Consider the following 57,671-nt stretch of genomic DNA (forward strand, 5'->3'; position numbering starts at 1 on the left):
TGCATTTCATATAAAAGGTGTAATTATTTTTGGGAGGGGGATTGTTGTGCGTCATCATAGAAAGTGCAAAAAATTTGGAGTGGCACTGCCTCTTCCACTTATAGGAGCAACTGGCCCTACTGGTGATAGTGGCCCAAATGGTCCAACTGGAGGGCATGAGGGGCCGGTCGGTCCTCCAGGAATCACTGGACCTAGAGGAGCAACTGGTCCACAAGGTCCTCAAGGTATCGAGGGAATACAAGGTCCACGAGGGACAACAGGAGCTCAAGGAATACAAGGTGCCATTGGTGATACCGGAGAGCAAGGAATTACTGGTTCGATTGGCTTACAAGGTCCTCAAGGATTAATTGGAGAGCAAGGTCCAGTTGGTGATATTGGATTACAAGGAGTAGAGGGTATACAAGGAATTACAGGCCCTGCTGGTATTCAAGGTCTACAAGGGCCTCCGGGGATACAAGGGGAAATTGGAGAACAAGGGCAAACGGGCGCACAAGGAATGCAGGGAGAAATAGGTGTAACCGGGATATTAGGTGTAACGGGCCCACAAGGTCTTCAAGGAGCGCAAGGAACACAAGGAGAGGATGGAACGACAGGTATACAAGGAGAAGAAGGTCCACAAGGCATACAAGGGGAAATTGGAGAACAAGGGCACCAAGGTGATCAAGGAATACAAGGTGTAATTGGCCCAACGGGTTCTACTGGAATACAAGGACCTCAAGGAATAAGCGGAATAAAGGGGATAACAGGTGTAATAGGTCCTCAAGGCCCACAAGGTGGTCAAGGAATACAAGGGATAAATGGATCCACAGGTTTTCAAGGAGCAAAAGGAGCACGTGGTATAACAGGAGCAACTGGAAGTATTGGTATGCAAGGACCAGAAGGACCTCCGGGTGCTCCGACGGGAACAACCGGTCCAATTGGTCCATCTAGTGGAGTGACTGGTCCATCTGGCCCACCGGGTCCACCTGGGGGTCCAACAGGTCCAACAGGTGAAGGCGGTGCACAGGGTGTAACAGGCGGAACTGGTGCAATCGGAGTGCAAGGGTTACAAGGTATAACTGGTCCCACTGGCCCTCAAGGTGTAAGGGGAGCACAAGGTTCTCAAGGGGTAATTGGTGTAGCTGGAATGCAAGGTGCACAAGGTTCTCAAGGTAACCAAGGAGTAACAGGAGCAACAGGTGCAGAAGGCCCACAAGGAACTCAAGGTCCCCAGGGGGAAATCGGTCCAACTGGTGCAGAAGGTCCTAAAGGTGTGCAAGGAATACAAGGGGTGACAGGTCAGGCAGGAGCTCAAGGAATACAAGGGATACAAGGAATAATCGGTCCCGCAGGCACAACAGGAGCGGCAGGAGCCCAAGGTCCACAAGGAATACGAGGGGAAACAGGAGCAGCTGGAGCACAAGGGATACAAGGGCCCCAAGGAATACAAGGAGAAACAGGAGCAGCTGGATTGCAAGGGATACAAGGACCTCAAGGAATACAAGGGGTAATTGGATTAACTGGTGCGCAAGGTGCTCAAGGTCTTCAAGGAGTCCAAGGAATAATCGGTCCAACTGGTGCGATTGGTTTGCAAGGACCTCAAGGAACACAAGGTATAGTAGGCCCAACAGGAGCACAAGGTTCTCAAGGTTTGCAAGGAATACAAGGAATAACAGGTCCGACAGGTGCACAAGGAATTAGAGGGCCTCAAGGGAATATAGGAGAAAACGGGATAACAGGACCACAAGGAGTGCAAGGTGCGCAAGGTAATCAGGGACCTGAAGGAGCACAAGGAAATGTTGGGGTTACGGGGGAAACTGGAGAAACAGGAGCGACCGGAGCAACCGGTGCGACCGGAGTACAAGGGATACAAGGCGTTCAAGGGATTATAGGGATACAAGGAAGTACAGGAATGACCGGACCTACTGGTGCAACGGGAGTAACAGGGATACAAGGAGTGCAAGGTGTTCAAGGAATACAAGGCCCAACTGGAGCAAGGGGGATAACAGGGGTTAACGGTAGTGTAGGTCCAGCTGGAGCGCAAGGTAGTCAAGGGCCGATTGGAGCTGTGGGACCTACTGGAGCAACTGGTAGTCAAGGGCCTATAGGTTTTTTAGGAATTGTAGGTGCAACAGGAGCGACTGGTTTACCTAGCGGTGGCGGTTATTTCTTTTCTACTTCAACGAGTGCAATTGAAGCGAATGCATTAATACCAATTAATTCCGGATCTACAGTTTTTGGTTCTGATGTGAGTTTAACAAATGCAACAACTGTAACGTTAAGTACGCCGGGAATATATTTAGTCAGCTATTATTTTCAAGGTGATCCAAATGGGGGGAATGAAACGATTTCCGTGAGGCTTACTTTAAATGGAACGCAAGTCGCGGGGAGTTTTATTTTTTATGTTACAGGAGGTACTTTTGTATTAGAACCAGCGATTTCTAATACGATGGTCATTAATGTTGCTTCTTCAAATGCTACTTTATCTTTACAAAATGGCCCATTAGCTATTGGGCATGTAACGACATTATCTGGTGTGATAACTGCTAGTTTAAATGTATTAAAAATAGTTTGACACGTTAGTTATAACGGGGGAGATGCTTGTGAGGGATCAAGATAAGTGTAGTAAGTTTCAAGCACCTATTCCTTTTCCGGCGTCAGGTATTACGGGGCCAACTGGTCCAACGGGTCCGACAGGTTCTTTAGGTGGACCGACTGGACCGCAAGGAATACAAGGCGTACAAGGGCCAATTGGTCCAACAGGTCCTACAGGAATTCAAGGAGTGCAAGGGGTGCAGGGAGAAATAGGTCCAACGGGTCCAACTGGTTTAACAGGACCACGGGGTGCTCAAGGTATTCAAGGACCGATGGGGGAACAAGGTCCACAGGGAATTCAAGGTGTTCAAGGTATACAAGGAGAAAGGGGGCCGACTGGCCCAACCGGAATACAAGGGATACAAGGTATACCAGGGCCGATGGGAGAAACAGGTCCAACAGGAATACAAGGGATACAAGGGATACAAGGCGAAATCGGGCAGGCGGGTCCAACAGGAATACAAGGTATACAAGGGGTGCAAGGTGAAATTGGTCCGACTGGTCCAACCGGAAATACGGGTATACAAGGTGTTCAAGGGAATTTAGGGAGCAGCGGTTTACAAGGGGTAACAGGTATACAAGGTATTCAAGGTCCGATGGGTCCGACTGGTCCAACCGGTTCTCAAGGAATACAAGGGGAGCAAGGGCCAATGGGCCCAACTGGTTTAACTGGTGTTCAAGGTTTACAAGGTCCACAAGGTGAGATGGGGCTAACTGGTCCAACCGGCTCTCAAGGAATTCAAGGAGTGCAAGGTGTAATAGGGCCAACGGGTGCAACTGGTTTGCAAGGGGATCCAGGTCCAACCGGTTCGACAGGTCAGGCGGGGGTAACAGGTCCAACTGGATCTGCAACGGGTCCAACCGGAGCAACGGGTCCAACTGGTCCGCCAGGAGGCCCAACCGGTCCAACTGGTCCAGCAGGATCACCGGGAGGTCCAACCGGTCCAACAGGAGCAACAGGAGCAACAGGGGCGACCGGAGCAACAGGAGCGACTGGCATTCAAGGGGTGCAAGGAATACAAGGACCTACAGGTGCAACCGGTTTAACAGGTTTGCAAGGCGTGCAGGGGCCAATAGGGGTAACAGGTCCAACAGGTGACCAAGGAATTCAAGGTCCACAAGGAGTAATGGGAGTAACCGGTCCAACCGGTTTACAAGGTTTACAAGGAGTGCAGGGACCGATAGGAGCAACGGGTCCAACCGGTCCTCAAGGGGTGCAAGGGGCACAAGGTCCAATTGGTCCAACCGGCCCGCAAGGAATACAAGGAATACAAGGTGAGCAAGGAGTAATGGGAGCAACCGGTCCAACCGGATTACAAGGTCTTCAAGGAATACAAGGCCCAATCGGTCCAACCGGTCCTCAAGGTTTACAAGGGTTGCAAGGTCCAAGTGGTATAACTGGTCCAACCGGTCCTCAAGGGATACAAGGAATTCAGGGGCCACAAGGAGGTATAGGTCCAACCGGTGCGACTGGAATACAAGGAGTGCAAGGTCCACAGGGTCCAACGGGTCCAACAGGTCCAACAGGCCCGCAAGGAATTCAGGGAATCCAAGGAATCCAGGGTCCAACCGGTCCACAGGGTATTCAAGGTCTGCAAGGAATCCAAGGTCCGATTGGTCCAACAGGCCCAACTGGACCTCAAGGAATCCAAGGAATAACCGGATCAACAGGTCCAACAGGTCCAACGGGTGCAACCGGCCCGACGGGAGCAACAGGCCCACAAGGAATCCAAGGAATTCAGGGGCCGCAAGGGGTAACGGGGCAAGCCGGAGCAACAGGCCCGACGGGAGCAATCGGTCCACAAGGAGTGCAAGGGATCCAAGGTCCACAAGGGATAACGGGTCCGACGGGAGCAACCGGCCCGACGGGAGTAACAGGTCCACAAGGAATCCAAGGAATTCAAGGCCCACAAGGTGTGACGGGAGCAATCGGATCAACCGGAGCAACTGGTGCGACTGGTGCAACAGGACCAACAGGAATCCAAGGCATACAAGGAATAACAGGAGCAACAGGGGGAACGGGAGTAACAGGCTCAACCGGTGCCACGGGCCCAACAGGCTTAACAGGAGCAACCGGATCATCTGCAATATCAACAGGGGGCGGTTATTTCTTTTCTACCTCTACAAGTACAATTGCGGCAAATACTAACATTCCAATTAATTCGGGATCCACTGTATATGGAACAGGTGTATCTTTAACTAGTGCCACGACAGTTACAGTATCCACACCTGGAATATATTTAGTAAGCTACTATTTCCAAGGGGATGCGAATGGTGGGAATGAGACAGTGTCTGTTAGGTTATTTTTAAATGGAACGCAACTAGCAGGGAGTTTTCTACAAAACGTAACGACATCAACTGTAGTAATTGAACCAGCCATTTCAAATACACTTCTTGTGAATGTAACGAGTGCAAATTCAACATTAATATTACAGAATGGTCCGTTAGGTGTAGGGCATGTGACCACTATAGCAGGTGCGATTACGGCAAGTTTAAATGTAGTGAGAATTTTATAAGAAATATAAAAAACACAAGGAATGTCTATACAGACACACCTTGTGTTTTTCTCTTTATCTTTTCGGTTGAAAAATATGCTGAAAGAAGTATTTGTGATGTAAGTTATCTACAACTTTATTTGCTTGATATGTGCGGTGTTGTTCGAGTCGAAGTCTTTGCTCCATCATTTTTATTGCATGATCAGATAAACGTAACATTATACATGTCTCCTTTTCTATAAATATAGATGTTTATTGAAATCGATTCCATATTTATAATTAAGGAGGTACACTGTGTAACATAGGCAAAAAGCACCTTCCTCTCCCATTACGCTTACGAGGTTAGCTGTCGGACTCGGGAAGTGAGAGTTTCCCTACTTAAATAAGATTCGCCCCAAGTAGCATAGCTACAAAAATGGTTCCCCCGCTCCAAAATTTGGACTCAGCAAAAGGTTTTATAAAGTAAAAGATAACATAAATAAATTGATGAGTCAAACTATTTCTTGTTTTCTGATTTTTTTAAGGAGGTTAAAACTACACCATTGGGTAATATGATATCCCTTATTTCAATAAAACCATGTTTTTTATATAAAGACAGAGCAGGGGTATTTTCTTTCCCTGTTTGTACAATATATGTTTGGGAAGGGGAGAACATGTCAAATACATATAGTAGTAGTTTTGTTGCAATTCCTTTATGAAAATGATCAGGGGATACTACTAAACGATGAATATCAACTTCCTCTTCATCCATTTTAAAAGAAATAAACCCGGCAAGTGTATCTTCATAAAAATAACCGTGAAAAATTTCATCACATGATTGAATATCGGCTACAGTATCATAAAGGCGAGGAATAGCTGTACTATTTATATATTTTGCTTCAATTTCATAAGCGGGTATTTGAATGTTTAAAATAGAAGTAGCGGTGTTGTGAGAAGTTGTAATTAATTTTTGAATCATAGAGTAAAACCTCCTTGTAGGCTTTATTTTCATAGATTTGACAAGATTTTTCTTTATTGGATATAATAATTGTAATAGTTACATAACAATTTAGTATTAAAAAGAAATACACTATAATAGAAATGGAGGGCTAAAAATGGGATGGATTATCACATTAATAGTTGGTGCTATTATAGGTGCAATTGCAGGTTCTATAACGGGTAAAAATTTCCCAGGTGGTATGTTCGGAAATATTATCGCAGGTTTATTAGGTGCTTCGTTAGGTGGTAGATTATTTGGATCTTTTGGGCCATCATTTGGTGGGATTCATGTCGTACCAGCATTATTAGGGGCAATCGTGTTAATTCTTATTGTATCATTTGTGGTGAAAGCTGCAAGGAAATAAAGATATAGATCATGATGAAAAGCCCTGAATAAGGGCTTTTCATCATTCGAAGAGGTGGTTTCGTTGGAAAAAGTAAATATAAGAAAAAGAGATAAGTTGAAAAAGTTTTTTAGAGAGCAAAATTATTTAGCGGTGTTACTTGGCTTTGCGTTATTGTTTATTAACATATTACTGCTAACGAAGATTTCTTTTGTGTTTACTCCGTTTATCGTCTTTTTAAAAACAATTTTCTTCCCAGTACTATTAGCGGGCGTGCTATTTTATATATTGCATCCATTCGTTTCGCTTTTAGAAAAGAAAGGTGTTTCAAGAATCGTATCAATCGCTTCTATATATATAATAGTACTGGGATTATTTGTGTTTTTAGTTGTAACAGTAATCCCGATTATTAAAGATCAAATTGATGCATTAATAGATAACTTACCGTATTTCGGTCATGAAATTGAGCGAGCAGCACGTAGATTCGGGGAAAGTAATTTACTAGGCAAAATTCAGGAAAATTTAAATATTGATGTAGCGAGTATGGTAAAAGACTACACAGTTGATTTTACGAAGTCGTTATCATCAGTAACAGGAAATGTAACTGGATTTTTAAGTACTATTACAGAGGTCATTTTAACATTTGTAATGGTTCCGTTTATATTGTTCTATCTTTTAAAAGATGGTGAACAATTACCGAATCACTTTTTAAAATTTATTTCAGAACAAAGACAACCAGCAGCGATGAGAATACTAGATGATATGCATTATGCGATTAGCTCGTATATTAGAGGACAAATTATCGTTAGCTTGTTTATCGGTATTATGCTATTAATCGGTTACCTTATCATTGGTATTAAATATGCGGTACTGCTAGCTATTTTAGCGATGATTGTAAATATCGTTCCATACGTAGGACCAATCATCGCAATTACGCCAGCTTTAATTATTGCATTTATTGACTCGCCATCAATGGTGTTAAAAGTAATTATCGTTATGATGATTGTACAATTAGCAGAAGGTAAATTTATTTCTCCGCAAGTCATGGGGAAAAAGTTAGACATTCACCCAATTACTATCATTTTCATTATTTTAACTGCCGGAAATTTATTTGGTATTATGGGGATTATTTTAGCAATTCCAGGGTATGCGATATTAAAAGTGTTAGTAACGCACGGTTATAGATTTGTTAAGTTGAATACGTGAAAAAAGAGCTAAAACAGGTAATACTGTTTTAGCTCTTTTTTATTAACAATTGATGTGCATATTCGCGCGCCCATTGATCCGCTTCTAATATGGCGTCTAATGAAGGATCTTTTATGTTATGATGAGCTTCAATTGTTTTGTAGATTGTTTTTTCAATATCGAAAAAGGTAATTTCATTTTTTAGGAATAGTGCATTTGCAATTTCATTTGCTGCATTTAATACAGCAGGAGTTGTACCGCCAATTTTCCCACATTCATATGCGTATTGTAGACAAGGGAACTTCTTTAAATCTGGTTTTTCAAAATGTAAGCTACCGATTTCTAATAAATTTAACTTTTCATAGGAAGAAGGTAGCCGAGTAGGGTAGTGAAACGCATATTGAATTGGCATTCTCATATCAGGGGCACCGAGCTGCGCTATAACTGATCCGTCAATGAACTCCACTAAAGAGTGAATGATACTTTCTTTATGAATCATAACATTAATTTTTTCATAAGGAATATCAAATAGCCATCTCGCTTCCATTACTTCAAAACCTTTATTCATTAACGTAGCAGAATCAATCGTTAGTTTTGCACCCATTAGCCAGTTTGGGTGTTTTAAAGCATCCTTCGCTTGTAATGTTTTCATTTCTTCACGTGTTTTATCACGAAAAGCACCGCCAGAAGCTGTAACAATTAATTTTTCAATTTCCTTATTATTTTCTCCGTTTAAACATTGGAAAATAGCTGAATGTTCGCTATCAACTGGAATTAAACGACATCCGTTTTGTTTCGCGAGTTCAGTTACGATATGTCCAGCTGCAACCAAAGTTTCTTTATTAGCAATGGCGATATCTTTCTTCGCTTTTAATGCTTCAATTGTTGGGAGTAATCCCGAAACACCAACGACGGAACTTAATACAAGATTTGAATCAGGGTGAGTAGCTACCGCAATTAAACCGTCAGTTCCATATGTAATTTTTGTGTTGGTTGAAATACGCGTACGAAGCGTGTCCGCTAATTCTTTTGTCGCAACGCTTACAATGCGAGGTTGAAACGTTTCGATTTGTTGTTCAAGAAGATCAATATTATAATTTGCGGTTAAACCGACGATTTTAAAATGTTCAGGATGGGCTGAAACGACATCTAATGCAGATGTGCCAATGGATCCTGTTGAACCTAAAATAGATATATATTTTACCATGAAAAAACCTCCAAAGTTGTTTCGAGTATTTCTGCAAACCTATATATTATTGGACAAGTAAAGTGGAAATTCCTGCTATATAAAACGGGAAATTTAGGTTTATTTGAAAGTTAAATGTGATAAACTGTAAAAAATAACGAAAAGCAATGAAAGAGAAGAGTACATATTCGAAACTTTGCAGAGAGCTGATGTGTGGTGGAAATCAGTAAGGGATGAATATGGAATGGGCTCCGGAGCTTCTAGCTGAAATGAGTAGGCAAAGACGGTTACTTCACGTTACGAAGTTGAAGCGAGCTATGAATGATAGCTAATGAAGGTGGTACCGCGGGAGTCTCTCGTCCTTTTTAAGGATGAGGGGCTCTTTTTATTTTGAGAAAGGAGGAGTTAGGTTGAGTGAAAAAATAATGTTAACAGGAATTAAGCCGACAGGTTATCCGCATTTAGGGAATTATATTGGTGCGATTAAACCTGCACTGCAAATGTCAAAGAGTAATGAAGGAAAAGCATTGTATTTTATAGCCGATTATCATGCATTAAATGCTGTACATGATCCAAGTCAGTTTAGTAGTTATACGAAAGAGGTAGCAGCTACTTGGTTATCACTCGGACTTGGTGAAGATGTTATTTTTTACAGGCAAACAGAAGTACCAGAGATTTTAGAATTAGCTTGGATATTAGCTTGTCTAACTCCGAAAGGGCATATGAACCGTGCTCATGCGTATAAAGCGAAGGTAGAGCAAAATAAAGAAGCGGGGTTAGAAGTCGATGCAGGAGTGAATATGGGATTATATACGTACCCGATTTTAATGGCGGCTGATATATTATTATTTCAAGCAACTCATGTACCTGTCGGAAAAGATCAAATTCAGCATATTGAAATAGCGCGTGATATTGCGGCGTATTTTAATCATACATTTGGCATGATGTTTACGCTTCCAGAGTATGTCATACAAGAAGAAGGTACCATATTACCTGGCCTTGATGGAAGAAAAATGAGTAAAAGTTACGGAAATGTAATCCCGTTATTTGCTGAACAAGAAAAACTACGAAAGTTAATATTTAAAATCAAAACAGATTCTTCACTTCCAAATGAACCGAAAGAACTAGAAACGTTATTTACGATATATAAAGAATTTGCGACGAAAGATGAAATGCAGTCGATGCGTGAAAAGTATGAAACTGGCATTGGATGGGGCGATGTGAAAAAAGAGTTGTTTCGCGTTGTAGACCGCGAATTAGCTGGCCCCCGTGAGAAATATGAGGTGTATATGAATGAGCCGAATTTATTATACGAAGCGTTAGAAAAAGGTGCTGAGCGGGCAAGAGAAATCGCGAAGGTAAATTTAGCAGAAATAAAGAAACGGATTGGATTTGAGAGGGAACGTTAAGCGTTCCCTTGTTTTTGTCGGTAATCAGTAACAATCCTCTCAATAACAGAAGGAAGGTTACTAGGTAACTCATCAAGTGAAAAGAAGCGCAGTTCTTTCGATTCCGTTTGGTCGCATACAAGCTCACCGTGGAACTCGCGGCAAATGTAAACAACGAGTACACCGTGTACTTGATCGCCGTTTGGATAGATTTGAAAGAAATCAGGTCCTGAGTATGTACGGAATAGTTCTGGATTTTTAATGATTAGTCCCGTTTCTTCATATACTTCTCGCTTTAAAGCGTCTTCTAACGTTTCGTTATATTCTAAGGCGCCGCCAATAATGCCCCAGCGGTTAAAATCTGTACGAAGCTGCAGTAATATTTCATTTTTCTCATTTAATATAATGGCGTGTGAGCCAATTAAAATAAGTGGTTGATTGCCTACTAGATTTCTTATGTCTTCAATGTATCCCATAGTTGTTCTCCTTATAATTAATAATAATTAGAAAGTTCTTTCAACATCCTTTCTGTTTTACGTGCTGTATAGGCTAAGTTATGATCATCTTTCGTTCTGAAAAATAATGTGCGTAAAAAGGTTTTAATGTTAGCACATAAAATACAATACTCATTAAGCGAAAGGCGTTTTCTAATTTGAGGAAGCCTTTTTATTTTTTTATGAATAATAGAGACTAACTCATCTTGCGGAAAGTCATGATACAGCATTGCTAGTAACGGCGTAATAATGCGTTCGTCTTCGTTATTATGAAAAAGATCGGAGGGGATAAAAATTTTATTTAATAAACAATGAATTAATTCCCCGTACCATTCAAAGGTCGTATAGGAGTTGTGAACAATTTCAGTAAAGGCATCTGATACGTGGGCAAGACAATGAGCCCATCCTTTATGTTCAATATAGCCTCGAAAATCCGTTTCTAAGTTTGTATATGAAATGAGTTTGTTTTTTATTTCTTCAATATCCTCCTCTGTGAAAAAGTAGTGCGAGTTAGCGAATTGGAGTATTAGCGCAATTAATGAAACAGTGTAAGAACGTGTGAAAACCCCATCTGTATGTGGGGAGTGAATGTCACAATATAAATACTCATCACTTAAACAAGTATGTAAAAGTAATTTCAGCTGATCATCCATAAGGAATTCATGATGAATGAAATAGGAAAAGCATTTATATATAAGTTGGTAACGAACATAACTATCAGTCGTTCCGACATACTGAAGCATATTAAGTGTTAACTCATTAATATCTATATGTTGCAGTTGCGTATAGTCATTTTGTTGTATAAGCTCTAACTGTTGTTGCAATGCTGTAATATCCAATGGAGAACCTCCTCCGCACTTTAAAGATGCGATGTTTTCTAGTATTCTATATATTCAAGGACAATCCTGCTCATGCAAGGAGAACAAGTAGAAATTCTAGGATGATATAGATGAGGGAAGTATATGATGACTATAGAACAGTTAGAAAAACATTTTAAAATAAGAAGAAATGCTTCTTCTATTATGATAAAAGAAAATAATGCAGAGCCTTTTACAGAAGAGCAATTAAAGGAAATCATGCAGTATTGCGTTACTGAGGCTGAAAAAGAGGGAATAGAAAATTTACATTTTGAGATTTCTTCAAAAAGTCCAAATTATGATGTGTATAAAAAATGCTTCGGAACGTATGCATTTGAATATATTACTGAAAATATGATTGTGTTTAAGGATATATATGAAGTAGAAGATGTAGAAAGTGAGATTGATTTTAAGCTTATTGAAGAGATTGGCGAAGGCGTTTTTTACTCACTGTGGAATGAAGTGACGGGAGAACAAATCGATTATGATCAATTTGTAAATATGATGTTGCAAGAAATTGGTGAGCAATGGAAAGAACATTGTTTAACAGCGAGTATCAATGAAGAGCCGATAGGAATTGTAATCCCGCATATTGAGAGAGGTACTTTAGAAGAAGGAAAACTCATGTATTTCGCAGTCGCTCCAAATATGCGAAATAAAGGGTATGGAGCAGCATTCTTTACAGGAGCAATGTTTGTCTTAAAAGAAATAGGTGCATCTTATTATATTGGCGAGACAAATGTACAAAATGAATGGATGAAGGATGTTTTTGAAAAGAACGGATGTCAGTTGTTAAGTTCTACTGAGCGATATGTGAGGAAGTTTTAGGAGGATGAATGGTGTATACTCTCGAACTCGTATAGCGGGAGGGGACTATATATGTTAAAGCAATCCATGCATTCATTCGTTTTACTGTATCCACATGTATTGTTAGAGAATTGGAAAGTTGAAAAGGTTTCAGAACGTTATGAAGGTGAAAAGTGGGAAACTTTTTGGCTTCAGGTTGTTACTCCAACTGGAATGTTTCGGATAAAAGAGTTTTTTCTAGATATAATGGAGCCAGTATTTCCAGATAGTTGTATTTCTCAAGCAAAAGGAGATTGTTTTCAATATAAATGGCTTGTGTATTGGAAAGGTGTAAATTATAAAGGAAAAGAAAGTTACGTTACATCTCGATGGAAAACACAAATTGAAGTTTCTGTTGATAGCGGATATATAAACCAAGATGAAATGGAACGATTTCTAATTGAATTACAACCGGTAAATATGGAGCTTGCGAAAAGGATATTACATACACCATTTCACTTATTAAGCTTTCAAGCGAAGAGAGGTGAAATGGGTGAGATAGGAAGATGTCGTGAGTGGAATGCTCCTGAAGACGTATCCTATGTTAAATTATCAATTCATGAAAAGTTAAGTTGGAAACTTGAATCAGTTGGTTTCGGAAATGATGAAATACAGTATGTATACTGGGATGAAGATAGTAAACTATATGCACTTTGGGTTTGTCGGCATAAAAACAAAGCGTACTATCTTGTTTCTTCTTGGACAATGAATTATGGCCCAAAACAAATTATAAATGGATTAGAGTTTTATTCGCACCCTGATCGCGGGACAGTTGTATATGAAGATTTAGGTGATGAACAAATTACATACGTATTTCGAGGGAATCCGTGTACAACTTATGAACAAGTAAAAGAACTTCTTGCCTATTTGTAAGATAAAAAGAAAAATGAGAACGACAAAATAGATATTTCTATAATACAATAAAGAAAGATTCGATTATATAAGAAAGCGTTGGTGAAAGAATGGAGCAGCAAAGAAATTGGTTACAAGCGACTGTAGAAAGAAATGAAGATAATACGTTATATATAAAGTGGGAAAATAATATAGAAGAAGTTCGTATTTACTGGAGTACTTCACCAGAGCATATTGAAGAAACTGGAGAATTATTTGCAACGATAAATGGAGAGTCATCATGTACAATTGAAAACCGGAGTGAAAATGAGCGTCCATATTTTAGACTAGTAGGAAGTAATGGACAAGCAGTGACAGTAGCTGAGCGTAGATTGCCATTACAAGGGGCGTTTAACTTCCGTGATATGGGAGGATATGAAACGACTGAAGGCCGTAAAGTAAAATGGGGCAAGTTGTACCGTTCTGAAGAATTAGCAGGGCTAACAGAATGGGATATCGACTATTTACAAAAGTCTGGCTTAAAGTTAATTTGTGACTACCGTACAGACTTTGAAGTAAAGCATAAGCCAAATCCTGAGATTACAGGTGCTCGTCAAGTGTGCCTACCAGTTATGCAAGATTTAGCGAAAGACTTAAACATAAATGAATTTTTCCAAGTTGGTGACCTTTCCATGTTAGGGAAGCCAGGTGAGTATCTTGTGAAAATGAATCAAGATTTCGTAAGTGGTAATGAAGCATTCGTGAGCTTCTTAAACTTAGCGCAAAATCCAGAAAACTTACCGCTAGTAAACCACTGTACAGCTGGAAAAGATCGTACAGGATTTGGATCGGCATTATTATTACTTTTACTAGGTGTACCAGAAAAAACAGTAATGGAAGATTACTTACTAAGTAACGGCTTCCGTGAAAAGTTAAATGAAAAAATGATGGCCTTTTTAGGTGCGAAATTACAAAACGATGAAAGTAGAGCGATATTAGGTGCGATGTTTGAAGCGCGCGCTGAATATTTACAAGCTGCGATTGATGAAGTGAAAAAGCAATACGGTTCAGTTGAAGCGTATGCTGAAAAAGCACTTGGCTTTACGAAAGAGTCGCTAGAAGAAATGAAAGTGTTATTGCTAGAAGAGAAATAAGAAGGAGGGAGGCTAATTGGATTAGCCTCCTTTTCTATTATGAAATTTTTCGTTGCCTTATTATTCCTATGATAATTGGAATAACTGTCCCAATTAACAATATCGGTAAAAATAATTTTCCGAAACCGCCGCTCCAATCTAGAGCGATTGAAATGGTTTCAAATTGGATGAAAGCAAAAATAAGCAAACAGACATTTTTTAATTGATTTAGCATTTTTCTGCTGTTTAAATAAAACTGTTTAGCATTCGATTCATTCAGTCTTTGTGGATAGTTATGTACTTCTGGAAACTTCTCTAAAGTTTGCATTAAAAGGAGTATGAATAGCCCTATTCCTGGCAGAAGTAAAAGTTCCCACTTTGATCCCCAGCGATCTACAGCCCCATATGCATTATAATGTGCGGGCACTTCCTCAGGTAATTTTCCCCAAATGATGATTAAAAAAATGATTGATCCAAAGAACAATGAATATCCAATGATATCTCCAATCCATTCACTTTTTGTTTTTGGGATTTGTACTTTAGGTCTTTCCCACGAATTTACTATGTTTTTCCGCCCCTTTCTATTCCTGTATTACCTTTTAAAAAATTGGATTCATTATCCAAATTATCTCAAATATATAGTATTTTCACAATTAATTATTTTTGAATAACATGACTAGTGTGCCGTAAACAACTGTAAGATTTCTATACAGCTACTATTCGTAAAGGGAAAAAGTTCGACTTAAGAGACAATTAATGAGAAAATACAAGTTGTAAATAACGTACTAGTTGAGGAGATTATAATGAAATATAAAATTATATTATTCGACGTAGATGATACATTATTAGATTTTCCTGAAACGGAAAGAAATGCATTGCATAACGCGTTTGTACAGTTCGGGATGCCTACAGGGTATAATGATTATCTTGCAAGTTATAAAGAGATTAGTAATGGATTATGGAGAGACTTAGAAAATAAAATGATTACGCTAAGTGAATTAGCGGTAGATCGATTTAGACAATTATTTGCCCTTCATAATATAGAAGTAGATGCACAGCAATTTAGTGATGTATACCTTGAAAACTTAGGGAAAGAAGTACACCTTATAGAAGGTACAGTGCAATTATGTGAGAAACTACAAGATTGCAAGTTAGGTATTATTACGAATGGATATACGAAGGTGCAACAATCGAGAATTGGAAATTCGCCTTTATGTAATTTCTTTGATCATATTATTATTTCAGAAGAGGTTGGTCATCAAAAACCAGCACGTGAGATTTTTGATTATGCATTTGAAAAGTTTGGGATTACTGATAAATCAAGTGTACTAATGATTGGAGATTCGCTAACTTCTGATATGAAAGGCGGAGAAGATTACGGCATTGATACGTGTTGGTATAATCCGAGTTTGAAAGAAAATAGGGCAGATGTTAAGCCGACTTATGAAGTGGAGAGCCTGCTACAAATTTTAGAAATTGTGGAAGTGGCGGAAGAAAAGGTAGCTTCATTTTAATTGTGTTGATATTTTTCGATAAGTCGATATATCGAAAAAATCGTTGATATAATTTGAGTTGCGGCCAATAGGTAGGATAGGTGTAATAACTAGAGGTGAGTAAAGAATGTTAACGTTTTTATTTGAGTTAGACAAGGCTATTCCGCAGAAGGATGAGCCAAAGTATGATGCTTATACAAAGGGCTTTATTGAAGGGGATTTAACGATTCGCGTTAGTGACAGCGTACTTTTTCAGAAGTCATGTATGAAGGTCGCAGAGCTCGGCATTTATTTAGGACAGTGGATGGAACAAGTACAACACGGTCAAAACGCACATATGAATTATGAAACGAGTGACCGTGAGGAAGTAATTCTCGGATTCTTTTATGAAGAGGACGATCAGTGGAAAGTTTCTTCCAGTTGGCAACAATTTGAACTTCAAGAGCGTATATCTACGACAGCATTAGTAGAGAGCGTCGGGCGTTATTTATATGAGCTGAATAAGGAACTGCGCGCGATAGAATATCCTGTGACGTTTGATCAGTACTTAAGAGGAGAGCGAATGATGCAGCTTTCTTACAAACGACTGTGTGATAGTAAAGCGGATACGACGTCGATAGAAGTTTACAATGAAAGCGAAAGAGTAGGCGCAGTACGGGGCTATTATAAAAATACGTTGATGAAAGTGCTAGACTTTATTCCGAAGGTTGGTAGTAATATCATTTACGAAATAAAGGATAGTAAGGACAATATTCGCGTCATTGCAAAGGATGTAAGTAGGCAGCGTCAAAGAAGGATTTTAGTAACGTACATTGATCATAATGATGCGAAGCATGAAATACTTGTATGTGACGGAAAGTTACTAGATGCAAATTTCCTATTTACCTTTATATATAAGACAGAAGAATATGTTGTTCACAAAACTACAATTGGGCTTGGGAAGTTATTACGAAACGGCTATGTAATTGCAGATTGGAATATTCGTCTAGAGGAAGATATGTATGATATTGAGATGACTGTATATGATGAGGGTTATATAGAGGATCAATACTTATTATTAGGCGTATTTCATGCTGTTTTGTATGGGTGATTAATGAGAAATACCGGTGTTCTTTGTGAAAAGAATGACGGTATTTTTCATTAATCCTCAAAAATAAAAATCTCATCAATCGTACTATGCAGTGCCTTCGCTATATCGTGAGCAAGCTGCAAGGAAGGGTTATATTTTCCTTTTTCGAGATGGCTAATTGTTTCACGGCGTACACCAACAGTTTTCGCTAAATCTTCTTGTGTCATGTTCGATTTGGCGCGGTATTCTTTTATTTTCGTTACGAACGCCATGGCGCATCTTCCGTTGCATCAACAGGTTTATCGTAAAAGAATATAGAGAAGCCGAACGTAAGAATGAGTGTGCTGAAAATAAGAGCGATATCAATCTCTTGTAGCACCGGATTTGGAAATAACATTTCAATAAACATAATGATAGCGGTAGTTAGTAATGTAACGATAAAGGCATTACGGCACGATTTATTGACGATTTGCTCAAATAGTTCATCGTGTTGAACCGTTCTATACGTTGTAAAAAAGGAGAAGAAACAAAACATAGTAAACAATCCTTTTTCATAAAAAAAGCCAAGAAATCCGAAGAAACCGAGAAATCCTAAATATTTAATCCAAGTTGTTTTCACGATAGATTCTCCTTTCAATGTTAGAAAAAAATCACGTTATGTTATAAATATATCACATATAGAAATGTGTGGTAATAATAGTTTTCCAATTCTTTTCATAATAATAGTAAAAAGAGGAAATATACTGCGAAATAAAGAGGATAATATTGTAAAATGGTTGTAAGGAGGGGGAGGAAGGAATGCTAACTTGGATCATGATCGTTGTATTACTTGTAGTAATTACTGTAGTGGCAACGGTGTTAATTGGGCGGAATGGTGATGCGAATTATAGTAAAGCGACAAAAGGGAATATTAAACGGCTGACGATAATCTATATTTTACTGGCTGTCGTTTTAATCGTTGGATTAGGCGTGTATATTTATTTTAAAGGTTAAAAAAACTGAAAAAATATAAAAATCTAAAAATAGAAGTATGCTATAATATCAATATAGTTATTTGGTAATTAAGGAAAGGATTGGATGGAATGATTGAAATTACGAATGTGTCGAAAAGTTATAATGGGTCTACCTATGCAGTAAAAGATTTAAGTTTATCTGTGCCTAGCGGAGAAATCTTTGGATTTTTAGGACCGAATGGTGCGGGTAAATCAACGACAATTAAGATGATTACTGGTATTCATGGGGTGGACAAAGGAACGATTACGATTAACGGTAAAGATATTATGAAAAATCCGATGGAAGCGAAAAAGACGTTTGGTTATGTTCCAGATAGCCCAGATATGTTTTTACGATTAAAGGGAATTGAATATTTAAACTTTATGGCAGATATGTATGAAGTGCCGAAAGAAGTACGACAAGAGCGAATTGAGTCTTTAGCGAAGAAATTTGATCTTTACAATGCGTTATCGGATCAAATTCAAAGTTACTCGCACGGTATGAGACAAAAAATCGTTATTATTGGTGTGCTCGTGCATGAGCCAGATGTATGGATATTAGATGAACCGTTAACGGGGCTGGATCCGAAATCCGCATATATTTTAAAAGAAATGATGAGAGAACATGCGGATAAAGGAAAAATCGTATTTTTCTCGACACATGTATTAGAAGTGGCAGAAAAAATATGTGACCGCGTTGCAATTATTAATAAGGGAAATCTTCAGTTTAAAGGGAATTTAGATGAAATGAGAGATCATTTTAAATCCAATGAATCACTTGAAAAAATGTTCTTGGAGATGACGGGCAATGAGTAAAATTTGGACGTTAACGAAAGTATTATTGAAATTAAATTATGCAGATTTCATAACAGATAAGAAGAAGCGATGGGCGTATGTCTTTTCATTTGCAGCCATTTTATTTGTCGGCTTTTTAATATTTGGTTCGATGACGCACGGAATGTATGAAGGGATGAAACATTTAGGGCAAGACCCAGGGATGATTATCGCAATGGGACTTGCGATTGCGAGTATATGGGTATTTTTAATGAGTATAACGAACATTTTAACTGTATTTTATTATAGTAATGACATTGAAATGTTATTGCCATTACCATTGAAACCAGCCCAGATTATTTCGGCAAAATTTTTAACAGTATTAATTACACAATACGTAATGAGTTCATTTATTTTATTACCAATCTTTATTACGTACGGGTTAAAAAGTGGCGCATTTATTACATATTACATATACATGATTTTTATTTACTTACTTTTCCCGATTGTGCCGTTAGTATTAGCTTCCTTACTGATGACAGTTATTATGAGGTATACAAATATAGCGAAAAACAAAGATCGAGGCAATATATTTATTGGAATCGTAAGTATACTATTTATTGTAGGAATTAATGTATTTTTACAGTGGAAAAATAAAAGCTCGTTTTCTGAAGATGCACTTACGAATTATCTTGCGAACAACCAATCTTCACTTTTAGTACAAATGACTAATTATTTTCCAACTACATATTTTGGAGCAGTGGCATTAGTAGAAAATGCAAATTGGAAGGGTCCTTTATACGTAATCATCTTTGCACTTATTTCATTTGTATTCTTTGTGTTGTTTTATTACATTGCAGAGCGTACATATTTAAAAGGGGTTATTGGACTTTCAACGAGTACAGCAAAAAAAGAGGTTATTTCAGCAGAAGGTTTACAGAAATCAACGGTACAAAGTTCACATTTAAAAGCATATGTGAAAAAAGAATTTAAAACGTTATTCCGTACACCACAATTTTTCTTAAATTGTATCGTACAAACTTTCGTTATGCCGATTATGTTATTCTTTGTTTTATTCGTGCAAGATGGAAATTTAAAGTGGATCACAGGGTATATTGATAATCCAAAATCAGCAGGACTTGCAATTGGCGTTGGTCTTTGTGCATCGCTATTTTTAATGGGAAGTAATGTTATCGCAACAACATCATTTTCACGAGATGGAAGTTCATGGTTTGTGAATCGTTATTTGCCAGTAAAAGCTTCGGATATCTTTTTTGCAAAAGCGATCACTGCTTGGTTAATTAATGTGTTCATTTTAGCAGTATTCGGTATTACGATGGCAGTTGTTGCAGGAGTTTCACCAGTCTTCATGATTCTTTGGTTTTTACTAAGTGCGAACGGGTTATTGTTAATTAATTTAATCGGTACACGCTGGGATGCACAAACTGCAGATATACATTGGGATACAGAGCAGAAATTATTTAAGAGCCGCTATACAACTTTGTGGAATTTTTTAGCTAATATCTTTATAGCTTTAGTTATTGTAGCGGGAGTAAGTTTATTATACTTCTTCCTTCAAGTCGGACTGTGGGTTATGTTTATTGTTTTATTTGTATTGTTTACCATTGCCAATTATATTTTAATTAAAGTGTTAAAATTAGGTGCAGAACGCATATTGGCAAATATTGAATAAAAAGATAGATCCTCTGTATTCGTGCAGGGGATTTATCCATAGATGGAGGAGAAAAGGTGAAGAAAATAGCAATTGTAACAGGGGCAACTCGTCTGAATGGAATTGGTGCAGCTGTATGCAAGGTGCTTGCTCAAGAAGGGATAGACATTTTTTTCACGTACTGGTCTCAGTATGATAAAGCGATGCCGTGGGGAATGCATGACAAAGAGCCCTTTTTGTTAAAAGAGGAGATTGAAAGTTTAGGTGTTCGATGTGAAATGGCAGAAATCAATTTATCGCAGTCATATTCGCCAAATCGTTTGTTTTATATGGTCTCAGAACGTTTAGGTGATCCATCTATTTTAATTAATAATGCAGCGTATGCTACTCATACGAGAATTGAAGAATTAAATGTAGAACAGTTAGATAAACATTATACAGTGAACGTCCGCGCTACTATGTTATTAAGCTCGTTATTTATAAAACATTATGCACTGAAAACGAGTGGCAGTATTATTAACCTTACTTCAGGGCAGTCGTTAGGCCCGATGCCAGATGAATTAGCATACGTAGCGACGAAAGGAGCAATTGAAGCATTTACAAAATCAGTAGCACCAGTTGCGATGGAGAAGGGGATTACAGTAAATGCAGTTGATCCTGGGCCGACGAATACAGGATGGATTACAGAGGAGCTGAAGCATCATTTAGTATGGAAGTTCCCGCAAGGTAAAGTAGGGGAACCGTCGGATGCAGCACGCTTAATTTCTTTTTTAGTAAGTGAAGAAGCAAAATGGATTACAGGGCAAGTCATACATTCAAATGGTGGTTACTCATAAATATATTATGTTAACAATTGTTGAGAAACAAAAAAATGAAAGAAAATTTTATTTTTTTATTTAAATAAAATGTCAGTAAAGATAAAAATTTGATAGGAGAGTATATCGTCATATGAAGATAGTAATTCTTTATGTGACAATATACTCTTTTTCTTTTGCTAGAGCGGAGAAAAATGAAGTAGAAGAAACTCGAATGTTCAAATAGGTTTATCGTTTTTTGTACGTATTATTATGAAGATTACTGTCGGAAAGATGGTAATTCATGTGAAAAGGGATTTTTTAAGGGGAAATCGAATCGTAAAGGGGAGGATAAATTATCTAAACATAGGGGGATTTATATGAAAATGAAAAAGGTCGCTATCGCATCGATAACAATTGGTACAATGCTTACTATGGCAGCTTGTAGTCCTTCAGCAGATAAAGAGAAAGACAAGAAAGAACAAGTAACAGCGCAAAATGAAGGAGAAGCAAAAACGACAAGTGCAGATGAGACGTCAAAAACAACGAAAGATAATGAAAAAGAAACAAATACTTCTTCAAATGAAAAAACAGATAAAGATGCAAAAAATACGAAAGAATCATCAGGAACAGAAAGTAACGGCAAAACGTCATCTCAAAATGAGAATGTGAAAACAAAAGAAAAAGAGACGACAGGAAAAACGAATGATCAAACGACTAGTGGAAAAACGACAGATCAAAGTACAAGTACAAACTCAAACGGAAAAACAACGAAAGATCCGAAGAAAAGCGTAGCTGTGAAAACAAATGTTAAAGAAGTTGCTGCATTAATTGAAAGCTTAGACAAGCAATTAGCTGCAAACCCTAAATTAGAAACAGTAAATAAACTTGGAAAACAAATTAATGAAAAGTGGGATGTAATCGAGAAAGAGTTAGAAGCATCACACCCAGCTGAATCTAAAACAATCGGACAAAGTATGTATCCGTTAATTGTAGGAGCGGAGAAAGAAAAAATAGATATTACTAAAATGAAGTCATTAACGACGAAAACGAAAAAAGATTTAAATCAATTATTGACGAAACTTTCGTAGCTTCAAAAGCCTACTTTTGTGAGTAGGCTTTTTTTATAGTGAGAGTGTCAGTAAAGTTTATGGGAATCCTAACGAAAAAGGATGGTGATAAAAATGACAATCGATCGAGTTTGTACAATTGGGCCAGCAAGTAATAATAAAGACACGTTAGCGCAGTTAATAAACAATGGCATGAAAATAGTACGGTTGAATTTATCACATGGCACGCATGAAAGTCATAAAGATATTATTCGTTTAGTCAAATCGCTAGACGATTCTATTAAAATTTTAGGCGATGTACAAGGTCCTAAAATAAGGTTAGGTGAAGTAAAAGGAGAACAAATTACACTTCAGGCGGGAGATTCTTTTCTTTTACATACGCAACCAGTTACAGGGAGCAATAAGGAAGCAAGTGTGGATTATGAAGGAATCGTGAATGATGTGAAAGTTGGCAGTAGAATTTTAATTAATGATGGCGAAGTTGAGTTAATCGTTGAAACGGTAAGTGCGGATAAAATAGAAACAAAGGTCAACACAGGTGGTAACATCTCATCTCATAAAGGGGTGAACTTACCAGGCGCAATCGTTAGTTTACCGGCTATTACAGAGAAAGATAAAAAAGATATTCAGTTTCTTTTAGAAGAGGATGTTGATTTTATTGCATGTTCTTTCGTAAGAAAACCTAGTCATATAAAAGAAATACGGGATTATATACAACAGTATAAAGAAACATCACCTAATGTAATTGCAAAAATAGAAACGATGGAAGCAATCGAGAATTTTCAAGACATATGTAAAGAAGCAGACGGAATTATGATTGCAAGGGGCGATTTAGGAGTAGAGTTGCCGTATCAATTTATTCCGCTCTTGCAGAAAATGATGATTCAGGAATGTAATCGAACGAATACATATGTTATTACAGCGACACAAATGCTTCAATCAATGGTAGATCATTCTATTCCAACAAGGGCTGAGGTAACTGATGTGTTTCAAGCTGTACTGGACGGAACGAATGCTGTTATGCTTTCTGCTGAAAGTGCGTCAGGCGAGCATCCGATTGAAAGTGTAAAAACATTACGTCTCGTTTCTGAATTCGCTGAGCATGTGAAAAAAGACGGGCCTTTTGTGATGAAAGATGTATTGGAATTGCTGCATAAGTCTCTAGATGAGTGATAATTAAAAAGAGGGCGGATATGCATCCGCCCTCGTGTTTTACATTCCTATTCTTCTTGTTCTTGCTCATCCAAAATTTTATCAAAAGCAGCAGATACTTTATCAAACTCTTCATCATTTTCAATGTATGAAAACTCATTATCTTCTTCTACTTTTAAAAAGAAAATATCAATGTCTTCCTCAGATTCTGTTTGAATGTCCTCTACGAAGGCAACTGCGATATATTCAGCACCTTCGACATCCATCGCTCCAAGTACTTCTACTTCCTGATCCTCATTATTCTCATCACTAAGTGTAAACACTTCGCCAACTTCAATATCAGACATATTCATTCTCCTCCTGTTCAACTCTAAATAATAGAGCGTTTAAACTGCATACATACTAATATATCTTTCCATGAAAAATCAATTTCATACATAAGAAAAATCAAATTCTATGTCTTTAGTATGAGTATCCATCAATTAGGAGTATTATTTTTTTGCGTGCTATATGATGAAATTCATTCTGTCCATAGCTTGTCTTGTTATATCTCACAGTCACTACCTGATTAATCATTTGTTCACATATTCTAATCAACCATTTCCCAAAATTGAGTTGCTGCTGTAGAGATTCGTTGGTTTTTTAACTTTACTATTACAGGCTCTAGATGGAAATCAAATTGTTCCAATTCCAAAAGAGTTGTATGTGCTAAAAATGGTGATGTGTAATCCATTCTTGGAATAATGGATAAGCCGAGTCCTTTACTAACAAGTGCTACAACCATACTTATATCTTTACACTCGATAATGATATTTGGCTGGACTTTGTATGTATGAAACGCTTTGAGTAGGTTTTCATTGAATGATAGTCCTTCCATTGCTCCGAGCATAATAAATGGGAACTGCGTAATCTTTTCAATCGTTACATGTTGTGATGGAAATGATGTTTCCCAACTTGCAGGGATAATTACAGCGATTGGCTGTTTTTTTAATGATTTTAGCTCATAGTGTTCACTATTTCCTAATCGCAAAAGTAGGGCAATATCAATTTCTCTTTGCTCTAGTTTTTTTAATAATTCTTCTGAATGTCCTGTTACTATGTTTATTTTCACATTAGGGTATTGTGTTCTAAACATACTAACGTAGTCAACGAGCATATTCGAACATGTAGAAGATACACCGATATTTATAGTCCCGCCGATACCTTGTTCAATTTCTTGAATTTGCTGCTTTATATCTTGCACTTGCATTAGCATTTGTGTGGCATATTCGTATAGTATTTCACCTGTTTCTGTAAGCTCCCATTTCTGACGATATCGATGAATTAAAGTTGTGCCAAGATCAGTTTCGAGCTTTTTTAATAATTGACTAAGTGGTGGTTGCGCGATATGGAGCACTTCTGCTGCTTTCGAAATACTTCCTTGTTTCACAATTTCTTTGAAGTAATATAATTGCCTGAAATCCATTGTATCTCTCCATCATATGTTTTTTCGTATGATTAGTTTATCATATATATATTTTTCATATGTTGAAATTGACGTTATATTTAATTGTATAGCTATAGTCTGTATATTAATAACGTCAACTAGGAGTGAGAGATAATATGAATCATTGGAACAGAACCTTGAGGCGCATCCTCATGTATGTGCTCGGGTTATTTTTTATGTCAATTGGCATTAGCATGTCGATTCAAGCAGGATTTGGTGTATCGCCTGTATCATCATTAGCATATGCAAGTACATTAACAATCGGTTTATCGGTTGGTGTGACAATGGTGCTTGCAAATATTTTATATATTATTATTCAAGTCGTATTAAGTAAACGAATGGAGTTCAATGAATTTGTAAGTCAATTTATTATTTCGTTTTTATTTGGATTCTTCATGGATGCAACGCTTTACCTTGTACAACTTTTGCCTCTACCTGAAACGATCTTTGCTCGAAGTGTATATTTGATTGTTAGTTTATTTGTTATAGCAGTCGGTTTAATGGGCTATACAACAGCGAAACTGCCATTAATGCCGTATGATGCGTTAACGTATGCCATTAGTGAAAAATTCAATTTGAAATTCGGTAAAGCAAAAATTTTGAGTGATGTAATAAACATTTGTGTAGCTGGTATCATCTGTATCGTTTTCATTCAATCGTTAGGTTCAATTGGGATCGGTACACTCATTTCCGCCTATTGTATCGGCAAAATTTTAGGGTGGATGATACCGTATTATCAACCGACACTTCATCGATGGGTATTTAATACAGAGAAGGCCGCTTAGACTATATCCTTCAAATCTCTAAAAGGTGATAGTGATAAATCTATGATCTTATCAATGAAAAAACGCAATTCTTTCTATGAAATGATAGGAAAGAATTGCGTTATATATTATTGTTGTGACAAAAAGAGTGATTTGTTGAAAAACATGTACTTTTAATATTCAACTCAATATGAATCACAAGCTTCTTTTTTATTTGTAGAAGCAGCATCTAATAAAAGGAAAACGGCTGCTATAAAATGTAGAACCAGTTCTATATAAGGAAAGAAGGCAAATAGGGTAACGATAATACCGATAGAATGAGGATACGTATTCATGCCTTCTTTTTTAGCCAATAAAATAGTAGTGATATGTAAAGCAATCAATAGTAGTAAAGGTATCCCATAAAGGTTAACACGACTTAGAAATAAAAAACAAAAAGGAATCAATAAAAGATGATAGATCCCTGTGGTCCACTTTAGTGCTTGTATGTAAATTTTCAAAGTAAATCCTCCTAAAATCATTCATATCTATATATTACCAAAATTAATAGGTGATTGGATATTAAATAATTGTGGTTTTTAGTAGAATATAATTATTTTATGTAAACTAATTGTTTTCTTATCTATAAAATAGAAAAACCACCCAAACGAGGGTGGTTCGTATTATAAATAACTATTTAAAGAAGAAAGGGGAACCTTCACCTCACTACCTTCCTTCATATTCCGCAGCATAACGGCTTCTGTACTAATTTCTTCTTCCCCAATAATAAGCACATAAGGGATGTTTTCTTTATTGGCATAATTAAGGGCACGTTTTAATTTGCGTCCTGCTAGTTCGAGTTCGACTTTTAGGGAAGTGGTAGCACGTAATTGCTGGGCAATTTGTAAGCATTGTAATTCTGTCCCGAGTGGGATGATAAATATATCTGCTGTAGATGATATTGTTTCTTTCTGCGATAGTGCTGTATAAATAACGTCTAAACCGAATGAAATACCAACTGTTGGATAGCTCATATTATCACCACGGAATGCCCCGATAATATTGTCGTATCGACCGCCGCTACCGATGCTGGATGTAATCGATCCATCTTTTAAAAAGATTTCATATACGGTGCCTGTGTACATTGTAAGTCCTCGCGCTAAAAATGGATTGAATATAGCATTCTCATTTATTCCAAGGGCGATTAAATATTGCTGTAATTGTTGTAATTCGTTTACTCCTTCGGCAACGAGTGGAGTATTGAAAGCTTCTTTAAAGTCAGTAATTGTAAGCTTTAGACAAGATAAAACGGTATTGCATATCGTATCAGCCATTTCTTCAGAACTTCCGCGCTCTAATACATCTTTTCGTACACCATCAATCCCAATTTTTTCGATTTTGTCTAATGATAAAATGATGTCACTCGTTCGTTCAGTAGGGATGTTAATAGACTCGAGAATACCATTTAACAATTTTCGGTTATTATATTGGATCGTTACTTCTAAGTTTAACGTTCGGAACAGTTCAAACGCCATGCTCATAAGTTCCGCTTCTGCCATGACAGATTCTACACCGACTATATCAACGTCGCATTGTATGAACTCACGAAATCTTCCTTGTTTAATTGGCCCATCTCGAAAGACTTTTCCAATTTCATACCGTTTAAAAGGAAGGCGGATGCTCGGATTCATTGCCACGACTTTTGCGAATGGAATTGTTAAATCGTAGCGTAAGGCAAGTTCACGTTTTCCTTGATCCTGAAGCGTATATATTTCTTTTAATATTTCATCGCCGCCGCCGTACTTGTAAGACATAAGTTCATACATATTTAACGTTGGTGTTTCTAACGGTTTACATCCGTATCGTTCAAACGTATCTTCACAAGCTCTTTTAATTTTATTTCGTACCACCTGTTCCTCTGGTAAATAGTCTTTCGTTCCTTTTACATTTTTCATTTCCATTATAATCACTCCTTTTTAAATTAAAAAAAGCTATGCGGGTATAAAAATACCCACATAGCTTTATGAACGCTTCGTGGGTCAACAGGAAAAGCCCTGTACCCACGAAGAAAAATTTTTCTTCGGATACACGGCGTTACGTATGATGATGAAGTTGGAAAGAAGTATTAAAATTTCGCATTACGAATCTCTCCTTAACATAAGTTTTTCCAAATTATATCAGATGATTTTTGAATTATCAATATTTTTAGTTTTGAAATATACGTGAAGTTATGTAGGAGAAATGGAAAAGAGTGTATAATAAAACTTAATAATATGAAATAACCTTTTAAGGAGACCGCTATGAAAAAAGATAAAACAAATGCGATGCGAATATTAGATAAAGAAAAGATCGAATATTCGATGATGTCATATGATCCGGAAGATGGAAAAATTGATGGTGTATCAGTAGCCGAGAAAATTGGACGAGAAGTGAGAGAAGTATATAAAACGTTAATCGCTCAAGGGAATAGTAAAAATTATCATGTGTTTATCATTCCGGTAGATGAGGAACTAAATTTAAAAGCTGCTGCAAAAGCGGTCAGTGAAAAGAAGATTGAGATGATTCCTGTAAAAGATATTACGAAAGTATCAGGATATATTCGCGGTGGTTGCTCACCAGTCGGAATGAAGAAGTTATTTTCTACATGCATTGATGGGAGTGCTCAATCGCTTGAAACGATGATAGTAAGCGGCGGGAAGATTGGTATACAAATTGAGCTGAAAGTGGATGACTTGGTGAAAGTTACGAGAGCGCAGTTTGGTGAAATAACGAAATAATTATACATAGGGAAAGAAGTTTTAGTTTTATTAAATTTAGATAAAGATTTTAGGGTAATTAGTCCGTTTTGTTTTAGAAAGGTGTAGATTTTTTTGAATACAAAATTAATCATAGTAGAAGGGCTTCCTGGCTTTGGGAAATCCACCACTGCAAACTTGCTTTACGATATTCTAATTGAAAAAAATATTGACGTTGAGTTAGTTCTTGAAGGGAATCCAGACCACCCTGCTGATTATGATGGGGTATCTTGTTTTGATAAAAGTGAATTCGAAAGTTTGTTAGTGAATAGTGGTGATTTTAGGGCAGTAATTAGTGATAGAGCCACGAAGCGTGAAAACAATTATGTATTGCCATATAAAAAAATTAAAAATGAATACAGCTCTAATTTTCCTGAAAGTTTATTAAATACCATTTTCAAAAACGATATATATGAATTACCGTTAGAGAGGAATATTGAATTAATAACTGAAAAATGGGAGGATTTTGTTGAAATAGCCAACAACGAAAATAAAATTTATATTTTTGAATGTTGCTTCATACAAAATCCATTAACAATCGGAATGGTTAAATATGGTGAAAAAAAAGAGAAAGTTATAAGTTATATTAATGCATTAGCGAAAATCATAGAGAAATTAAATCCAGTATTGTTTTATATAGAACAAGAGGATTTGGAATTTTCATTCAGAAAGGTATTTAATGAAAGAGATCAAGAATGGTCTGCTGGATTTATTGAGTATTATACAAATCAAGGGTATGGGAAAATGAAAGGCTATCACGGTTTAGACGGAACAATTAAAGTTTTAGAAGCAAGAAGAGATATTGAACGAGAAATATTTAATATGTTAAATATAAAAAAGACAAAAATTGATAATTCACAGTATGAAGCTATCAAATATAAGTCAATGATAATTGAAAAATTGAAATCACTTGAATTTCTAGATTAATGTAGTGCTTTAGGTGAGCAAGAAACTAAGAATTTTTAACTTCCACTTTCTAAAATATATAAATAAACTAATCACTGGATTCTCATAGAAAACGGTGGTGAGATAAAAGTTTTGATTTTGCAGCACTTCAAAATCTTAGCTAGATGGCTATGTATCGGATCCCACAATAAAAAGGCAGGAACATATCAAATATGTTCCTGCCTTTGATTTTATCCCGGGTAGTAAGACCCCCGCCTCAAAATTCAGCGGAAGCAAAGAAGTTAAGTGGGGGGCGGGCTGCCAGTATTTTGGAAAAATCTCACGCTAAGAGTATGCAAGATTTTATACAGTTTTTTGGCTAATCCAGTAACAAACAAGAACGCTAAAATCGCGTTAGGATAGGAATGTATAAAAAATGTATAGATTCATAGAACTAAAAAAAGATTCCCTTGTGAGAGCAGGGTTCTCCTTTTTCCTTACTACTGATAACAGGACGTTATGTTAACTTCACATGTATATAATATACAGGAAAAATTTTCTTATAAGCGCATTATCTAAGTGATACAATTAGGAAAAGGGAGGTATATGTATGAAAAAGGGTTCTATAAGAAGAATATTCCTGAAGGAATGGACGTTTACTCTGGTACTGATAACAATTTTCCTTAATGTTTATATCCAAAAAACAGGTATAGCACACATTTCCCTTCTCAAATTACTGTTTATTCCGATTATCTTTATCGTTGCTCATTTCAGAGATAAGAAATTTGCAAAGTATGCAAGTTAAGCATAGGAGGGGGCACCAACATTTCGCGAATTTTGTAGGCTAAGGCATAAGGTAGTCATTGATTGAAAAAATTTCGTAGGATTTTATAAATACAAAAACCCACGAGGAATATTCTTTAAAGGAGAGTAATTACTTTATGTTAAGAGAATGGATAAATAAGGTGAAAGAACCTAAGTGTATTCATAAATATAACTTTATTAAAACTCAAGATAGTGAAAATTTTAAAACAGGACAGATCGGTACAGCTAGTTTTTATAAGTGTGAAAAGTGTGGAAAAGAAAAGATTGAATATAAATATAACAGTGATATAAATAGTGACTATTGGAATATATAAGGTAAATTGTTTAATGAAACGGAGATTTACTAATATTAATTATTCACTATCAAAAATGAAAAAAAGATTGCTGTAATACTAAAAATTAGCTTCCTATAACGAAAATTATGCAAATGAGCTGTACACTGGATTCTCATAGAAAACTGTGGTGAGATAAAATTTTTGATTTTGCAGTACTTCAAAATCTTAACTAGATGGCTATGTATCGGTACCCACAATAAAAAGGCAGGAACATTTCAAATATGTTCCTGCCTTTGATTTTAGAGAGATGTTTCCTAACAGTTGATTTTGTTAACGAAAGTCGACTTTAAATCCATATTTTGTATAGAATATAGTACATATAATAAAAGTATGAGGTGATACAGTGAGAGAGATTCAGATTCATAAAATTATTGCGGATAAGAGAAAAGAAAAGGGAATTACACAGGAAGAGTTAGCGGCGTATATCGGTATTACGAAGGCATCTGTTTCCAAATGGGAGACAGGGCAGAGTTATCCGGATATTACATTTTTACCATTGTTAGCATCGTACTTTAACATAAGTATTGATGAACTAATCTGTTATACACCGCAAATGAAACAGGAAGATATTAAAAATTTATATCATCGACTAGCGGAAGCTTTTAGTGAAGAACCGTTTGATAAAGTAATGATAGAGTGCAGAGAAATGATTAAAAAATATTATTCTTGTTTTCCGTTATTACTTCAAATGGGACTACTTTTTATAAACCACCATATGTTAACAGAGGATACGGATAAAAGAATTGAAATTTTAGAAGAGGCAATGTCTCTTTTTAGTAGGGTGCAGGAAGAAAGTGATGATGTTTCTCTTGTGAAAGAGGCGGTAACGTTTCAAGCAACTTGCTATCTTATACTCAATAGACCAAATGAGGTGCTTCAATTACTTGGCGAAACGATACGTCCTAACGTCCCAGCGGAAGATCTAATCGCACAGGCGTATCAAATGCTTGGAAATACTGAAAAAGCGAATGAAATAATGCAAATTAGTATGTATCAACATTTAATACAACTCGTTGCAACAATACCGAATTATGTAGTAGTAAATGCTTCAAATGCTGAAAAGGTAGAGATAATCTTAAATAGAGCTTTCATGTTAATAGATATATATGAAATAGAAACATTACATCCCAATATGACTTTAAAAGTATACTATGCTGCTGCACAAGTATATTGCATGCAAGGGGATTTTGAAAGGGCATTAGAAATGCTACGGAAATATGCATCGGTTTGTGCGTCTAGCTTTACAATAAATAGCCTGCATTTACACGGCGATTCCTATTTTGATGCGATTGATGGATGGTTTGCAGAATTTCCGCTTGGCGCTAAAACGGTTAGAAATGAGGATATTATAAAGCGAAGCATGTTACAAGGTATTGCAGAGAACCCCATTTTCGCATCTATGAAAGATGTAAGAGAGTACAAAAATATAATAGCGAGTTTGAAATTTAAATTGGATATAAAAGAATAGAGGGAGGACAAATATGATGACCTTTGACGAATATGAAGTAGCGATAAATAGTGAATATACTTTGCGCGGTACGATTACTAAACCGAAAGCTGACGGGAAGTATGCTGCTGTTGTCATTATCGCTGGATCTGGAGAAATTGATCGTGATGGAACGATTGTACCGTTAAAGCTTGCGTCGAATATATACAAAGATTTAGCACATGTAATAGCGAGACTTGGAGTAGTAACGCTCCGCTTTGATAAGCGCGGGGTAGGAAAGAGTGAAGGGGAATTTCAGAAGACTGGAATGTGGGATTTAGTTAATGACATAGAGGCTATGATTACGTATGTAAAAGAACAACCATTTGTTGATCCGGAAAATATCATTTTAGCTGGTCATAGTGAAGGGTGTATGTTAGCAACTGTAGTTAACGCAAGAACATCAGTTAATGGACTCATACTTCTTACAGGAGCTGCGGAATCGTTAGAAGAGGCTACGAAAAGACAAAGAGAGATTATATATAAGGAGTTGAAAGAGCAAAAAGGAATAAAAGGAAAGTTAATGCGTCTTCTCAATATTGAGAAACGAGGAGAAAAGCAGGCGCAAAAAGCAACAGAGAAAATGGTAAACTCAAAAAAAGACATTGTGAAAATTGGTTTTAAGCCAATGAATGCAAAATGGCTTAGAGAGCATTTTCAACATGACATTTATAAAGATTTAATGAAAGTAACGTGCCCAGTATTAGCGATTGCTGGTGATAAAGACTTTCAGACGAACCCTGAAAAAGCGAAGCGAATTGGTGATTATGTACAAGGTGATTCTGAAGTACATGTAATAAAAAATATGGATCATACCTTAAAATATTTTAAAGGTGATTTTAAAGCGTTACAATTTAAAAAGATTTATACGGAAGGTGCAGATAAGCCGCTTCATCTAGAGTTGGAAGGAATAATTGTGAATTGGATGGATGCGCGTTTTATCTCGCATAAGAGTCCTACATCAACATGAAGTGAATATGAGGGAGATGGAAAGGAGAGTAACTGTCTGTAAAAGACGGATTAGCTTAGATTAATAATAAGTATAAGTTCTTTAGTAGTTCCAAGCATATCTCCCTGACCGTAAATTCTATAGTAAGATAATAAGCTTTTATTATTAGATTGCTATAGTAAATCCTCTTAATCAATTCAATATACTACTAAATTCTGTATAGGGGTGTTTATATAAGGTTCGAAGTATAAATTCATATTCCGCTTCAAAACTTTTATCTAAATCAATATAGGTTTAGGCTCAAAGTAAAGTTAGAACAATTATATAACCCCCTATAAATAATCCAGGCTATTTAATATTAGGAGGAAGCCAACTATACACATAATCCATGACAGAGCTGATCCTGAATGATTAGCGATTTTCATTCGAAGCCTCTCGAGAGGTTTTTGCATCCATCGACCAAATAGGAGATAGAGGAGAAACAGCAAGAGAGAGGGCAATACCATGATAAAGTTGTATCCAGCTAAAATAGAAGACCATTCTATCCATGATAGATTAGAAGTAGTTAATATGCCGATTGCTGCAAAATAAGGAAATGCAGTTCCCGCTTCAATTAATGTAGTAGTGAATCCGAGCGCAATTATTGAAAGAATGCTATTTGATTTTGGTGAAGGGAGCTTTGAACTTTTCTTTGGTGGAATATAAAAGCTTGCGATGAATAATAGGGATCCAATAATAAAGAACGTCCAGCTTACGATTCGGTTTTGAAATACGCCAGAAATAATCTCAAATAAAAAATTTAATCCCAGCATGAGTGAAACTCCAACAGCAAAATAACATCCAACAACCGTCAATAAATAAACGAGTAAACGTTTCGTGAGACGCTCTTTATCTGTTAAAAGTAGATATATTGTTACTCCTATTGTAGTAGGGCTTAGCGTGTCCAATATAGCTAATCCGCCTATAAGGAGAAGTTGTTCTGCATTCATTTCTCGTTCCCCCTTATTTCGGCTCAGTATTATTTTTTTCAGTCATAAAAATGGCATATGCCTCGTTCATAAACTGAAGCACATCTTGATCGATTGGATATAAACTAAGTTTCTCTGATTGTTTGGGAGACATTCTTATCTCCCAAAGCTTGTTTAGAAATTCATCCTCACCTTCAAATTCTTCTAAGCGTTTTTCCTCCATTCTTCTTATGATATTTTGAACTTTTGTTGCCTTTGGACCGTCCTTCATATAACGCTTTAACTGGCCGATGAGAGCAATCCATTCAAGTGAATCAGAACAGTCACTTGCCATTTTAGGAACCTTTTCCAATAGTTTTATTTCTTTTTCTTTAAATACAGATTCGCGATAATACTGTTGTATATCTTTATCTTTGCTGGATAATTGCATAATCTTCTGAATCGCAATCCAGCTTTCTTCCCCTTCTATCGCAATACCATTTATCAATTCCCGTAAGGATAATTCTATTTTCTTTAAATGTTCCTGCTCTTTTATTACGTAAGATAATTGACTCTGTAAACTATCCGACCAATCCCATTCATTGAAATCGAGCATATTTTTAATCTCTTGCAACGGAAATCCAACTTTTTTTAAAAATTGAACTTGCTGTAGTTTTTTTATTTCTTCATTTGTATATAAACGATGGCCACCTTCTGTTTTTGATGCTGGTTTTAATAATCCGATTTTATCGTAATAACGCAGTGTCCTTACTGTAACACCAGTCAATTCTCCAACTTTATTAATGTGTATCAACTGATAAACCTACCTTTCTGAACGTTAAGGTTTTATTGTTAACGATTATTTTCTTCATACCACATCTATTCTTCTTTACTAAAAAAATTTTTAAGTAAGTAGCCTGTTCCTAATCCAATTAGTACACCAGGAAATGCATGATCCAATGTCAGTCCGATACCTGCACCTATAATGACACATCCATAAATAATAATATCGCCTTGTTTCATCTAAAAACCTCCTATTTTCTAATTTCTTTAATGAAATTGCTAAATAGTAGCTACTTAACAGTATATAAAATGACCCAACGTCAACTTCAAGTGTTTTTGATTTTTATTAATACATTTATATATACTTTGAACTAATAGGGATTAAACAAAAAAGGATTGATTATAATAATCAATCCTTTTTTGCATGCATTATTACTATAAGATAACAATGAAGTGATAGGGGGAGAGAGTTACATAGTTTTAATACGGCCCCCACTCAATATTCACACCAATAATAAGAAAAATAAGTCCGATAATAAACCAAATGAATGCAAGTGGAGCCATGAATCGAATCCATTTTCCGTAAGAAATGCCGCTCGCTGCGAGTACGCCCATTAAAACACCGGAAGTTGGATTGAGGCAGTTCACTACACCTTCTCCAAGCATAACAGCCTGTACTGTAACTTGGCGTGTAATGTGCATGAAATCAGCTAATGGAGCTAATATCGGAATGAAAATAACAGATTCTCCTGTCCCGGATGAAATGAGGAAATGTAATGCGGCACTACTTACATACATACCGATAACACCAAATACAGGGCTTTGTCCTTCGAGAGATTGTGCGAGCTGATTCACAATTGTATCAAGTAATTTGCCTTGTTCTAGAATGACTGAAATACAACGAGCCATTCCGACGATTAAAGCACCGTATATGAGATTTTGGCAGCCTGCTAGAAAAGTAGAAGCGATATCGTTCGCTTTCATGCCGCCTATTATTCCCGCTGTAATTGCTATGAAAATAAAAGTAGCGGTCATTTCTGCGTCTGTCCAATGTAGACGGAAAGCACCTATTAAAAATGCAATTAATGATAAAGCTGAAACGAGTAAAATTAATTTATGACGTATTGTCCAAGGAACTTCTGTTTTCTCTATTTCTTTCTCACTTGAAAGAGCATTACTTGGAAACCAGTTGTCTCCGAGTATGCTTCCTTTATTCGATTTTTTTAATCGTTTTACATACCAATTAATATATAAAATGGTGGCAATTAAAAAAGAGATATAGATTGCTGTGCGTAAACCAATTCCCGAAAACATCGGAAGTTCTGCGATTTTTTGTGAAATGCCTAAAGGTGAGGGAGATAATATAGTAGCATTAAAACCAGCATAAGTGCCTAAGTAAATAATTGCTACGCCGACGATAGCGTCCCATTTTAATGTACGTGCAACGATGATGCCGATGGGGATAAAGCCGATAACTGAGTTAACGATAATGCCAGTCGTTCCGAGAATAGAAAAGAGTGCAGCGACAATACAAATGAAAAGTAATTGCTGATTACGAAACTTGTTAATCACATGATAGATTAAACCGTCAAGAGCACCTGTTTTTTCAAGAATGGCAATAGCTCCACCTGTAAATAAAATTAAGAAGATGATAGGAGCAGCAAGCGTCATTCCTTTTTCAATAGCGGTAAAAAAAGAAACAAATCCTACTGGCGATTGTGGAACAGAATGATAACTTCCTGGTATTGTCGTTGTAACAGTACCATTTGTAACTCTTTTAAACTCTCCAGCAGGAACGAAATATGTAGCTATTGCACAAAGTAAGGCAATAAAAAATAGTAGTACGTACGCGTCAGGCATTTTAAATTTTCGTTTGCTCGGCTGCTTTTTTACCTCGGTCTGTAGTTGCATAAAATCCCTCCTTTTTCACTTGGTTAATTTTTAATATTCTGAAATTTATCTGTGAAATAGATTATAATAAAGGTGGCTTCTTAAGGCAATAGTTTTTCTGTCCTTTTCTTACATATACAAATTCTTGCAACATTAGACAGGGAAACGAAAATAATCAAAGAATATGTTATATAGAAAGAATAAGGAAAAGAGGGAAAAAGATGTGGAAAACTACCGATCTATGTGATGAGTTTGAAAAGGAATTACAAATATGTCGCCAGTCTTTTCGGTCGTTTGGGAAGAAGGAACAGTTTTACGGGAAAATTGCAACGGTAAAGGTGAAGGATGATAATGTACTAGTGAAGGAAGGATTGCAAACACTACCAGAAGGAACGGTATTAGTTGTTGATGGCGGAGCGTCTACGAATTGTGCGTTACTGGGCGATAATTTGGCAGCTATTGCGGAGGAAAGAAAGCTGGCAGGGATTATTGTAAATGGATATGTTCGTGATTCTAGTGAACTAAAGAATATTAATATTGGTATTTTAGCGTTAGGGACGATGCCAAATAGAAGTGTAAAAGAGGGAAAAGGAGAGCGGAATATTTCGTTGCAATTTGGACGAGTAGAATGGAAACCGAATGAATATGTGTATGCGGATGAAGATGGCGTCATTATTAGTAAAAAGAGTTTGCATCGTTAAAGGTTAGTAAGTTACTATTCTTAGAAAATAAATCCGATAAAGCATGGACAAAATTCTTTGTCAATAGTAAAATAATACAGAAATTTAAAATTAACAGAATGTATAGGTTTATCGTTTTACGATAACTGAAATGGAAGTAAGTTGTGCCTAGAAAAGTGAATGTTATCACAATGATACGTTCATAAACAAAATTATTTTTCCTATACAAATATAGCCGCGAATGATGCGGGTCGGAGGTGTTGCACAGTTTGTTCGACACTTACAAAAAAAGAGTGTCAATTGCACGCCCTTGAAGGGCCTTTTTTTGTGTGAATAGTAGTAAGGGAGGAAATTTTGGGATGGCAATGTTGAAAAAATGGCTGCTTACGTCGTTAATGGCAGTTACACTTGTATTTGTTTCTTTTGCGAATACAGTACATATTACGTTTGCTGAAGGAAATACAGCAAAACTTGCAATTGTTGGTGAATCACAAAAGGGCATTATGTTATGTCCGAAAGAAGAGCAGATTACAGATGGGGAAACAGCTTTAAGTTTGCTGCAAAAAGTCATGGGGGACAAAGTAACAGCAGAGACGATGTCTTTTGGAACGTATGTTAAAGGCATTGACGGCTTAATGGCTGGGGACACAAGTGGCTGGTTGTATGATGTAAATGATAAATCTGCAGAAGTTGGAGCAGATAGTTATAAATTAAATGCTGGAGATGTTGTTGTCTTTCGTTTTGTTGCAGACTGGAGCAATATGAGCCAGGAAACATTACAGCAAACATTAGATAAATTTGGTACTTGTAAAACTGTAGAAGAACCAAAGACAGATGATCCAAAACAAGAAAAACCAGAAGAACCAAAGACAGATGATCCAAAACAAGAAAAACCAGAAGAACCAAAAACGGATGATCCAAAACAAGAAAAACCAGAAGAACCAAAAACAGATGATCCAAAACAAGAAAAACCAGAAGAACCAAAAACAGATGATCCAAAACAAGAAAAACCAGAACAACCAAAGCAAGAGAACATTCAAATTCCAGCAGCGCAAGTAAATGACGCGATCTCTAAGACGTCTGAAAAGATGTTACAAGATGGAATTGAAAGTGATTGGGTAGCTTTAGGCCTTTCTCGTTCTGGAAAGAATGTTCCAATTGAGGCGAAATTAAATTATGTTAAATCGGTAACTGAAAAAGTAGAAAAACGCATTAACCGTTTTTCAGCGACAGATTTAGCTAGAACGATTATTATGATGAATGCAATGCATGCAGACCCTACAAAGGTAGGCGAACATAATTTAGTTCAAAAATTGTACGAATCAGATAAAGTAAATTCTGTTACAGGTTATACATTTGCTTTACTTGCATTTGATACGAAGAAATATGAAGTTCCAGTGAATTCAAAATGGAATCGAGTTGCTTTAGTTGATGCGCTTTTAAACGCGCAACATACAGATGGCGGCTGGACTTACGATAGCGCAAGCAGTAAAGACAGTGCTAGTAGCGTTGATGTAACAGGTATGGTTTTATCAGCATTAGCTCCTTATCAAGATCGACCAGATGTGAAGCCAGCTGTAGAAAAAGCTGTTGCCTATTTATATAATGAACAACTAGAAAATGGTGGTTTTTCTGCTGATGGACAAGAAAATTCTAATAGTGCTGCGCAAGCGATTATTGGATTATCACTTGTTAAAGATGTAGATCAACATCGTCTACATAAGGCAATGCAAAATCTACTATCATACCAACTTCCAAATGGTGAATTCAAATGGTTACCAAGTGATAAAAACGGTAGCGGAATGGCTACAGAGCAAGCATTCTTAGCTTTACTTCAGTTTAAAGACCTTGGGAAATCGATTTATGACTGGTCAAATGTATCTGTTCCTGAAATCGATACGAAACCAAATGTGGATTCAGAAAATGTTGTAGTAGAAAAAGAAGTTACTGAACAACCACAAGAACAAAAACAAGTACAACAGGAAACGAAAGATGACACGCTAAAAGTTGTTGTCGATAATGAACCGGTTAAAAGCAAAAAGTCAGGAAACGGTAGTACGTTACCAAAAACAGGAGCATCTTCTCATAGTGCAGCTACAGAAGTAGGTATGGGTGTATTATGTATTGCTTCTGCATATGTATTATGGAGACGTAAAGCAGCTTAACAAAAATTAGGAGCAATCATTTGCTCCTAATTTTTAATATGAAAGGTGAGAGACAACATGAGTAAGATGAAGTGGTTTATTTCTTTCATGCTTTCACTTGGGCTACTTGCCGGATGTGAAGAGGCAGCTGTAAAGCCTGAGAAGAAAGTAGAACCAAAGCAAGAAGAGGTAGCAAAACAAGAAGAGAAAAAAGATGAAGTGAAACCGGAAGAAAAACCGGCTGAACAAGAGAAAAAGCAGCAAGAAGAGCAGAAAGAGAAGCAAGAACAAAAAGTAGAAGAGAAGCCAAAAGAAGAAAAGCCACAGGCACAACCGGAAGTAAAGAAAGAAGAGAAACCTCAGGAACAGCCTGCTGTTAATAAACAACAAGAGCAACAAAAAGTACAAGAAGAGAAACAACAAGAGCAACCAAAAACGCAAGAAGTAAAAGAAGAAGCGAAGGTTGTGAAGCAACCGAAAGAAACACCGAAGCAGGAGCAGAAGGTTGATCCGAATAAAGAGGAGAAAACGATACCGACTCCGCCCGTTCCAAAGCCAGTGCCACCTAAACCAGATACAGTACCAGAACCAACTAAACCACAAGCAAAACAAGTCACTATCTCAGTAAAAGGTAATGAAGGATACTTATTAGGTGCGAAAAAGGTTGATGTACAAGAAGGCGATACTGTTTATAAAGTATTGCAACGTACAGGTTTAGATGTGGATGCGAATGGATCTAAAGGCGATATTTATGTAAAAGGGATTAATGATTTATATGAAAAAGATATTACAGCTACTAGTGGATGGAAATATCGTGTGAACGGTGCGTTTCCGAACCATAGTGCAGGTGTAGTAACAGTTAAACCAGGAGATACAATTGAGTGGGTGTATGTACTAAAATAAGAAAGGCATTCGGTAAAGGACTATGAAAATAAGTTTTTCTTCTTTACATCCTTTTGTGAATTTTTTCTATTATATCGGGGTGATGATACTATGTATGATGTGTCTTCATCCTCTTTTTTTAATTGGAGCGATACTCTTAATTGTTATAATAAATATAATGCAAGGGAATAGCGAAAAGATAAGAAAGATGTTACCGGGCACAATCATTTTCTTTTTTATGGTCATTTTATTTAATTCGTTATTAACGCATAGAGGTCGAACTACATTATTTTGGTTAGGTGATAGCCGTATTAAGCTTGAGGCGATTATGTTTGGAGTAGTAATGGGGTTATTACTAGTTGCGATTATGTTTACGTTCGCTTCGTATAATGATATTATTTCGAGTCATAAATTTTTATATTTGTTTTCTAGAATTTCACCGAAAGTAGCATTGTTAACGATGATTACAGTGAGGTTTGTTCCTTTGTTTATGAGGCGATTACAGAAAATAACACTCGTCCAAAAAACGAAAGGTGTACAAGTAGATGCAGGTTCAATTGTAGAACGCGTGAAAAATGGTATGCAATTGCTGCAAGTATTATTAATTTGTTCGTTAGAAGATGCGCTGCAAACAGCAGATTCTATGCAAGCTCGTGGATTTGGTGTGACGAAGCGTACGACATATATTCGGTATAGAATGGAAAGACGAGATTGGTATACGCTCAGTTATTTAAGCATTCTACTTATCATTGCTATTATATGTAGTACGTATGGCGGAGGAAAGTTAATCATTTATCCGAAAGTCGAATCTATTCTATTTCAGCAATACGATGGAATGATGTTCGGAGTATTTACGATGTTTATTAGTTTACCAATTATAATGGAAGGAAGGGAATGGGTATGGTGGCGCATGCAGAAATAAATAATTTATCATTTGTATATGCTGATGAAAACGAATATGCGTTACAGCATATTTCTCTTTCTATTCAAAAAGGAGAGTTTATTACACTTGCTGGAGGATCAGGATCTGGAAAGACGACTTTATTAAAACATTTTAAAAAAGGGTTACTTCCGATCGGTACACGTTCAGGAGAAATTTTTTATGATGACGTTTTATTAGAGGAAGTACCAGATCTATTATCTGCACAAGAAATTGGTATGGTATTTCAAAATCCAGAAAATCAGCTCGTAATGGATACAGTGATTCAAGAATTAGCATTTTCTTTAGAGAATGTTGGATTACCATCACATATTATTCAAAAACGAATAGCAGAGCTCATTAGTTTCTTAGGATTTCAAGATTTATTGCACCAATCTGTTCATACGTTATCTGGCGGGCAAAAGCAGCTTGTCAATTTAGCGGCTGTACTAGTTATGCAGCCGAAATTATTATTATTGGATGAACCAACGGCGCAGTTAGATCCAATTGCAGCGAAAGAATTTTTAGGATTGTTAAAACGTATTAACGAAGAACTTGGCATTACGATCGTTTTAAGTGAACATCGTTTAGATGAAGTGATACCACTTGCTACGCGCGTTATTTGTATGAATAATGGCCAAATCGTGTATGATGGAAATCCTAAAACGGTTATAGCGAACATGTGGGAAGTTGAAAAGTTCCGTCCATTTATTCCGCAAATTCCAAGACTGTTTTTAGAGTGGAATGCGAAAGATATTCCGTTTACAGTGCGAGAAGCGCAAATGAAACTGAATAACTTGTCAGCGATATCATATGTGAATGAGCCAATCGCACAAAGTGAAAAGCACGAAGTTATTTTAAGTGCAGAGCATATTTCGTTTCAATATGAAAAAAATAGTCCACTTATTTTACGAGACTTAACCGTATCGATTGAAAAAGGAAAATGGGTAGCTCTCGTTGGGAAAAATGGTACAGGTAAATCTACACTGTTAACGATTTTAGCGGGATTGCAAAAAGCGAGAAGAGGGAAAGTAAAGTGGAATGGGAAAGTGATACATAAAATTGATTCGAAAGAACGATTTAAAAGGATCGGGTATGTATCACAACATCCATATTATCATTTTACATTTGATACAGTGTGGGATGAGGTGTATGAACGTGCACGTGAATTATACGGAGAACAAGGAAAAGAAATAGCAGAAGATACGCTAAAACAGTTTTGGTTGTACGCGCTTAAAGAACGCCATCCGCACGATTGTAGCGGGGGTGAGCAACAACTACTCGCGTTATGTACGACGTTATTATCAAAGCCAACTTTATTATTACTGGATGAACCGACAAAAGGATTAGATCCATGGAAGAAAGAAAGAGTAGGAGAGCTATTTAGGAGGTTACAACAAGAAGGTACAACTATTGTAATGGCAACGCATGATATTGAGTTTGCAGCAAAATACGTTGATCAATGTATGATGTTATTTGACGGAGCGGTTATTATGAATGATGCACCGAAAGAATTTTTTAGTGGTAATTTCTTTTATACAACATCTATCAATCGATTCATTCGAAAAGAGTTGCCATATGCATTAACGTGGGAGGATGTGTACGAAGCGTGTCCAAGCGATATGTTGCATTCATAATATGTATTTTTGCAGTAATAATAGGCACATTACTCTTTACTACACTTATCATGGATGGTTACTACATGTTAAGTAGTTTGTTTTTATTAGTTGTTATTATGTTACCGTTTTATATCCGCTTTGAAAGAAAGGCGTTTGTTTCACGTGAAATTGTTCTCGTTGCTGTGTTAGCAGCAATTGCAGCAGTTAGCCGCGTACCATTTTCTCTTTTACCAAGTGTACAACCGACTTCTTTTGTCATTATCGTTTCTGCAATTGTATTTGGAAGTGAAACTGGTTTTATGATCGGTGCAACAGCTGCGATTGTATCTAACATCTTTTTAGGACAAGGTCCGTGGACGCCGTGGCAAATGTTTTCGTGGGGGATGATTGGTTTTATAGCTGGATTATTACGTAATACATTTTTAATGAAAAAGCTATGGGGAAGATTACTCTACGGACTGTTTGTTGGATTTTTATTTGGCTGGATTATGAACTTATGGGGGCTTCTCGGGTTTATACGTGAGGCAACGTGGGAAGCAGTCGTTTCATATTATATTGCAAGTTTTTATTTCGATTTGAGCCATGCGATTTCGAATGTTATTTTCTTACTATTATTTAGTACGTCTTGGATTACGATTCTTACAAGATTCAAAAAGAAATATGGCATATTAGATAAGCATAACATGGCATAAAAAAGCATATTCATATAAGGTAGGGTCGCGACTTACATATTCGTTTGCCTCTTTCATGCTTCTTACATATTGTAAGGAGCATTTTTTATTGTCAAAAAATCGATTCAATATACTTCCGTTATTATATGAAATTATTTGTATAATAGTAGGTGAGAACTATTTTCAAAAGGGAGGTGTATAGTTAATGAAGTTAGTTATTCCGAAGCAACACGGTGCATGGGCCATGCTCGTTATACCATTTCTATTAAGTGTCATACTTGGGAAACCTACTATGTATCATATTCCATTGTTTTTAGCTTGGTTCTTTATCTATTTAGCTACATATCCATTTCTTACGTACATAAAGCAAAGACGAAAAAAAGAGTATTTACATGCAGCGATTGTATATTTTATCATTGCTTTCGTATTTGGGATGATTTCTCTATTATATGAATGGCGCATTCTTTTATTCGTAGCAGTAATGATTCCATTATTTATAGTAAATATATATTACGCTCGTCAAAAAAATGAAAGAGCGTTACTAAATGATATTAGTGCGATTATTGTTTTCTGTATCGGTGGTTTAGTTAGTTATTATTTTTCAATGAAACTTATAGATAAAACAGCACTATTTATTGCGCTTATTTCATTTTTATATTTTTTAGGAAGTACGTTTTATGTGAAAACGATGATACGTGAGAAAAATAACCCGAAATATCGTTTTATATCATGGGGTTATCATATTCTACTAACAATCATCGTATTTGCTATCAATCCGTGGTGTGCTCTTATTTTTATACCGAGTGTCATCCGAGCAATTATGTTATACGGTAAAAAGATTTCTATTATAAAAGTAGGGATTTTAGAAATTGCTAATTCTGTATATTTTTTAATTATAACGGTAATACTTATGAAGTATGCCATTTGAAAAAGCTTCCCACCTTATGATGGGAAGCTTTTTCAATCTTGTTCTAAAATGTGAACCGTGTAATCACAACGTTGAATAGCTTGTTCGATCGCATAAAGGGATTGTTCAATCCGTGCGCGATTAAAATCTTTTTCAACGGTCTGTAGTGCTTCTTCTAAACAATGTTTTGCTTCTTGTAATGATTGAAAAGAATCTTGTACATATCCGCGGGCATTTTCGTGCATTTCATAATCCTCCTTGCATATTCATATATGTATAGTATGAACAGGGAGAGAGAAAATATTATTTGTTATATTTGTTTGACAATTAAAATGAAATTACGTATAGTAAGAATTAAGTGAATATTTTCTTATCCAGAGAGGTGGAGGGACTGGCCCGATGAAACCCAGCAACCGCGATGCAGGTGCTAATTCCAGCAGAACATATTTGTTCTGGGAGATAAGACGAAGATATATACGTAACTTCTTCTTATCGGAGAGGTTTTTTTGTTGCAAAAAAACCGATTACGAAAATTTATAGTAAGAAGAAAGGGGTTGCGCATTACTGTGACACTCGAAAAATACGTAAAACTGCGTAGTACAGTTTATGAATATATGATAGAGCAAGATAAGCCAATATCATTGTTAGATATTCAAGAACATATCGTTTCGCATCATGAAGGAAAATTCACGAAAAAGATGTTACATCAATTTTATTTATCAAGACTATTAGATGAACTAAAACTGGATGGGAAAATTACATTAGCTGATGAATATCTCTATACTGAAAAAGGGGTATTTTATAAGGCGAGAAAAGGGAGCTAAGCTCTCTTTTTTTTGAAGTATGTAGAGTAAAAGACTGCTTAAGCAGCCTGATACAAGGGAATGGTGTTGAGTGTGTAGTGTCAAAGATTGAATGTGCCTGAAAGAGGCACTTCATATCGGCTGCAAATGAAAAGAGACACCTCCGCCGAATAGGTGTCAGTCGTTTTGTCATATAGACTTGCTATTTGACAGTTATTAGAATAACATGCAGGGGTTATGGAAGTCAAAAGGGAATTAAAGGAAGAGGTGTTGTTATGTACGCTTACTTATTACAGGATATAACGAAATGGATTCCTAAGTACATTTTGGATAAAGGGTATGAATATTATGAAGAGGGACATGTAGAAGATGTGGAAATACAAGACAAGAAAATATTTGCTTTCGTTACTGGAAATGCAGGAAACTATGAAGTAATTATTGATCTCGAAGATTTTACAGAAAGTAGCTGCGAATGTCCATATGAAAACTATTGCAAGCATATGGCCGCAGTTGTTTATGATATTCAAGGTGCTGGTAAGAGTACGGTGAAAGAGAAACTGAAAGATTTAGACAAGGAAGAGTTACTTACCGTATTAAATCGTTTATTACAAAGTTCGAAAAACGTGCAAATTGTAGAGAAGATGTTAAAGAAGGGGAAACTTTAACTTATAGAGGGAGCTGTTTTGTAGTGAATGTACTAATTGTATACGCTCATCCTAGTCCTTCCAGTTTTAACGCGGCGATTTTAAAGCATGTGCAAAAAGGATTACAAAAAACTAATCATTCGGTTACGGTACTTGATTTATATAAGGAGCAATTTGATCCAGTCCTTGTATTTAATGAGGAGAAAAAAAGACGTGATTTAGTAAATGAAGAAGAAACAGCTCGGTACAGAACGTTAGTGGAAGAAGCAGATACGTTTCTCTTTATATATCCAGTATGGTGGTGGGGGATGCCTGCTATTTTAAAAGGATTTATTGATCGCATTTTCGTTGCTGGATTTGCTTATAAATATGAAGGTGCTTTGCCGAAAGGCTTATTGAAAGGTAAGAAGGCATGGGTAATTAATACGTTAGATTCACCATTATGGTACGTCGCACTATTATATCGATCAGCAGATTGGATTATGATGAAGAGAGGTGTGTTACGTTTTTGCGGCATTCGCGATATAAAACGATCTGTTTTTCAATCTGTGAAAACGAGTAAAGTAGAGAAGCGGGAAAAGTGGTTATTACAAATAGAAGAAAAGGCTCGTACGTTATGAATGAAATGGAACGTATTATAAATTGTTGTCAGTATGATAATGAACTTTTTCGTACATATATTAATTGTTTAATCCAATTGAAGAAATGTAGTGAAATGTTTCAACAAATACAGATTCAATTAAGAAATGATTATTTAATAAGAGGGATTTGTGAAAGAGAAGTGGATGAGGTAGTAAGAGGAAGTAAAGAATATGAAACGTATTTTCTTCCTAAAGCGTTACAGTGGAACTTCCTTAAAAACAATCCACATTTAATTGAAAAAGTATGTGAAGACTTTTTTGCATTTGAGGCGTTATATCTTACGGAGATAGAGTGGGAGGACGCAATAAATTGCGTGGGAAATAAGTGATTTATTATGTAAAAAAGCTAGTATAAAACTAGCTTTTCGTTTAAATAAATAGGAAACATAGACTAATGATAAATCCTGCATATAGTAAGTTAACAACGCAAAATCCCATAATATCACGAGCACCTAAACCAGCTATCGCTAATGCCGGTAATGCCCAGAATGGTTGAATCAAATTCGTCCAAGCATCGCCCCACGCAATTGCCATTGCTGTTTTTGCAGCGGGTACACCAAGTTCAGCGCCAGCTGGAATCATAATGGGTGCTTGCACAGCCCATTGACCACCACCAGATGGAACGAAAATATTAACGATGCCAGCACTTAAAAAAGTGAAGAGCGGGAAAGTTGTTTCGTTTGAAATGCTAATAAAGAAATTCGAAATAGCTCCTCCAAGTGAAAGTCCTTCACTATTTGCTCCAATCATCATCCCCATAATTCCTGCATAAAACGGAAATTGAAGTAAAATACCAGAAGCACTTTTCGTAGAGTCTGAAAAAGCGCGAATATATTGAATCGGAGTACGGTGGAAAATAAGTCCAGCAATTAATAACATAAAAATAACGATGTCTAGCGTAAGGTTAAAGCCTTTCGTATAAAAGTAATTGAAAATATAAATGAGACCTAACAATCCAACGCAAAGTGTAATAATGATACTATTTTCCATTTTTTCGGCAAATGTATTGTTTCCTACTTCTTGAGCAGCAGCTTCTTCATGGAATACGCTAGGATCTACAGTTATCGTATGTTTTTCATCTGGATGCATCGCTTTATTAATGAGAGGCATCGTAACGAGAAAAATAATAACTGGAACGAGTGCGTATGGTGAGAATAGCGTTTCTGTTATTGGGATCGCTTCTTTAATACTTCCAGCGGTCGTTTTAATTAACGTTTCGCCGCCAGTTGCTAACGTAAGAGGAATAGAAGCAGAAAGCCCAGCATGCCAAATGAGAAATCCAGAGTAAGAAGAGGCAATCGCTAGTCTATAATCTAATCCTTCAAGCTGTCTTGCCACTTCTTTTGCATATAAAACAGATACAACAATACCAAATCCCCAGTTTATGTATGCTCCTAGTAAACTTACGATGGAAATGGCAATAATACCTTGTCCATTCGTTTTCGGTAGTTTTGCTGCTTTCGTTAATCCTTTTTTAATAAGAGGCGCGTTTGCTAAAGCAGATCCTGTCACAAGTACAAGTGCCATTTGCATAGAAAAGGCGAGAAGCCCCCAAATTCCATTACCCCAGTGATTAATCATTTCTACAGGCGTTTGGTGCGTTGCAAACATGCCGAAGAAAATAACAAAAACAGTTAATAAACATGATAAAATAAACGGTTCTGGCAAGAAACGTTGCACTAAGGCGACGCAACCATTTGTAAAAGAACGAAACAAAATAGACCAACCTCCTAATGTATATTTATTACAATTATTCGAGGTTGTTTTAGTAATAACCTTTATATACGGAAAATTCCGATATTAAATACAGCTGTCTTTATATGTATTTCATTTTGCGTTGAAGTATAATGTAACCATTTGTTCAAATATTTGCTACTCTCAGATTACAGTATTCTACTTTTCGATTCTTACGAACTTTTTCAAAATAGATTCTTTTTCTTTATCGTAAAATATGGGGTTGTGAAGTATTTTTAAGCAAACTTTATTTCAAAGTTCCAATTTGTCATGAAAGTATAATATGATGGTTCAAGTTGAAGGAAGGCACCTTGGGGTGTCTGTTTTTTATGTAATAAAAAACATGTTAAGTTGTGAATAGTTCACAGATAATCATCAATCATATAATGTTTTCTAAAATTCATACCAATTAAATCTACAGTCATCCAGTTTCTTTCAACACTGTTCTATCTTCTTTTTACAATTCTAAACTAGCTAAATATTACATATGATGATGATAAATACCTATATTTTATGGAAATTAAAGTTTTTCGGGGGGATGAAAGATGTGGCAAAATGAACAAGGGTATTCCAGTGGTTATCCTTATTATCAACGTAATTGCTCTAATCCAGCTTGTTTAAATCCCTATTGTCAGTGTGGAGAAAATTGTAGGTGTGACTATATTAATCAATGTCATGGGGCAGGGAACCTTGTTTTCACCCAACAGAAAGTTAATTTAAGTAATTCGATGCGTTCAGTTTGGGAACAACATGTAAATTGGACTAGGATGACGATCATTAGCATAGCTTTTAGTTTACCAGATATAGACGTTGTTACCGTCCGTCTACTTCGAAATGCTGTAGATATGGGAAATTTACTAAAACCTTATTATGGAGATGAAATAGCAACAAAGTACAACAACTTAATAAGGGATCACTTGGTAATTGCTGCGGAACTTGTCAAAGCTGCAAAAGCAGGTAATCAAGAGGCTGCAACGGCTGCTGAGAGAAAGTGGTATGTAAATGGAGCGGAAATTTCTCAATTTCTAAATAGGATAAATCCTTTTATTTCAAGAGAGGAATTCCAAAAAATGTTTTTCGAACATTTGGCACTTACTAAAATGGAGGCAGTACTTATGCTCCAAGGTGATTTTAAATCTAGTATTACTGTATTTGATAAAATTGAAGCAGAAGCCTTACAAATGGCAGATACAATAACGATTGCGATTGTAAAGCAATTCCCGAACATGTTTTACAGATATATTTAAAAGGATAGAAAGGCCCCCTAAGAAATCTAAGATATTGTCCGAAATAACAAGAGAGGGGAATGTAATTGAGACATGACATGAATCATATGAACACTGTGGATATATCGTGGCTTTTTGCCATTATTTTCTTATTTATTTGTGCACTTCTTATTGGTCATATTCTTTATACATTCTGGAAGCAACGAGAGCGATTGTACAAACTGAATGAACAATCTAGTATAATCGTCCATTCAGTTCCGATGTCTTTAGGAATGATTTCTACAATGACAGTTTGTGTAGTCATTGGCTCCCTTACGAGTCATCATTTAAGTATGGCTTATGTTATAGGGCTCCTGATTAGTGTTTTTATTAGCGGTACTATTAGTTTTCCATTTCAAGATATGATTCCTATAATAAATGGGATTGTAGCAGGAGCTATGGGAGGGTTAATGGGTGTAATGATTGGTACAATGATACCTCAAAGCGGATTATATATCATTGTAATACTATTATTGATATTGTTTACAGCTACTTGGGTTACTATGAATCGACGAATTCGTAACCAACCTGTAGAGTAGTATTATTATAGCTGATAGAGGTACGTTATAATAAGGATAAAGGATTTATCCTTATTCACTTTTTATAGGAGAGTGTTTATGATTATTAAGTTCATTCGTTTACGTTAATTTTAAACACAACTTGTTAGGCCCAGTTATTTTTTTCGGAAAGTATGGGTTTATTTGAGTGTGTCTTATTAATTAACTAAATAAGAATGAAATGAGGAGTTAATCATGAATGAAAAGATTAATAAAATTAATGAAATTGATATATGTACAGAGAGCTTTGGCAATTCAGAAGATCCAGCAGTCCTACTGATTATGGGAGCCATGTGCTCAATGGTTTACTGGGATGAAGAATTTTGCCAACAATTAGCTGATACGGGTCACTATGTTATTCGTTATGATAATAGAGATGTCGGACGGTCAACTACTTATGAACCAGGGAGTTCCAATTATACGGTGGTAGATATGGCTGATGATGCGGTAGGGATACTCGATGCATATCAAATTGACGAAGCACATATTGTTGGAATGTCATTGGGTGGAATGATTGCTCAAATTATAGCTTTAAGGAAACCAGAGAGAGCTTTAAGTATTACTTTGATTGCATCAGGTATTTTTGGTTCTGAAGGCAACAACCGGAATTTGCCTCCGATCGATGAGAAGATACTCGCTTACCATGCTAATGGGGCCAAACTAAATTGGTCGGATAAAGAATCTGTTGCAAATTACTTGGTTGCAGGATCAGCCTTACTTTGTGGTTCAAAGCATACATTCGATAAGAAGAGAGCTTATAAGCAGGTAGAAAAAGAAATAAAACGAGCAAATAACTTACTCAGTATGTTTAATCATTCCCTTCTTAAAGGCGATAATTCTTATGAGGGAAAGTTAAAAGAAATCAATATCCCTACTTTGGTTATCCATGGTACAGAGGATACAGTGCTTCCATACGAGCATGGTCTTGCTCTAGTTAATGAAATTTCAAATGTTTTATTACTAACTCTAGACGGATCCGGACACGAGATTCATTTCGACGATTGGGATCATATAATAAACGCTATTACAAACCATATTTTAGCTTTGTAATTGTTATAGGAATCATATGAAACAAAAGACACTTGGAAAAAAGGTTACAATTGAATTTGTAACCTTTTTTTGTTACTCATTAAAAAAATAGTAGTGCTTAGTGATGGATATTTTCTATTCATATCCATCAAGCTAAAAAAGAACATGTGCCAACATAGACTTATAGAAGAGTTGCATTTAACTTTATTTAAAGCTTCATGTATCAGTATTATTCTATACATTCAATTGATTGTTGAATATGCAGGTAGGATCCACCTGTTTCGGATTAAAAGTTTGAAGTTTCAAAAAAATCAGTTGAATAGATTGTGTTAAATATTGTAAAATTAAATGGTACTAAAAAAACTAAATTGGTACCAAAGGTTCAGGGGGCGGATTATGAAGCAAAGAATAGTAACAGAAACAATTCATCAAATTCAAACGAAGGGGTTTACATTTACAATTAGTGATTTAGCAAAACAATTAGCTGTCAGTAAGAGGACAATCTATGAGCACTTTTCTTCAAAAGATGAAATAGTAGATGAAGTTATTCGTAATGTAATAGAAAGTATTCAAGAAAAGGAAAAAAATATCGCCGATGATGATACGTTACAAACAGTTGAAAAAATAAGACTCATCTTAATTTGCATTCCACAACAATTTCAATTTATGGATACAAGTTTATTAGTAGGACTAAAAAAACATCATTATTACCAATGGTTAAAATTAGATCAGTTTTTACGCGAAGGATGGTCTACTGTAATTGGTTTAATAGAAGAGGGGATGAGAGAAGGAAGCATAAGAAAAATTCAAATTCCGTTTTTTATTGAAGTATACTTGGGGGCAATGAATCGCATATATGATCCTATGTTTATTGAAAAGAGTGATTATACATTGGGAAGTATGCTGGAATCTATTATGGATATGTTACTGTATGGAATTTCTAATTCGAAATAGAAGGTGGGAGAGTAGTGCAGTGGATTTATTTATGTTTAGCAATTTTATTTGAGGTAGCAGGTACAACTGCGATGAAACTATCTGATGGATTAACTAAACTTGTACCAAGCATTCTTATTTTTGTATTTTATGTAGTAAGTTTTGCATTTCTGTCATTTGCATTAAAAGGGATGGAGATGTCCGTTGCATATGCGGTTTGGTCAGGTATGGGAATTGTAACGATCACGACAATTGGTTTTATTTATTTTGGAGAAAGTATCAATATAATTAAGATACTAGCAATTCTTTTTATTTTAATTGGAGTCGTACTATTAAATTTTAATAGTACGGCACATGAAGCGAAGAAAAAAGAAATGGTGGAGGAACGTATACATTGAATCAATTAAAGTATTTTTTCTTTATTACTGATTTTGGGTTTGTTGTATATTGGCTCATAACAATTTTTCATATGATTCCGCAAGAATATTTGTTTAAAGATTATGAAGACCCTATTTTAGTAGCATGGAACTGGTCTTTTTTACCCTTAGATTTGTTAATCTCGTTAACGGGATTTCTAAGTTTATATTTACATTCTAAACAAAAACATATTTGGAGCCATTTTGCGTTCTTATCATTAATTTTAACTTTTTGTTCAGGGTTACAAGCTCTAGCATTTTGGACAATCCGTTTAGATTTCGATATTTCTTGGTGGATTCCTAATTTATATTTCCTAGTTTACCCATGCTTCTTTTTAAAAAGTGTTTGGAGAGAGTGCGGATGGGATGAGACGAATATGAGAAAAGAAAGAAAAGAATTCATTTAATATAAGAAAGACAGGATCTTTAAGAACATTCGAATTTCTAAATCAGTTTTTTCGCTAGCTATAGATTAGAAGTTAAAAACAATTTCCGAAATGAAGATAGCCGATGATTCCTATGTTAAGGAAGCATCGGCTTGTATTATGTATGTTGAGTTAGTTTACGTTTCTGGAATAATTGTAATAGCGATGGTCCGAACCGGAGCCTCAATTTCTTCATCTTTACTTTGGCTATTGTAGTATTTAATCATTAATTCGTTAAGTTCGCTTTGAAATTTTCCAAAGTGTTCTTCATCTAGCTTTAATTCTACTACAGAAAAAGTAGCACTATCTTCTTGACTGTTTTGTTCCTCTAATTTCTTAAGATAGCTTTGATATTGTGTCATAAGTGATAACTGGTAGTAGGAAATGTAGTTTAACTTTTCATTATCAGATAAGCCTTTCCATTCACTTCCTTCAATTTTTGCATCTTCTTCATTAATTGCGTAATATTTTTCAGAAACAGATTTCACCTTTTTTTCTTTAATTACATGGACGATACCAGAATCAACCATAGTTTGTAGCTGTCTATATAGTGTGGCTTGTGGTACATTTTTAATGATTTTTACCATTTCTAATGGTGTTAGCCCATCTTCCCTATTTCTCATTAACACTTGGCAAATTTTCATTCTTACCGGATGCATTAAAATTTCAACTTTATTACTCATTCGCTCACCTTATTTATTATGTATTTTTATTCTCATTATAAATAATGAGAATAATGTTTGCAATTCATTCGTTCATGTTTTATCATTATCAATAATGAGAATGAGTTTAGGGAGGAATGACAATAATGCAACTACATTATGGATTGAATGATCTTAAAGACATTGATATTATGACTTTTCTACCCATTATATTGCCAGTTATTGCAGTGGGGGCACTTTTAGTTTTCATTGCATTCATTGATTTATACCGACATAGAAAAATAAGAAAAAATGTACTTGTATGGACGTTCATTATTCTTTTCATTAATGTATTGGGACCTATTTTCTACTTCGTTATAGGGAGAAAGGACAGTGAGAAATTATGAAATTAGAGATTAAAAATGTAACAAAAGTATTTAAAAGAAAAATTGCGGTTAATAATTTCTCGATGGAACTGCAAGCGGGGGAATGCGTCGGATTAATTGGACCGAACGGAGCAGGAAAATCTACATTAATAAAAGTAATTTCGGATAGTATTCATCCAACTGCTGGTGAAGTTTTATTGAATGGGATAAAAATATCAAAAATGAAAAGTGAAATTGGTTATTTACCGCAATATCCTAATTTTTTTCATTGGATGACAGCGAGAGAAACGCTTACGTTTATGGGCCAACTTTCGGGATTGAAAAAAGAAGAATTGTCAAAGTCGATTCCAAAGATTTTGAAGAAAGTTGGACTAAAGGGCGAAGAAAATGCAAAGGTTAGTACATTTTCTGGTGGAATGAAACAACGACTTGGTATTGCACAAGCATTATTGCATAAACCTTCGCTGATTGTCATGGATGAACCGGTATCCGCATTAGATCCAATCGGCCGACGAGAAGTATTGAATTTAATTGAAGAAATAAAAAAAGATACAACGATTTTATTATCAACCCATATATTAAGCGATGCAGAAGAAATCTGTGAACGATTTGTCATTATAAAAGATGGAACAAAAATAGAAGACACAACGATTACGGAACTTTTACACCGTAATAGTGAAAATAAATTGATTATTGAAATAACAACTAAAGATCAAAAGTGGATTGAAGTTGTAAAAAAATTATCGTATGTGAAGGACGTAGAAGTGATTGGGCTTAAAATCAAAGTGAAGCTTGAAAGTATTGAAATAAATAAAAATATGTTACTGCAAAATGCACTCGAACATAAAGTGAACATCGTTAAATTTGAAATGAGCAACGATACTTTAGAAGAAATCTTCTTGAAATTGGTGGTGCAAAAATGAATAACTCAATTGTATTGATAAAAAAAGAATGTGTTCAAATGTTACGTGATTTCAAGATTATTTGGCTACCAATTGTTTTTATATTTTTAGGCGCAACACAACCGATAGTAACTCATTATTTGCCATCAATTTTAGAAGCGTTAGGTGGAGGACAGGGAATTACTATTGATCCGAATATGACAGCGCAACAAGGGGGGGAAGTATTAGCGAGTACTTTGGGATCTCAGTTTGATCAGCTTGGACTCATGATTCTAGTGATTTCTATGATGGGTACTATTCAAACAGATAAAGCAAATGGTATGTTGGCTTTTATTTTAACAAGACCCGTTAATGTTACTTCATATGTAGGTGGGAAAATAGTGTTGAACTATTTAATGGTAGCGTTTAGTATAACAATTGGATACGTTACTTCTTATCTATATGTAAATTATCTTTTTACTGCTGTTCCATTTGCACAACTAATTACTGGATTACTATTTTATCTAACTTGGGTTCTTTTTATCGTATCTTTCACAACAATGATAAGTGCTATTTTTCACAGTCAAGGTATGATTGCGCTAATTTCAATTGCTTTTCTTTTAGCTTGTAGAATAATCGTCGGTTTGATTCCAATAGTAGATCAGGTTAATCCAGCCAGTATGAGTAAGTATGCAATGGAAACGTTAGTCACAGGGGTAGTAAATTCAAACGCATTAATTACTGGATTACTAACTATAGTTTGGATTTTATTGACACTCTTCGTAACGTATTATTGGATTGCTAATAAAAAGTTTAATGATGAATAACCGTGATGAGGGTAATGGTTTTAAGTAAAACACCCCAACACGAAAAAGCTTCCACTACTGTGGAAGCTTCTCTAAATGATGTGCAATATCAATATACATATTTGAGTAAACTGAATGGATTTCATTACTTGGTGTAGCGTTAGAAGAGAAGTGGACAATGATCATATTTGCTGTCGGATCGATGTAAAGAGTTTGTCCGTAACTACCTAACACTTCAAAAGCATCTTGTTCATTGTGCGGAATCCACCATTGATTATGATAAGAAATGGAAGCTCCAGGGCCAACTGCAAGTTCACCTTCTTGGACATTTTTTATATCTTCAGAAATAGAAGAAGGGAGAATTTGTTTTCCGTTATATTCCCCGTTGTTTAATAGTAATTGCCCGAATCTCGCCATATCTCTAGCAGTTGCATTTAAGCCTGCGCTTGCTTGTTCTACTTTTGTTTCATCTGTAACGTAATACGCGTTTTCTTCCATACCAATTTGAGACCATATTCGTTCGCTAACATTTTCCGCCAATGATTTACCAGTGATCGTTCGAATCACCCAAGCGAGTGTTTCAGCTGATCCGTTATCGTAAGAAAAATCGGAACCAGGCGGTTCAGTTTCTTCTACTTCTCGTAACATATCATAAATTTTCATCGGGCCGTCGTAGTTTTTACCTCGAGGCAAAATATTGCTCGCTAAATATAGTTGTGCATCTTGGTTTTCTAACGCTGGATGTTCATATCCGTGAGTAGGATATTCTACAGAAACTTGCATGTCCATTAATTGCTGAAGTGTAGCATTACCGAACGGTGTATTTTTTAATTCTTTTATATATGTGTCAGCTGTTTTTTCTAAGTCAATACGGTTTTCTTCAGCAAGAGATTGTATAATTGCCCCGGTAAAGACCTTCGCTAATGAGGCCATGCCATGAGGTTCACTCTCTTTATACCCATTGAAATATCGTTCATATACAAGTTGTCCATTGTGTACAACGACAAAAGCATCCGTTTTATTATCGTCTAAAAGTTTTTTTAGAGGAGTCGTTCCAAATCTACGCTCTACAGCAAAATCGTCTAAGTTTTGTAATGCAGTAGAGAAGTGGGAAACGTGATCCGGGTTATTATTTACCTCATTAATTAAAGTGAATTCTTTCATATGTGTATACGACCAACGTAAGTAAGGATCATCTAACCAATTTTTCTTCGTCACGTTATTTTTCGATGGGATTGTTTTATTATGTTTGAAGTATGTAAAACCGAGCCCTGTAATTACAAATATAAATGTGATTATGAGTAAGAGTAGGGGAGATTTTTTAAGTTTCATAGGGGTCCCTCCTTTTTATTTCTATTATAAGTATACGCTTCTAGTGAAAGAAATACAAAATAAGGAAAGTAAACGGGGAAGTTTACTTTCCTTATTCATGTTAAGCGGAAACTTTTCCGTCTGTATGTTGTTTCTTGAATTTTTGTTTTCGTCCATGTAATCCATAATAGAGAAGTAAAGTGAATGCAACGATAATAGCTGCGATGAAATACATATTATGGTAACTTGATTTCGCTGCGACGATACCTAAAATGAAAGAACCAAAACCGAGACCACTATCAAAGAATGAGAAGTACGTAGCTGTCGCAGAACCACGTCGATGGTTTGCAGCGGCAGAGATCGCAATCGTTTGGAAACTTGGAATTAATGTTCCGTAACCTAAACCGATTAACATACCTGCACCAAGGAACCAAAACGGAGTTTGCGCTTGGCTTAAAATGAACATCCCTATTGTGAAAATAATGATAGCTGGGTAAACGAGTACATTTTCACCGAAGCGATCGAAAATCTTTCCTGTAAATGGACGAGAAATTACAACAACGAGTGCGTATAAAATAAAGAAGTAACTAGCAACTTCTCCTAAACCGAGCTCTTTCGCATAAATAGGAATAAAGGATAAAATACCACTATAAGAAAAGGCTAAAACAAATCCTGTCAGAGCGATCGGAATAGAGGCTGGTTCAATTAAGTCCTTCCATTTCATTTTTTCTCGTTTTTGTTTGCTCACTGGTACTTCATGCGGAATATTTACAAGTAGTCCTAATAAAAATGCAAGCAATGAAAATACGGAACAAACGATGAATAGTACAGTAAATGAAAAATGAGAAATAATTGTTAAACCTAAAAAAGGACCAATTACCATCGGCAAACTCATAAATACGCCGAAATAGGCAAGTGCTTCGCCT

63 protein-coding genes, 2 riboswitches and 1 other annotated feature (1 of these 66 only partly in view) are annotated in these 57,671 nt (G+C 36.1%); of the genes, 42 read left to right on the forward strand and 21 right to left on the reverse strand.

The genetic code is table 11. The features are described 5' to 3' along the window. Positions 1-46: 46 nt before the first annotated feature. Together MR115_RS16295 and MR115_RS16300 are read left to right on the forward strand one after the other, a co-directional pair. On the forward strand, positions 47-2,554 hold the full coding sequence (locus MR115_RS16295; protein WP_242241986.1) for a collagen-like protein: 2,508 nt from the start codon (positions 47-49) through the stop codon (positions 2,552-2,554). Between the two features lie 22 nt (positions 2,555-2,576). Further along, positions 2,577-5,090, forward strand: coding sequence for a BC_3345 family exosporium-associated protein (locus tag MR115_RS16300; RefSeq protein WP_242241987.1), 2,514 nt, complete (start codon positions 2,577-2,579; stop codon positions 5,088-5,090). A gap of 54 nt (positions 5,091-5,144) precedes the next feature. Here MR115_RS16300 and MR115_RS16305 read toward each other — a convergent pair whose 3' ends face one another. Together MR115_RS16305 and MR115_RS16310 are read right to left on the reverse strand one after the other, a co-directional pair. Further along, a complete protein-coding gene (locus tag MR115_RS16305; RefSeq protein WP_000945246.1) occupies positions 5,145-5,288 on the reverse strand; it encodes a hypothetical protein in 144 nt (47 codons plus the stop codon). Between the two features lie 96 nt (positions 5,289-5,384). Next, a riboswitch (cyclic di-AMP (ydaO/yuaA leader) is annotated at positions 5,385-5,527 on the reverse strand. A 38-nt stretch (positions 5,528-5,565) separates the two neighbouring features. Continuing rightward, on the reverse strand, positions 5,566-6,027 hold the full coding sequence (locus MR115_RS16310; protein ID WP_242241988.1) for a GNAT family N-acetyltransferase: 462 nt from the start codon (positions 6,025-6,027) through the stop codon (positions 5,566-5,568). Between the two features lie 136 nt (positions 6,028-6,163). Between MR115_RS16310 and MR115_RS16315 the strand changes: the two genes are divergently transcribed. Together MR115_RS16315 and MR115_RS16320 are read left to right on the forward strand one after the other, a co-directional pair. After that, a complete protein-coding gene (locus tag MR115_RS16315; RefSeq protein WP_000539721.1) occupies positions 6,164-6,412 on the forward strand; it encodes a GlsB/YeaQ/YmgE family stress response membrane protein in 249 nt (82 codons plus the stop codon). Positions 6,413-6,475: 63 nt separating this feature from the next. Further along, complete coding sequence (locus MR115_RS16320) at positions 6,476-7,597, forward strand: AI-2E family transporter (RefSeq protein WP_242241989.1); 1,122 nt, start codon at positions 6,476-6,478, stop codon at positions 7,595-7,597. 28 nt (positions 7,598-7,625) lie between these two features. Here MR115_RS16320 and MR115_RS16325 read toward each other — a convergent pair whose 3' ends face one another. Beyond that, positions 7,626-8,783, reverse strand: a complete 1,158-nt coding sequence (locus MR115_RS16325; RefSeq protein WP_242241990.1) for a 1-deoxy-D-xylulose-5-phosphate reductoisomerase — start codon at positions 8,781-8,783, stop codon at positions 7,626-7,628. Positions 8,784-8,920: 137 nt separating this feature from the next. Beyond that, positions 8,921-9,129, forward strand: a binding site (T-box leader). A 4-nt stretch (positions 9,130-9,133) separates the two neighbouring features. Here MR115_RS16325 and MR115_RS16330 point away from each other — a divergent pair. Further along, complete coding sequence (locus tag MR115_RS16330; protein ID WP_242241991.1) at positions 9,134-10,171, forward strand: tryptophan--tRNA ligase; 1,038 nt, start codon at positions 9,134-9,136, stop codon at positions 10,169-10,171. On the opposite strand, the gene MR115_RS16335 is transcribed toward MR115_RS16330, so the two are convergent. Both MR115_RS16335 and MR115_RS16340 read right to left on the reverse strand, forming a co-directional pair. Then, entirely contained in the window at positions 10,168-10,626 is a 459-nt protein-coding gene (locus MR115_RS16335; protein ID WP_242241992.1) for an NUDIX hydrolase, read from the reverse strand. The two genes, MR115_RS16330 and MR115_RS16335, sit on opposite strands and share 4 nt — an antisense overlap. Positions 10,627-10,643: 17 nt before the next feature. After that, positions 10,644-11,483 (reverse strand): DUF2785 domain-containing protein, encoded by an 840-nt coding sequence (locus tag MR115_RS16340; RefSeq protein WP_242241993.1) that lies wholly within the window; start codon positions 11,481-11,483, stop codon positions 10,644-10,646. 123 nt (positions 11,484-11,606) lie between these two features. Between MR115_RS16340 and MR115_RS16345 the strand changes: the two genes are divergently transcribed. The 3 genes from MR115_RS16345 to MR115_RS16355 all read left to right on the forward strand — a co-directional run bounded on the left by MR115_RS16345 (position 11,607) and on the right by MR115_RS16355 (position 14,332). Continuing rightward, positions 11,607-12,329, forward strand: coding sequence for a GNAT family N-acetyltransferase (locus tag MR115_RS16345; protein WP_242241994.1), 723 nt, complete (start codon positions 11,607-11,609; stop codon positions 12,327-12,329). 51 nt (positions 12,330-12,380) lie between these two features. Continuing rightward, the gene (locus MR115_RS16350) at positions 12,381-13,220 is read left to right on the forward strand and encodes a hypothetical protein (protein WP_242241995.1); all 840 of its coding nucleotides are present in this window, start codon (positions 12,381-12,383) and stop codon (positions 13,218-13,220) included. 89 nt (positions 13,221-13,309) lie between these two features. After that, positions 13,310-14,332 (forward strand): tyrosine-protein phosphatase, encoded by a 1,023-nt coding sequence (locus MR115_RS16355; RefSeq protein WP_242241996.1) that lies wholly within the window; start codon positions 13,310-13,312, stop codon positions 14,330-14,332. A gap of 37 nt (positions 14,333-14,369) precedes the next feature. Here MR115_RS16355 and MR115_RS16360 read toward each other — a convergent pair whose 3' ends face one another. Further along, on the reverse strand, positions 14,370-14,795 hold the full coding sequence (locus tag MR115_RS16360; protein ID WP_081110311.1) for a DUF1648 domain-containing protein: 426 nt from the start codon (positions 14,793-14,795) through the stop codon (positions 14,370-14,372). A gap of 319 nt (positions 14,796-15,114) precedes the next feature. Between MR115_RS16360 and MR115_RS16365 the strand changes: the two genes are divergently transcribed. Continuing rightward, a complete protein-coding gene (locus tag MR115_RS16365) occupies positions 15,115-15,825 on the forward strand; it encodes a YjjG family noncanonical pyrimidine nucleotidase (RefSeq protein ID WP_242241997.1) in 711 nt (236 codons plus the stop codon). Between the two features lie 106 nt (positions 15,826-15,931). Next, entirely contained in the window at positions 15,932-16,894 is a 963-nt protein-coding gene (locus tag MR115_RS16370) for a tubby C-terminal domain-like protein (RefSeq protein WP_242241998.1), read from the forward strand. A 50-nt stretch (positions 16,895-16,944) separates the two neighbouring features. Here MR115_RS16370 and MR115_RS16375 read toward each other — a convergent pair whose 3' ends face one another. Together MR115_RS16375 and MR115_RS16380 are read right to left on the reverse strand one after the other, a co-directional pair. Then, positions 16,945-17,145 carry a helix-turn-helix transcriptional regulator gene (locus MR115_RS16375; protein ID WP_061678929.1) on the reverse strand — a complete coding sequence of 67 codons (201 nt, stop codon included), beginning with the start codon at positions 17,143-17,145 and terminating at the stop codon, positions 16,945-16,947. Next, entirely contained in the window at positions 17,133-17,492 is a 360-nt protein-coding gene (locus tag MR115_RS16380; protein ID WP_242241999.1) for a DUF3796 domain-containing protein, read from the reverse strand. Before MR115_RS16380 ends, MR115_RS16375 begins: the two co-directional genes overlap by 13 nt. Before the next feature lie 179 nt (positions 17,493-17,671). On the opposite strand from MR115_RS16380, the gene MR115_RS16385 reads away from it, so the two are divergent. The 6 genes from MR115_RS16385 to MR115_RS16410 all read left to right on the forward strand — a co-directional run bounded on the left by MR115_RS16385 (position 17,672) and on the right by MR115_RS16410 (position 23,348). After that, entirely contained in the window at positions 17,672-17,866 is a 195-nt protein-coding gene (locus MR115_RS16385) for a hypothetical protein (RefSeq protein WP_061680295.1), read from the forward strand. Positions 17,867-17,955: 89 nt separating this feature from the next. Then, positions 17,956-18,681, forward strand: coding sequence for an ABC transporter ATP-binding protein (locus tag MR115_RS16390; protein ID WP_000570199.1), 726 nt, complete (start codon positions 17,956-17,958; stop codon positions 18,679-18,681). Continuing rightward, the gene (locus MR115_RS16395) at positions 18,674-20,332 is read left to right on the forward strand and encodes a putative ABC transporter permease subunit (RefSeq protein ID WP_242242000.1); all 1,659 of its coding nucleotides are present in this window, start codon (positions 18,674-18,676) and stop codon (positions 20,330-20,332) included. Before MR115_RS16390 ends, MR115_RS16395 begins: the two co-directional genes overlap by 8 nt. 56 nt (positions 20,333-20,388) lie before the next feature. Beyond that, positions 20,389-21,147 carry an SDR family oxidoreductase gene (locus MR115_RS16400; RefSeq protein WP_063261509.1) on the forward strand — a complete coding sequence of 253 codons (759 nt, stop codon included), beginning with the start codon at positions 20,389-20,391 and terminating at the stop codon, positions 21,145-21,147. Positions 21,148-21,485: 338 nt separating this feature from the next. Beyond that, positions 21,486-22,196 carry a hypothetical protein gene (locus MR115_RS16405; RefSeq protein ID WP_242242001.1) on the forward strand — a complete coding sequence of 237 codons (711 nt, stop codon included), beginning with the start codon at positions 21,486-21,488 and terminating at the stop codon, positions 22,194-22,196. A gap of 81 nt (positions 22,197-22,277) precedes the next feature. Beyond that, complete coding sequence (locus tag MR115_RS16410; RefSeq protein WP_242242002.1) at positions 22,278-23,348, forward strand: pyruvate kinase; 1,071 nt, start codon at positions 22,278-22,280, stop codon at positions 23,346-23,348. Between the two features lie 47 nt (positions 23,349-23,395). Here MR115_RS16410 and MR115_RS16415 read toward each other — a convergent pair whose 3' ends face one another. Together MR115_RS16415 and MR115_RS16420 are read right to left on the reverse strand one after the other, a co-directional pair. Next, positions 23,396-23,680, reverse strand: a complete 285-nt coding sequence (locus MR115_RS16415; protein WP_073515676.1) for a DUF1292 domain-containing protein — start codon at positions 23,678-23,680, stop codon at positions 23,396-23,398. Between the two features lie 236 nt (positions 23,681-23,916). Continuing rightward, positions 23,917-24,792, reverse strand: coding sequence for a LysR family transcriptional regulator (locus MR115_RS16420; protein ID WP_242242003.1), 876 nt, complete (start codon positions 24,790-24,792; stop codon positions 23,917-23,919). 137 nt (positions 24,793-24,929) lie between these two features. Here MR115_RS16420 and MR115_RS16425 point away from each other — a divergent pair, with 137 nt between their 5' ends. Then, positions 24,930-25,598: a YczE/YyaS/YitT family protein gene (locus tag MR115_RS16425; RefSeq protein WP_242242004.1), complete on the forward strand. Its 669-nt coding sequence runs from the start codon at positions 24,930-24,932 to the stop codon at positions 25,596-25,598. A gap of 164 nt (positions 25,599-25,762) precedes the next feature. Here MR115_RS16425 and MR115_RS16430 read toward each other — a convergent pair whose 3' ends face one another. Then, positions 25,763-26,077: a hypothetical protein gene (locus MR115_RS16430; protein WP_242242005.1), complete on the reverse strand. Its 315-nt coding sequence runs from the start codon at positions 26,075-26,077 to the stop codon at positions 25,763-25,765. 162 nt (positions 26,078-26,239) lie between these two features. Continuing rightward, positions 26,240-27,517 carry a histidine--tRNA ligase gene (locus MR115_RS16435; protein ID WP_242242006.1) on the reverse strand — a complete coding sequence of 426 codons (1,278 nt, stop codon included), beginning with the start codon at positions 27,515-27,517 and terminating at the stop codon, positions 26,240-26,242. Positions 27,518-27,856: 339 nt separating this feature from the next. On the opposite strand from MR115_RS16435, the gene ybaK reads away from it, so the two are divergent. From ybaK to MR115_RS16460, 5 genes are all read left to right on the forward strand, one after another. Beyond that, complete coding sequence (gene ybaK / locus MR115_RS16440) at positions 27,857-28,333, forward strand: Cys-tRNA(Pro) deacylase (protein WP_242242007.1); 477 nt, start codon at positions 27,857-27,859, stop codon at positions 28,331-28,333. Between the two features lie 93 nt (positions 28,334-28,426). Further along, positions 28,427-29,278, forward strand: a complete 852-nt coding sequence (locus MR115_RS16445) for a P-loop NTPase family protein (protein ID WP_242242008.1) — start codon at positions 28,427-28,429, stop codon at positions 29,276-29,278. A gap of 899 nt (positions 29,279-30,177) precedes the next feature. Further along, positions 30,178-30,375 (forward strand): hypothetical protein, encoded by a 198-nt coding sequence (locus MR115_RS16450; RefSeq protein ID WP_098604868.1) that lies wholly within the window; start codon positions 30,178-30,180, stop codon positions 30,373-30,375. A gap of 364 nt (positions 30,376-30,739) precedes the next feature. Next, the gene (locus MR115_RS16455; protein WP_242242009.1) at positions 30,740-31,864 is read left to right on the forward strand and encodes a helix-turn-helix domain-containing protein; all 1,125 of its coding nucleotides are present in this window, start codon (positions 30,740-30,742) and stop codon (positions 31,862-31,864) included. 13 nt (positions 31,865-31,877) lie between these two features. Next, entirely contained in the window at positions 31,878-32,852 is a 975-nt protein-coding gene (locus tag MR115_RS16460; protein WP_242242010.1) for an alpha/beta hydrolase, read from the forward strand. Between the two features lie 311 nt (positions 32,853-33,163). Here the strand turns inward: MR115_RS16460 and MR115_RS16465 are convergent, their stop codons facing one another. From MR115_RS16465 to MR115_RS16480, 4 genes are all read right to left on the reverse strand, one after another. Then, positions 33,164-33,820, reverse strand: coding sequence for a GAP family protein (locus MR115_RS16465; protein WP_242242011.1), 657 nt, complete (start codon positions 33,818-33,820; stop codon positions 33,164-33,166). 13 nt (positions 33,821-33,833) lie between these two features. After that, on the reverse strand, positions 33,834-34,592 hold the full coding sequence (locus MR115_RS16470) for a MerR family transcriptional regulator (RefSeq protein ID WP_242242012.1): 759 nt from the start codon (positions 34,590-34,592) through the stop codon (positions 33,834-33,836). Positions 34,593-34,657: 65 nt separating this feature from the next. After that, positions 34,658-34,801, reverse strand: a complete 144-nt coding sequence (locus MR115_RS16475; RefSeq protein ID WP_242242013.1) for a hypothetical protein — start codon at positions 34,799-34,801, stop codon at positions 34,658-34,660. Between the two features lie 240 nt (positions 34,802-35,041). Beyond that, the gene (locus tag MR115_RS16480) at positions 35,042-36,472 is read right to left on the reverse strand and encodes a YfcC family protein (RefSeq protein WP_242242014.1); all 1,431 of its coding nucleotides are present in this window, start codon (positions 36,470-36,472) and stop codon (positions 35,042-35,044) included. A 200-nt stretch (positions 36,473-36,672) separates the two neighbouring features. Between MR115_RS16480 and rraA the strand changes: the two genes are divergently transcribed. The 7 genes from rraA (at position 36,673) to MR115_RS16515 (ending at position 44,294) form a co-directional block, all read left to right on the forward strand. Then, positions 36,673-37,152, forward strand: coding sequence for a ribonuclease E activity regulator RraA (gene rraA / locus MR115_RS16485; RefSeq protein WP_061679198.1), 480 nt, complete (start codon positions 36,673-36,675; stop codon positions 37,150-37,152). A 338-nt stretch (positions 37,153-37,490) separates the two neighbouring features. Continuing rightward, positions 37,491-39,296 carry a DUF4430 domain-containing protein gene (locus MR115_RS16490; protein ID WP_242242015.1) on the forward strand — a complete coding sequence of 602 codons (1,806 nt, stop codon included), beginning with the start codon at positions 37,491-37,493 and terminating at the stop codon, positions 39,294-39,296. 57 nt (positions 39,297-39,353) lie between these two features. Continuing rightward, a complete protein-coding gene (locus MR115_RS16495) occupies positions 39,354-40,178 on the forward strand; it encodes a DUF4430 domain-containing protein (protein WP_242242016.1) in 825 nt (274 codons plus the stop codon). 22 nt (positions 40,179-40,200) lie between these two features. Further along, the gene (locus MR115_RS16500) at positions 40,201-41,079 is read left to right on the forward strand and encodes an energy-coupling factor transporter transmembrane component T (RefSeq protein WP_242242017.1); all 879 of its coding nucleotides are present in this window, start codon (positions 40,201-40,203) and stop codon (positions 41,077-41,079) included. Next, complete coding sequence (locus MR115_RS16505; RefSeq protein WP_242242018.1) at positions 41,052-42,713, forward strand: ABC transporter ATP-binding protein; 1,662 nt, start codon at positions 41,052-41,054, stop codon at positions 42,711-42,713. Before MR115_RS16500 ends, MR115_RS16505 begins: the two co-directional genes overlap by 28 nt. Further along, positions 42,686-43,387: an ECF transporter S component gene (locus MR115_RS16510; protein ID WP_098345562.1), complete on the forward strand. Its 702-nt coding sequence runs from the start codon at positions 42,686-42,688 to the stop codon at positions 43,385-43,387. Before MR115_RS16505 ends, MR115_RS16510 begins: the two co-directional genes overlap by 28 nt. A gap of 184 nt (positions 43,388-43,571) precedes the next feature. Further along, positions 43,572-44,294 carry a YwiC-like family protein gene (locus tag MR115_RS16515; RefSeq protein WP_242242019.1) on the forward strand — a complete coding sequence of 241 codons (723 nt, stop codon included), beginning with the start codon at positions 43,572-43,574 and terminating at the stop codon, positions 44,292-44,294. A gap of 32 nt (positions 44,295-44,326) precedes the next feature. Here the strand turns inward: MR115_RS16515 and MR115_RS16520 are convergent, their stop codons facing one another. Further along, on the reverse strand, positions 44,327-44,518 hold the full coding sequence (locus MR115_RS16520) for a hypothetical protein (RefSeq protein WP_000545000.1): 192 nt from the start codon (positions 44,516-44,518) through the stop codon (positions 44,327-44,329). A gap of 122 nt (positions 44,519-44,640) precedes the next feature. Next, positions 44,641-44,739: riboswitch (SAM riboswitch) on the forward strand. A 40-nt stretch (positions 44,740-44,779) separates the two neighbouring features. Between MR115_RS16520 and MR115_RS16525 the strand changes: the two genes are divergently transcribed. From MR115_RS16525 to MR115_RS16540, 4 genes are all read left to right on the forward strand, one after another. Continuing rightward, positions 44,780-45,097: a hypothetical protein gene (locus tag MR115_RS16525; RefSeq protein WP_242242020.1), complete on the forward strand. Its 318-nt coding sequence runs from the start codon at positions 44,780-44,782 to the stop codon at positions 45,095-45,097. Between the two features lie 254 nt (positions 45,098-45,351). Beyond that, positions 45,352-45,741 carry an SWIM zinc finger family protein gene (locus tag MR115_RS16530; RefSeq protein WP_242242021.1) on the forward strand — a complete coding sequence of 130 codons (390 nt, stop codon included), beginning with the start codon at positions 45,352-45,354 and terminating at the stop codon, positions 45,739-45,741. Positions 45,742-45,764: 23 nt separating this feature from the next. Continuing rightward, a complete protein-coding gene (locus MR115_RS16535; protein WP_071725240.1) occupies positions 45,765-46,340 on the forward strand; it encodes an NAD(P)H-dependent oxidoreductase in 576 nt (191 codons plus the stop codon). Beyond that, positions 46,337-46,690 (forward strand): group-specific protein, encoded by a 354-nt coding sequence (locus MR115_RS16540; RefSeq protein ID WP_242242022.1) that lies wholly within the window; start codon positions 46,337-46,339, stop codon positions 46,688-46,690. The genes MR115_RS16535 and MR115_RS16540 overlap by 4 nt, the downstream gene beginning before the upstream one ends. A gap of 40 nt (positions 46,691-46,730) precedes the next feature. On the opposite strand, the gene MR115_RS16545 is transcribed toward MR115_RS16540, so the two are convergent. Next, positions 46,731-48,077, reverse strand: coding sequence for a short-chain fatty acid transporter (locus tag MR115_RS16545; RefSeq protein ID WP_000490004.1), 1,347 nt, complete (start codon positions 48,075-48,077; stop codon positions 46,731-46,733). 563 nt (positions 48,078-48,640) lie between these two features. On the opposite strand from MR115_RS16545, the gene MR115_RS16550 reads away from it, so the two are divergent. From MR115_RS16550 to MR115_RS16575, 6 genes are all read left to right on the forward strand, one after another. Next, positions 48,641-49,342 carry an acetylglutamate kinase gene (locus MR115_RS16550; RefSeq protein WP_242242023.1) on the forward strand — a complete coding sequence of 234 codons (702 nt, stop codon included), beginning with the start codon at positions 48,641-48,643 and terminating at the stop codon, positions 49,340-49,342. Between the two features lie 65 nt (positions 49,343-49,407). Next, a complete protein-coding gene (locus MR115_RS16555; protein ID WP_242242024.1) occupies positions 49,408-49,899 on the forward strand; it encodes a hypothetical protein in 492 nt (163 codons plus the stop codon). 213 nt (positions 49,900-50,112) lie between these two features. Beyond that, positions 50,113-50,967: an alpha/beta fold macrolide esterase gene (gene mle / locus MR115_RS16560; RefSeq protein WP_242242025.1), complete on the forward strand. Its 855-nt coding sequence runs from the start codon at positions 50,113-50,115 to the stop codon at positions 50,965-50,967. Positions 50,968-51,342: 375 nt separating this feature from the next. Further along, the gene (locus tag MR115_RS16565) at positions 51,343-51,900 is read left to right on the forward strand and encodes a TetR/AcrR family transcriptional regulator (RefSeq protein WP_242242026.1); all 558 of its coding nucleotides are present in this window, start codon (positions 51,343-51,345) and stop codon (positions 51,898-51,900) included. 14 nt (positions 51,901-51,914) lie between these two features. Continuing rightward, positions 51,915-52,277: a DMT family transporter gene (locus MR115_RS16570; protein ID WP_242242027.1), complete on the forward strand. Its 363-nt coding sequence runs from the start codon at positions 51,915-51,917 to the stop codon at positions 52,275-52,277. Continuing rightward, a complete protein-coding gene (locus MR115_RS16575; RefSeq protein WP_242242028.1) occupies positions 52,274-52,702 on the forward strand; it encodes a YvaD family protein in 429 nt (142 codons plus the stop codon). Before MR115_RS16570 ends, MR115_RS16575 begins: the two co-directional genes overlap by 4 nt. Before the next feature lie 155 nt (positions 52,703-52,857). Here the strand turns inward: MR115_RS16575 and MR115_RS16580 are convergent, their stop codons facing one another. Continuing rightward, positions 52,858-53,403 carry a transcriptional regulator gene (locus MR115_RS16580; protein WP_242242029.1) on the reverse strand — a complete coding sequence of 182 codons (546 nt, stop codon included), beginning with the start codon at positions 53,401-53,403 and terminating at the stop codon, positions 52,858-52,860. Positions 53,404-53,528: 125 nt separating this feature from the next. Here MR115_RS16580 and MR115_RS16585 point away from each other — a divergent pair, with 125 nt between their 5' ends. From MR115_RS16585 to MR115_RS16595, 3 genes are read left to right on the forward strand one after another with little or no spacing between them, the layout of a single operon-like run. Next, positions 53,529-53,768, forward strand: coding sequence for a PLDc N-terminal domain-containing protein (locus tag MR115_RS16585; protein WP_242242030.1), 240 nt, complete (start codon positions 53,529-53,531; stop codon positions 53,766-53,768). Beyond that, on the forward strand, positions 53,765-54,670 hold the full coding sequence (locus MR115_RS16590; RefSeq protein WP_242242031.1) for an ABC transporter ATP-binding protein: 906 nt from the start codon (positions 53,765-53,767) through the stop codon (positions 54,668-54,670). Before MR115_RS16585 ends, MR115_RS16590 begins: the two co-directional genes overlap by 4 nt. Continuing rightward, positions 54,667-55,455, forward strand: coding sequence for an ABC transporter permease (locus MR115_RS16595; RefSeq protein ID WP_242242032.1), 789 nt, complete (start codon positions 54,667-54,669; stop codon positions 55,453-55,455). The genes MR115_RS16590 and MR115_RS16595 overlap by 4 nt, the downstream gene beginning before the upstream one ends. 54 nt (positions 55,456-55,509) lie before the next feature. Here MR115_RS16595 and MR115_RS16600 read toward each other — a convergent pair whose 3' ends face one another. Further along, positions 55,510-56,766 carry a serine hydrolase domain-containing protein gene (locus tag MR115_RS16600; RefSeq protein WP_242242033.1) on the reverse strand — a complete coding sequence of 419 codons (1,257 nt, stop codon included), beginning with the start codon at positions 56,764-56,766 and terminating at the stop codon, positions 55,510-55,512. 100 nt (positions 56,767-56,866) lie between these two features. Then, positions 56,867-57,671, reverse strand: partial view of an MFS transporter gene (locus MR115_RS16605; RefSeq protein WP_061679220.1) — the 3' portion only. It continues 395 nt past the right edge of the window; the window shows 805 of its 1,200 coding nt (coding positions 396-1,200); the start codon falls outside the window, past its right edge; it ends in the stop codon at positions 56,867-56,869.

Origin of the sequence: Bacillus cereus group sp. BfR-BA-01309, assembly GCF_022664315.1 — a bacterium.
GTDB classification, from domain to species: Bacteria; Bacillota; Bacilli; order Bacillales; family Bacillaceae_G; genus Bacillus_A; species Bacillus_A mobilis.

Bases quoted from the DNA above. Each gene is read 5' to 3' on its own strand.
- MR115_RS16330 (WP_242241991.1), top strand. From the start codon at position 9,134: ATGAGGGGCTCTTTTTATTTTGAGAAAGGAGGAGTTAGGTTGAGTGAA.
- MR115_RS16515 (WP_242242019.1), top strand. From the start codon at position 43,572: ATGAAGTTAGTTATTCCGAAGCAACACGGTGCATGGGCCATGCTCGTT.
- MR115_RS16435 (WP_242242006.1), bottom strand. From the start codon at position 27,517: ATGGAAATGAAAAATGTAAAAGGAACGAAAGACTATTTACCAGAGGAA.
- MR115_RS16365 (WP_242241997.1), top strand. From the start codon at position 15,115: ATGAAATATAAAATTATATTATTCGACGTAGATGATACATTATTAGAT.
- MR115_RS16450 (WP_098604868.1), top strand. From the start codon at position 30,178: ATGTTAAGAGAATGGATAAATAAGGTGAAAGAACCTAAGTGTATTCAT.
- MR115_RS16520 (WP_000545000.1), bottom strand. From the start codon at position 44,518: ATGCACGAAAATGCCCGCGGATATGTACAAGATTCTTTTCAATCATTA.
- MR115_RS16505 (WP_242242018.1), top strand. From the start codon at position 41,052: ATGGGTATGGTGGCGCATGCAGAAATAAATAATTTATCATTTGTATAT.
- MR115_RS16305 (WP_000945246.1), bottom strand. From the start codon at position 5,288: ATGTTACGTTTATCTGATCATGCAATAAAAATGATGGAGCAAAGACTT.
- MR115_RS16315 (WP_000539721.1), top strand. From the start codon at position 6,164: ATGGGATGGATTATCACATTAATAGTTGGTGCTATTATAGGTGCAATT.
- MR115_RS16475 (WP_242242013.1), bottom strand. From the start codon at position 34,801: ATGAAACAAGGCGATATTATTATTTATGGATGTGTCATTATAGGTGCA.
- MR115_RS16415 (WP_073515676.1), bottom strand. From the start codon at position 23,680: ATGAATATGTCTGATATTGAAGTTGGCGAAGTGTTTACACTTAGTGAT.
- MR115_RS16495 (WP_242242016.1), top strand. From the start codon at position 39,354: ATGAGTAAGATGAAGTGGTTTATTTCTTTCATGCTTTCACTTGGGCTA.
- MR115_RS16325 (WP_242241990.1), bottom strand. From the start codon at position 8,783: ATGGTAAAATATATATCTATTTTAGGTTCAACAGGATCCATTGGCACA.
- MR115_RS16410 (WP_242242002.1), top strand. From the start codon at position 22,278: ATGGTGATAAAAATGACAATCGATCGAGTTTGTACAATTGGGCCAGCA.
- MR115_RS16585 (WP_242242030.1), top strand. From the start codon at position 53,529: ATGCAACTACATTATGGATTGAATGATCTTAAAGACATTGATATTATG.
- MR115_RS16375 (WP_061678929.1), bottom strand. From the start codon at position 17,145: ATGGCGTTCGTAACGAAAATAAAAGAATACCGCGCCAAATCGAACATG.
- mle (WP_242242025.1), top strand. From the start codon at position 50,113: ATGAATGAAAAGATTAATAAAATTAATGAAATTGATATATGTACAGAG.
- MR115_RS16370 (WP_242241998.1), top strand. From the start codon at position 15,932: ATGTTAACGTTTTTATTTGAGTTAGACAAGGCTATTCCGCAGAAGGAT.
- MR115_RS16540 (WP_242242022.1), top strand. From the start codon at position 46,337: ATGAATGAAATGGAACGTATTATAAATTGTTGTCAGTATGATAATGAA.
- ybaK (WP_242242007.1), top strand. From the start codon at position 27,857: ATGAAAAAAGATAAAACAAATGCGATGCGAATATTAGATAAAGAAAAG.
- MR115_RS16300 (WP_242241987.1), top strand. From the start codon at position 2,577: ATGCTTGTGAGGGATCAAGATAAGTGTAGTAAGTTTCAAGCACCTATT.
- MR115_RS16490 (WP_242242015.1), top strand. From the start codon at position 37,491: ATGGCAATGTTGAAAAAATGGCTGCTTACGTCGTTAATGGCAGTTACA.
- MR115_RS16460 (WP_242242010.1), top strand. From the start codon at position 31,878: ATGATGACCTTTGACGAATATGAAGTAGCGATAAATAGTGAATATACT.
- MR115_RS16310 (WP_242241988.1), bottom strand. From the start codon at position 6,027: ATGATTCAAAAATTAATTACAACTTCTCACAACACCGCTACTTCTATT.
- MR115_RS16595 (WP_242242032.1), top strand. From the start codon at position 54,667: ATGAATAACTCAATTGTATTGATAAAAAAAGAATGTGTTCAAATGTTA.
- MR115_RS16425 (WP_242242004.1), top strand. From the start codon at position 24,930: ATGAATCATTGGAACAGAACCTTGAGGCGCATCCTCATGTATGTGCTC.
- rraA (WP_061679198.1), top strand. From the start codon at position 36,673: ATGTGGAAAACTACCGATCTATGTGATGAGTTTGAAAAGGAATTACAA.
- MR115_RS16390 (WP_000570199.1), top strand. From the start codon at position 17,956: ATGATTGAAATTACGAATGTGTCGAAAAGTTATAATGGGTCTACCTAT.
- MR115_RS16600 (WP_242242033.1), bottom strand. From the start codon at position 56,766: ATGAAACTTAAAAAATCTCCCCTACTCTTACTCATAATCACATTTATA.
- MR115_RS16530 (WP_242242021.1), top strand. From the start codon at position 45,352: ATGTACGCTTACTTATTACAGGATATAACGAAATGGATTCCTAAGTAC.
- MR115_RS16590 (WP_242242031.1), top strand. From the start codon at position 53,765: ATGAAATTAGAGATTAAAAATGTAACAAAAGTATTTAAAAGAAAAATT.
- MR115_RS16395 (WP_242242000.1), top strand. From the start codon at position 18,674: ATGAGTAAAATTTGGACGTTAACGAAAGTATTATTGAAATTAAATTAT.
- MR115_RS16355 (WP_242241996.1), top strand. From the start codon at position 13,310: ATGGAGCAGCAAAGAAATTGGTTACAAGCGACTGTAGAAAGAAATGAA.
- MR115_RS16405 (WP_242242001.1), top strand. From the start codon at position 21,486: ATGAAAATGAAAAAGGTCGCTATCGCATCGATAACAATTGGTACAATG.
- MR115_RS16480 (WP_242242014.1), bottom strand. From the start codon at position 36,472: ATGCAACTACAGACCGAGGTAAAAAAGCAGCCGAGCAAACGAAAATTT.
- MR115_RS16465 (WP_242242011.1), bottom strand. From the start codon at position 33,820: ATGAATGCAGAACAACTTCTCCTTATAGGCGGATTAGCTATATTGGAC.
- MR115_RS16350 (WP_242241995.1), top strand. From the start codon at position 12,381: ATGTTAAAGCAATCCATGCATTCATTCGTTTTACTGTATCCACATGTA.
- MR115_RS16385 (WP_061680295.1), top strand. From the start codon at position 17,672: ATGCTAACTTGGATCATGATCGTTGTATTACTTGTAGTAATTACTGTA.
- MR115_RS16345 (WP_242241994.1), top strand. From the start codon at position 11,607: ATGATGACTATAGAACAGTTAGAAAAACATTTTAAAATAAGAAGAAAT.
- MR115_RS16500 (WP_242242017.1), top strand. From the start codon at position 40,201: ATGAAAATAAGTTTTTCTTCTTTACATCCTTTTGTGAATTTTTTCTAT.
- MR115_RS16335 (WP_242241992.1), bottom strand. From the start codon at position 10,626: ATGGGATACATTGAAGACATAAGAAATCTAGTAGGCAATCAACCACTT.
- MR115_RS16550 (WP_242242023.1), top strand. From the start codon at position 48,641: ATGTGGCAAAATGAACAAGGGTATTCCAGTGGTTATCCTTATTATCAA.
- MR115_RS16420 (WP_242242003.1), bottom strand. From the start codon at position 24,792: ATGGATTTCAGGCAATTATATTACTTCAAAGAAATTGTGAAACAAGGA.
- MR115_RS16565 (WP_242242026.1), top strand. From the start codon at position 51,343: ATGAAGCAAAGAATAGTAACAGAAACAATTCATCAAATTCAAACGAAG.
- MR115_RS16580 (WP_242242029.1), bottom strand. From the start codon at position 53,403: ATGAGTAATAAAGTTGAAATTTTAATGCATCCGGTAAGAATGAAAATT.